At 58.6% G+C, this 47,829-nt stretch carries 41 protein-coding genes and 2 tRNA genes (1 of these 43 cut by a window edge); 27 read left to right on the forward strand and 16 right to left on the reverse strand.

Going from position 1 to position 47,829, the window contains the following annotated elements; translation table 11 throughout:
• Both NOM67_RS15125 and mscM read right to left on the reverse strand, forming a co-directional pair.
• Positions 1-58, reverse strand: partial view of a glycerophosphodiester phosphodiesterase gene (locus tag NOM67_RS15125; RefSeq protein WP_156853117.1) — the 5' end (the start) only. 626 nt of this gene lie to the left of the window's left edge; only the first 58 of its 684 coding nucleotides appear in the window; it begins with the start codon at positions 56-58; the stop codon falls past the left edge of the window.
• A 26-nt stretch (positions 59-84) separates the two neighbouring features.
• Positions 85-3,366 (reverse strand): miniconductance mechanosensitive channel MscM, encoded by a 3,282-nt coding sequence (gene mscM, locus NOM67_RS15130; RefSeq protein WP_156853119.1) that lies wholly within the window; start codon positions 3,364-3,366, stop codon positions 85-87.
• Positions 3,367-3,521: 155 nt separating this feature from the next.
• On the opposite strand from mscM, the gene NOM67_RS15135 reads away from it, so the two are divergent.
• Positions 3,522-4,856 carry an MATE family efflux transporter gene (locus NOM67_RS15135; RefSeq protein WP_198037960.1) on the forward strand — a complete coding sequence of 445 codons (1,335 nt, stop codon included), beginning with the start codon at positions 3,522-3,524 and terminating at the stop codon, positions 4,854-4,856.
• Between the two features lie 56 nt (positions 4,857-4,912).
• Here the strand turns inward: NOM67_RS15135 and NOM67_RS15140 are convergent, their stop codons facing one another.
• On the reverse strand, positions 4,913-5,734 hold the full coding sequence (locus NOM67_RS15140) for a M23 family metallopeptidase (RefSeq protein WP_041210009.1): 822 nt from the start codon (positions 5,732-5,734) through the stop codon (positions 4,913-4,915).
• A 263-nt stretch (positions 5,735-5,997) separates the two neighbouring features.
• Between NOM67_RS15140 and NOM67_RS15145 the strand changes: the two genes are divergently transcribed.
• Positions 5,998-6,774, forward strand: coding sequence for a BPSS1780 family membrane protein (locus NOM67_RS15145; RefSeq protein WP_255938389.1), 777 nt, complete (start codon positions 5,998-6,000; stop codon positions 6,772-6,774).
• Positions 6,775-6,839: 65 nt separating this feature from the next.
• On the opposite strand, the gene NOM67_RS15150 is transcribed toward NOM67_RS15145, so the two are convergent.
• Positions 6,840-7,739, reverse strand: coding sequence for a LysR family transcriptional regulator (locus tag NOM67_RS15150; protein ID WP_041210011.1), 900 nt, complete (start codon positions 7,737-7,739; stop codon positions 6,840-6,842).
• Positions 7,740-7,862: 123 nt separating this feature from the next.
• Between NOM67_RS15150 and NOM67_RS15155 the strand changes: the two genes are divergently transcribed.
• From NOM67_RS15155 to oxyR, 4 genes are all read left to right on the forward strand, one after another.
• Positions 7,863-8,723: a Vmh family MBL fold metallo-hydrolase gene (locus tag NOM67_RS15155; protein ID WP_255938392.1), complete on the forward strand. Its 861-nt coding sequence runs from the start codon at positions 7,863-7,865 to the stop codon at positions 8,721-8,723.
• Positions 8,724-8,801: 78 nt separating this feature from the next.
• Positions 8,802-9,440, forward strand: coding sequence for a DsbA family protein (locus NOM67_RS15160; RefSeq protein WP_255938394.1), 639 nt, complete (start codon positions 8,802-8,804; stop codon positions 9,438-9,440).
• Between the two features lie 171 nt (positions 9,441-9,611).
• A complete protein-coding gene (locus NOM67_RS15165) occupies positions 9,612-11,252 on the forward strand; it encodes a methyl-accepting chemotaxis protein (RefSeq protein ID WP_255938396.1) in 1,641 nt (546 codons plus the stop codon).
• 151 nt (positions 11,253-11,403) lie between these two features.
• On the forward strand, positions 11,404-12,303 hold the full coding sequence (gene oxyR / locus NOM67_RS15170; RefSeq protein WP_255938398.1) for a DNA-binding transcriptional regulator OxyR: 900 nt from the start codon (positions 11,404-11,406) through the stop codon (positions 12,301-12,303).
• Between the two features lie 49 nt (positions 12,304-12,352).
• Here oxyR and NOM67_RS15175 read toward each other — a convergent pair whose 3' ends face one another.
• Positions 12,353-14,812, reverse strand: coding sequence for a penicillin-binding protein 1A (locus NOM67_RS15175; RefSeq protein WP_255938400.1), 2,460 nt, complete (start codon positions 14,810-14,812; stop codon positions 12,353-12,355).
• Between the two features lie 298 nt (positions 14,813-15,110).
• Between NOM67_RS15175 and tapM the strand changes: the two genes are divergently transcribed.
• From tapM to NOM67_RS15270, 19 genes are all read left to right on the forward strand, one after another.
• On the forward strand, positions 15,111-16,175 hold the full coding sequence (tapM, locus tag NOM67_RS15180; protein WP_276571744.1) for a PilM family type IVa pilus assembly protein TapM: 1,065 nt from the start codon (positions 15,111-15,113) through the stop codon (positions 16,173-16,175).
• Positions 16,163-16,741: a PilN family type IV pilus biogenesis protein TapN gene (tapN, locus tag NOM67_RS15185; protein ID WP_041210017.1), complete on the forward strand. Its 579-nt coding sequence runs from the start codon at positions 16,163-16,165 to the stop codon at positions 16,739-16,741. Before tapM ends, tapN begins: the two co-directional genes overlap by 13 nt.
• Positions 16,738-17,334: a PilO family type IV pilus biogenesis protein TapO gene (tapO, locus tag NOM67_RS15190; RefSeq protein ID WP_033112649.1), complete on the forward strand. Its 597-nt coding sequence runs from the start codon at positions 16,738-16,740 to the stop codon at positions 17,332-17,334. Before tapN ends, tapO begins: the two co-directional genes overlap by 4 nt.
• On the forward strand, positions 17,334-17,867 hold the full coding sequence (locus NOM67_RS15195) for a pilus assembly protein PilP (protein ID WP_156853135.1): 534 nt from the start codon (positions 17,334-17,336) through the stop codon (positions 17,865-17,867). Before tapO ends, NOM67_RS15195 begins: the two co-directional genes overlap by 1 nt.
• Before the next feature lie 16 nt (positions 17,868-17,883).
• Positions 17,884-20,094, forward strand: coding sequence for a type IV pilus secretin PilQ (locus tag NOM67_RS15200; protein WP_255938405.1), 2,211 nt, complete (start codon positions 17,884-17,886; stop codon positions 20,092-20,094).
• 191 nt (positions 20,095-20,285) lie between these two features.
• Positions 20,286-20,804, forward strand: coding sequence for a shikimate kinase AroK (gene aroK / locus NOM67_RS15205; RefSeq protein WP_033113859.1), 519 nt, complete (start codon positions 20,286-20,288; stop codon positions 20,802-20,804).
• Between the two features lie 14 nt (positions 20,805-20,818).
• Complete coding sequence (aroB, locus tag NOM67_RS15210) at positions 20,819-21,898, forward strand: 3-dehydroquinate synthase (RefSeq protein WP_255938407.1); 1,080 nt, start codon at positions 20,819-20,821, stop codon at positions 21,896-21,898.
• Entirely contained in the window at positions 21,891-23,465 is a 1,575-nt protein-coding gene (locus NOM67_RS15215; protein ID WP_104014100.1) for an SPOR domain-containing protein, read from the forward strand. The genes aroB and NOM67_RS15215 overlap by 8 nt, the downstream gene beginning before the upstream one ends.
• Positions 23,466-23,535: 70 nt before the next feature.
• Entirely contained in the window at positions 23,536-24,408 is an 873-nt protein-coding gene (locus tag NOM67_RS15220; RefSeq protein WP_033113856.1) for a Dam family site-specific DNA-(adenine-N6)-methyltransferase, read from the forward strand.
• Positions 24,409-24,571: 163 nt separating this feature from the next.
• Positions 24,572-25,246: a ribulose-phosphate 3-epimerase gene (rpe, locus tag NOM67_RS15225; RefSeq protein WP_041210023.1), complete on the forward strand. Its 675-nt coding sequence runs from the start codon at positions 24,572-24,574 to the stop codon at positions 25,244-25,246.
• Positions 25,233-25,901, forward strand: a complete 669-nt coding sequence (locus NOM67_RS15230; RefSeq protein WP_219276637.1) for a phosphoglycolate phosphatase — start codon at positions 25,233-25,235, stop codon at positions 25,899-25,901. Before rpe ends, NOM67_RS15230 begins: the two co-directional genes overlap by 14 nt.
• A gap of 42 nt (positions 25,902-25,943) precedes the next feature.
• On the forward strand, positions 25,944-26,948 hold the full coding sequence (gene trpS, locus NOM67_RS15235) for a tryptophan--tRNA ligase (RefSeq protein ID WP_255938409.1): 1,005 nt from the start codon (positions 25,944-25,946) through the stop codon (positions 26,946-26,948).
• A 119-nt stretch (positions 26,949-27,067) separates the two neighbouring features.
• Positions 27,068-27,283, forward strand: coding sequence for a hypothetical protein (locus tag NOM67_RS15240; protein WP_019446358.1), 216 nt, complete (start codon positions 27,068-27,070; stop codon positions 27,281-27,283).
• A gap of 21 nt (positions 27,284-27,304) precedes the next feature.
• Complete coding sequence (locus tag NOM67_RS15245; protein WP_255938410.1) at positions 27,305-27,886, forward strand: aminodeoxychorismate synthase component II; 582 nt, start codon at positions 27,305-27,307, stop codon at positions 27,884-27,886.
• A 276-nt stretch (positions 27,887-28,162) separates the two neighbouring features.
• Positions 28,163-29,380, forward strand: coding sequence for an aspartate aminotransferase family protein (locus tag NOM67_RS15250; RefSeq protein ID WP_041210025.1), 1,218 nt, complete (start codon positions 28,163-28,165; stop codon positions 29,378-29,380).
• A 75-nt stretch (positions 29,381-29,455) separates the two neighbouring features.
• Entirely contained in the window at positions 29,456-30,475 is a 1,020-nt protein-coding gene (astA, locus tag NOM67_RS15255; protein WP_043850131.1) for an arginine N-succinyltransferase, read from the forward strand.
• A gap of 72 nt (positions 30,476-30,547) precedes the next feature.
• Positions 30,548-32,017, forward strand: coding sequence for a succinylglutamate-semialdehyde dehydrogenase (gene astD, locus NOM67_RS15260; RefSeq protein WP_255938411.1), 1,470 nt, complete (start codon positions 30,548-30,550; stop codon positions 32,015-32,017).
• Positions 32,018-32,081: 64 nt separating this feature from the next.
• Positions 32,082-32,879 (forward strand): DUF1338 domain-containing protein, encoded by a 798-nt coding sequence (locus NOM67_RS15265; protein WP_215805363.1) that lies wholly within the window; start codon positions 32,082-32,084, stop codon positions 32,877-32,879.
• Positions 32,880-33,141: 262 nt separating this feature from the next.
• A complete protein-coding gene (locus NOM67_RS15270; RefSeq protein WP_255938412.1) occupies positions 33,142-33,399 on the forward strand; it encodes a hypothetical protein in 258 nt (85 codons plus the stop codon).
• Positions 33,400-33,496: 97 nt separating this feature from the next.
• On the opposite strand, the gene NOM67_RS15275 is transcribed toward NOM67_RS15270, so the two are convergent.
• Positions 33,497-34,093 carry an HAD family phosphatase gene (locus NOM67_RS15275; protein ID WP_255938414.1) on the reverse strand — a complete coding sequence of 199 codons (597 nt, stop codon included), beginning with the start codon at positions 34,091-34,093 and terminating at the stop codon, positions 33,497-33,499.
• A 171-nt stretch (positions 34,094-34,264) separates the two neighbouring features.
• Between NOM67_RS15275 and NOM67_RS15280 the strand changes: the two genes are divergently transcribed.
• Complete coding sequence (locus tag NOM67_RS15280) at positions 34,265-35,629, forward strand: MDR family MFS transporter (protein ID WP_255938416.1); 1,365 nt, start codon at positions 34,265-34,267, stop codon at positions 35,627-35,629.
• 111 nt (positions 35,630-35,740) lie between these two features.
• Here the strand turns inward: NOM67_RS15280 and nifJ are convergent, their stop codons facing one another.
• The 8 genes from nifJ to pnuC all read right to left on the reverse strand — a co-directional run bounded on the left by nifJ (position 35,741) and on the right by pnuC (position 45,397).
• Complete coding sequence (gene nifJ / locus NOM67_RS15285; RefSeq protein ID WP_255938418.1) at positions 35,741-39,286, reverse strand: pyruvate:ferredoxin (flavodoxin) oxidoreductase; 3,546 nt, start codon at positions 39,284-39,286, stop codon at positions 35,741-35,743.
• Positions 39,287-39,515: 229 nt separating this feature from the next.
• On the reverse strand, positions 39,516-41,156 hold the full coding sequence (locus NOM67_RS15290) for an alpha-glucosidase (protein ID WP_255938420.1): 1,641 nt from the start codon (positions 41,154-41,156) through the stop codon (positions 39,516-39,518).
• 200 nt (positions 41,157-41,356) lie between these two features.
• Positions 41,357-41,737 (reverse strand): DUF1622 domain-containing protein, encoded by a 381-nt coding sequence (locus tag NOM67_RS15295; RefSeq protein ID WP_255938422.1) that lies wholly within the window; start codon positions 41,735-41,737, stop codon positions 41,357-41,359.
• A gap of 61 nt (positions 41,738-41,798) precedes the next feature.
• On the reverse strand, positions 41,799-42,719 hold the full coding sequence (locus NOM67_RS15300) for an alpha/beta hydrolase (RefSeq protein WP_041210034.1): 921 nt from the start codon (positions 42,717-42,719) through the stop codon (positions 41,799-41,801).
• Between the two features lie 87 nt (positions 42,720-42,806).
• Positions 42,807-43,133 carry a N(4)-acetylcytidine aminohydrolase gene (yqfB, locus tag NOM67_RS15305; protein WP_255938425.1) on the reverse strand — a complete coding sequence of 109 codons (327 nt, stop codon included), beginning with the start codon at positions 43,131-43,133 and terminating at the stop codon, positions 42,807-42,809.
• Between the two features lie 42 nt (positions 43,134-43,175).
• On the reverse strand, positions 43,176-43,847 hold the full coding sequence (locus NOM67_RS15310; protein ID WP_255938427.1) for a Crp/Fnr family transcriptional regulator: 672 nt from the start codon (positions 43,845-43,847) through the stop codon (positions 43,176-43,178).
• A 104-nt stretch (positions 43,848-43,951) separates the two neighbouring features.
• A complete protein-coding gene (locus NOM67_RS15315) occupies positions 43,952-44,677 on the reverse strand; it encodes a nucleoside phosphorylase (RefSeq protein WP_071913130.1) in 726 nt (241 codons plus the stop codon).
• A 3-nt stretch (positions 44,678-44,680) separates the two neighbouring features.
• Positions 44,681-45,397, reverse strand: a complete 717-nt coding sequence (pnuC, locus tag NOM67_RS15320) for a nicotinamide riboside transporter PnuC (RefSeq protein WP_255938429.1) — start codon at positions 45,395-45,397, stop codon at positions 44,681-44,683.
• Between the two features lie 258 nt (positions 45,398-45,655).
• Here pnuC and NOM67_RS15325 point away from each other — a divergent pair, with 258 nt between their 5' ends.
• Positions 45,656-47,488, forward strand: coding sequence for an SLC13 family permease (locus NOM67_RS15325; RefSeq protein WP_255938431.1), 1,833 nt, complete (start codon positions 45,656-45,658; stop codon positions 47,486-47,488).
• Between the two features lie 175 nt (positions 47,489-47,663).
• Here NOM67_RS15325 and NOM67_RS15330 read toward each other — a convergent pair.
• Together NOM67_RS15330 and NOM67_RS15335 are read right to left on the reverse strand one after the other, a co-directional pair.
• Positions 47,664-47,747, reverse strand: a tRNA-Leu gene (locus NOM67_RS15330).
• 7 nt (positions 47,748-47,754) lie between these two features.
• Positions 47,755-47,829 (reverse strand) — tRNA-Met (locus NOM67_RS15335).

A 47,829-nucleotide genomic window follows, 5' to 3' on the forward strand; every position in this document is an offset into this window, starting at 1 on the left:
CTTTGAGGGTGTTCTCGGGGGCTAGGCCGCTGGCCCCCCGGTGAGCAATGATCTGCATGGTTTGTTCCTTTCTCATTGGCTGGGTTAGCCCCTGCTCAAGTGAATATCAATCTGTTGGTGGGGCAGGGTGAGCCCCTGTTGCTGCATCTTCTCCAGCACCAGCGAGTGAACTTCGTGGGTGATGGGCATCCGGTGATCCATGTTGTTCACGTAGAGCCGGATCTCGTAGATCAGTGCCGAGTCGGTGAACTCGATCAGGAACACTTCGGGGGTTGGAGTATCGAGCACCAGTGTCGATGCCTTGACCGACTCTTCCAAAATAGTCTGAACCAGTTTGGGATCCCGGGTCAGGCCGATGCGGATCCGCAGTCTTACCCGGGTGATGGCATCGGAGAGCGACCAGTTGATGAACTGCTCGGTGATGAAGGCCTTGTTGGGGACAATGATCTCCTTGCGATCCCAATCCACTATGGTGGTGGCGCGCGTCTTGATCTTGGTGACGGTGCCGGTGAGGTCGCGGATGGTGACGGTATCACCCAGCCGGATCGGTTTCTCGAACAGGATGATGAGGCCGGAGACGAAGTTGGCGAAGATCTCCTGCAGACCGAAACCCAGACCGACCGAGAGAGCGGCAACCAGCCACTGGGTCTTCGACCAGTCGATGCCGAGCATCGAGAAGCCGGTGAGGACGCCGATCAGGATCACCAGATACTTGCTGGTGGTGGTGAGCGCAAAGCCGGTACCGGGGGAGAGGCTCAGATGCTGCAGCAGGGTCAGCTCCATCAGGCTCGGCAAGTTGCGAGCGGTGACCACGGTCAGGATGAAGACGAAGGCGGTCAGCATCAGATCCTGCAAGGTGATGGCCGAGAGCTGCTCTATGCCGCCAATCTTGCTGCTGACCTGCCACACCTCGATGTTGCTGAGGAAGCTGAAGGCGGAGTTGAGATCCGACCATTGCACCACAACCAGCAGGGTGAAGCCGAGCATCAGCAGAGTGCGGATCAGCCCCAGCGACTGGGTGCTGAGGGTATCGAGGTCAAGCTCGGTCTCCTCGACCACATCCGGGATCTCCGAGCTCAACTCCTCGTGCGATTCATCCCGGCCGCGCAGGGCCAGGATCTCCGCCCGCTTGCTCTTGGCCCGATCGAAGGCCAGCCGGCGACGCTGGATCAGCATCCAGCGTCTGGCCAGATAGTAGACAAGCAGACAGCCAAGCCCCATCAGCAGGCTCAGCTCCAGCTGGCGTAGCAGAATGCGCGAGGTATAGAAGTAGCCAAACAGGGTGCCAATCACTGCCAATAGCGGCGCCAGCATCAGGCTGTTCCAGATGAAGTGGTGCAGCAGATGGGGTTTGGTCATATCGCTCTGGCCCCAGGTGAGCGGCAGTCGCTCCCGGTTGAGACGAGCGAAGAAGAGCAGCAGCCAGAGGGCGCCGATGATAAAAGCCAGCCGCCCGAGGGAGTCGTAGAAGGCGTGCTCCTGATAGCTGTTGGCCATCCCCTGCACGAAAAAGCTCGGGATCAGTACCAGCAGCAGGGTGCGAAACTGTCCCCACACTTTCTGCACCTGCTCTTTTGGCCAGCGAAAGTGGTGGATCAGGATCCCCTTCTCAAGGGTGAGGTGACGGGCCAGCACCAGTGCCAGCAGCAGAAACCAGATCTCGCCAAGGCCACGGCCGATAGCCACGGCAAAGGGGTATTGCCAGGCACCGCCCAGCAGCCCCCGCACCATCAGTACCATGGCGGGGAGCGGCATGGCTGCAAGCAGAGAGCGCAACAGCAGCCGGCTGGTAAGGCTGAACTTGTCCTGGGTTACCTTGCCGATCCGTGGTGCTATGTGGTCGCAATATTGGGTCAGATGGCGAGCCAGTTTGAACCAGCTCCAGGCCAGTACCAGCAGTCCCAGCGTGGCCAGGGTCAGACTGAGTGGCGTGTTTTCGGCGATAGCGTGGGGGACTTGCAGCCAGTTCTCCGGATTGAAAGCCAGCGAGAGGGCGGCAGGCACCCCGAGCATGACGGAGGGGGTGAGCGGCCGCACATCCGGCATCCAGAACAGGTGACTGGCGCTGAGCTCACGGATCTCGTCGATCTTGCTGTTGCGATGGCTGTAGAGCAGCTTGAGCCGGGTCTGCTCCTGAATCAGGGTGTCGGACGCGTCGTTGAGACGGGTCAGCAGCTGGCGGCGAGCCTTGAGCAGATTGTCGAGCACTGCCTGCTGCGGGCGGTCAAGGGAGACCTCTTCATTGGCGAGGAGCTGGTCGCGCAGCTGACGGGGATCCTTGAGGGTATCCTGCTCGGTCTCGTACTGGTATTTGGCCATGCGGGCGCTGACGATTTCGGATTCGAGCTTGTCGAGGGGGTAGTAGGCGGGCAAATCGGCCAGCTTGCTGCGCAGGTTCTCGCCGTAAGCGTCGCTTATCTGCAGCCATTCAAGCTGCTCGCGCACCGAGTTGACCAGTTCGTTGAGCTCAAACAGATTCTTGTCGACGCTGCGTTGCCTGTCCTGCACCTCTTCGATCTGCTCCTCCAGCCGGCCGAGCTGGATGGAGAGAGCCTGGTTCTGTTGCTGCTGCTCCAGCAGCAGAGGCATATCGTCAGAGAGCTGTTTGCGTAGTCGCTCGCTCTCTTCCAGTGCCTGTTCGGTCTTCTCCCGACGCAGCTGGTTTTGCTGGGCCATCAGGGCCGCTTGCCACTCGTCTTCATCGGCAATGGTCAGATTGAGCTCCTGCAATTTGAGCTTGCCAAGATCGCTGCGCTGCTGGGCCGAGAGCTGCTCCAGCTCCAGCATCTGGATCCGGTCGGAGATACTCTGCTCCTTGATCCGGGTCAGCAGCAGTTGTGCCTCCTGCAGCCGATCCGATTCGCTGCTGAAGTTGAGTCGCTCGAGCTGACTGCGGGTGACTTGCAGCTGTTTGCGCAGATCATCCACCCGCAGATGGTAATCCTGACCGGTGCTCTCCAGCTGATTGAGGCTGTCCATGATGCCCTGACGCTCTTTGCGCAGCATCATCTGGCGGTTGCTGCTAAGGCCAATGGCCTGGCGCAGGCTCTCCTCCTTGAGACTGGAGAGGGCTGGGCGGCTCTTGGGCTGATAGTTGCGCAGGCTCTCCTTGAGGCGGGCCGACTCCTCGGGATAGTCGATCAATACCTGCTGATAGGCTTTGCCCTGCTCCCGGTAACGTTCTGCCTCCCGGGCAAACTGCAGTGCCTGCTGATAGCTCTCCCTCAATTTCTGGTTTTCCGGCGTATCGCTCTTGGGGACGCTTTGCAGCAGCGCTTCGGCCTGGGCGATGGTGTCATCGGCCTGTGCCGTGGTGGTGAGCAGAGCTAGGGAAAGAAGCAGGAGGGCGAGCAGGCGTTGCAACATGAAGCACGTGTCCGTTCATAAGAGGTTGACCTAGCCTAAAGCAGGGGCAGAAGAGGGTAAAGCGTTCAATATTAATGATTTGTAACACAAATAACGGGCGATCCCGGCCCGATTTGGCTATTATTCTGGCCGTTTTTCCCTCCATTGAGCGTTTTATGTCCGCAGTCGATCTGGGCACCGCCCCTCTTTCCCGCCTCTTTTGGCGCTATGTCACCCCGACCGTGGCCGCCATGCTGGTCACCGGCATCTATGTCACCATCGATGGCATCTTTGTCGGCCATATTCTGGGGCAGGATGGCTTGGCCGGACTGATGCTCGCCTATCCCATCTGCGCCGTGCTCTACGCCGTTGGTGCGCTGATCGGCATGGGCTCCTCCTCGCTCGCTTCTTTCTATCTTGGCAAGGGGGAGCAAAAACGGGCGCGCCATATCGTCGGCAATGCACTGGTGATGGTGCTGGTGGCCGCGGCCGTGCTCGCCTTCATCGGCATCAACTATGGCGATGAGATGTTGGCCTGGATGGGGGCCGAAGGGGATATTTTTACCGCCGGTCTGGCCTATCTGCAGTGGTATGCCTGGCTCGGCGTCTTTGCCGTGCTCTCCATGGCCTTTACCGCCCTGCTGCGCAACGACGGGCGGCCGGGACTGACTACCTGGATTTTGGTCGGTGGCGGCCTGCTCAATGTGCTGCTCGACTATCTGCTGATGGCGGTCATTCCATGGGGGCTGGCGGGTGCCGCGATTGCCACCATGCTCTCCCAGGCGGTTACCGGTGGCCTCTGTCTGTGGCACTTCTTTACCCCGCGCAGCAAGTTGCGTATCGGTTGGGATACCCTGCTGCCCGACTGGCGGCTGATGCTGGAGACGGTGAAACTCGGCTTCTCCAGCTTCCTGATGTACCTCTACCTCTCGGTGGTGCTGGCGCTGCATAACAAGGCGTTGCTGGCTGTCGGCACCTCTTTGCATGTCGCTGCCTACGGGGTGATCAGCTATACCGAGGCCTTCTTCTATCTCATCTTTGAGGGGATCGCCATGGGGATCCAGCCCATCGCCAGCTTCAATGCCGGCGCGGGCAACTGGCAACGGGTGTTGCGGATCCGCAATCTGGCGCTGGGGGTGACCGTCGCCATCGCACTTTGTGGCATGGTGCCGCTCTACCTTTGGCCCGAGGGGGCTGTCTATCTCTTTGCTGGCGACAATGCGACTCTGCTGCCGGTGGCAACGCTCGGGATCTGGCTCTACTTTTGGGGGCTGCCGATGGAGGGATTGCTGCTGGTGGGCGCCACCTATTTTCAGGCGATCAACCGTCCCCGCATTGCCTCGTTGCTGACCGGTGGCAAGCTGCTGCTGATCGGTGGTTTCCTGTGGGGATTCTCGACCCTGTGGGGCGTGGCCGGGGTGTGGCTGGCACTGCCGACCTGCAGCACTCTGCTGGTGTTGCTGATGTGGCGGGCGATGCGTCAGGAGTCCGGCTCCCACACACCGGTCTAGTCAGAATACCGGGCGTTTTATACAACAAAGGCAGCCATTGGCTGCCTTTGTCATTATCAGGGCTTGAACGCACCGATAAAGATGGCGGGATCGACCCGGGTGTCGTTGAGGCTGACGTTCCAGTGCATATGGGGCCCGGTGGCGCGACCGGTTGAACCTACCCGTCCGACAATGCCGCCGCGCGGCAGGCTCTGGCCGAGTTTCACATCGATTTTCGACATGTGGCAGAACATGCTGATGAGCCCCTGACCGTGGTCGACAAAGACGGTATTGCCGTTGAAGAAGTAGTTGCCAATCAGGATCACCTTGCCGGCTGCGGGGGATTTGATCGGGGTGCCGGCTCCGACGGCGAAATCGAGCCCGGAGTGGGGATTGCGCTCCTCACCATTGAAGAAACGGCGCAGGCCAAACGGGCTCGACAGCGGGCCATCGACCGGCTTGTCGAACATCAGATTGCTCGGCTGGTTGGGACTAAAGGTTTGATAAGCACGTGTCTGTTCGGCCAGTTCACGGTTGATGCGGGTCATGTCTTCGGCGAGCGGATTGACCTGACGGCTGTTTTTTAGCTTGATGTGCTGCTCGCGGTAGTGCTTCGGTGTCACGGTGAAGGCGAGGGTGCGACCATCGCTTGTGGTCAGGTTTTGGGTACCAAGCGGGCTTTTGAGGGAGATGCCGACGATGGCGATCCACTGGCCATCTTCCTGCACGACCAATACGGGCTTGCCCTGATAATGGGCTTGTGGCGCCGGAGATGCCTTGCCAAGGGGGACGACGGCAACGCCGCCCGGCACCGGATGGTTGAGCAGACGGCTGATAAAACCTTCGGCAAGCGCCGACTGGCTGGCCAGCAATAACAACAGACAACACACAACTCTCATGACGATATCACTCGCTGTTAAAACGCCTCAGATGGCGGAAAGTGCGGCCCATGGACTGGCTGATTGGTCCGCGGGCGCAGGGAGACGATTTTGCCCTCTCTGCGTAGTTGCAGCCAGTGCCGGGTGATGAAAAGAGCGGACAATCGGGGTTGGCTGCGTCAGGTTTTATGTCGCTGACATCCCGCTTCGCCATTGAGTCACTGGTGTCCAGCCTCTAGAATCGGCATCCGGCACTGATGCCTGCGATACACCGAGGAGACGACATGAATGGATTATCCCCTTTGCGCCAAGCACCGGCCCGCCACCCGCTCAGCCGTGGCTGGGTCTGGGTTCGCAGCGGGTTCGATATCTTCAACAAGGGGATGGGTGCCAGCGTCGCCATGGTGGTGTTCTGGTTCGGCGTTGGCATGGTGCTCGACCTGCTGCCAGCCGGCGGGCTGATCTCCCAACTGCTCTATATGGTTTGGGGGGCGGGGTGGGCCGTCGTGGCAGCCAGGGGATACCGCGGTGAAGCGCTCAACTTCAACGACCTCTTTGCCGGTTTTCGCCACAAGCTGACCCCCCTGATGCTGGGTGGTCTGCTGGTCTTGGCACTTTTCACCCTGATTGGGCTGGTTTGCGTGGGGTTGCTCTCCATGTGGGGTCTGCTCTCGGTGTTGACTCAGGATCCCGATAGCATGGTGGTCTCTGCCCTGCAGGTGCAGCAGCTGTTGATCGTGCTGCTGGTGGGGATGGTGCTGGTTATTCCGGTGCTGATGGCGGTCACCTTTGCGCCGGCCCTCATCTATTTCCACGATATCGGTATTTTGCAGGCGGCTCGCCTCAGCTCTGCCGGTTGCTGGCGCAACATGTGGCCCTTCTTCTGGTGGGGGATCCTCTGCGCTATCCTGCTGCTCTTTGGTGCTGTGCTGCTACTGGTGGGTCTGCTGGTTGTGATCCCGGCGCTCAACTACTCCATCTATGTGGCGTACCGTGACATCTTCGTCGACGAAGAAGGGGAGGTGACGCCTCCGGTTACTCCGTTCGGTTTTGAAGCCTGACGCAGCCTTGAACAGCTGATTAAAGAAGGGGCCCTCTGTGGCCCCTTCTGCATTTGTTGGATGTTTCACTCCCGCCAAAGCGGGTCTGCCGCCATGCGGGCTAGCAGAAAATCGAGGAAGCTGCGCAGCAGCGGTGACATCTGCTTGCGGGTGGCATACACCCCGTAAACGCCGAGTCGCTTGGGCTGCCACTGGGTCAGCAGCGGGACCAGCTCTCCCCGCTCAAGATAGGGTTGGGCCGAGTAGCGTGGTTGCAGGCTGATCCCGGCACCGCCCAAGGTCGCCTCCAGCAACAGGTTGGAGATATTGGCACTCAGGTTGCCGCTGACCGGCACCGATTCGGGGCCGTCCGGGCCGTTGAACTCCCACAGACTCTTGCCGAAGTAGGTGTAGGTGAGGCAGTTGTGCAGCGCCAGATCCTGCACCTTTTGCGGTGCCGGGTGGTTGGCCAGATAGGCCGGGCTGGCGCAGACCACCGAATGGCAGGTGCCAAGTCGGCGAGCCACCAGATTGGGGTCGAGATCGTTGGTGATGCGCACGGCCAGATCGATCCGTTCCTCCACCAGATTGACGGTTCTGTCCAGCAGCAGGATATCGATGGCGGTGCCCGGGTATTGCGCCAGATAGTCGTTGGCCGCGCCAACCAGCAAGGCTTCCGAGAGGGAGTAACTGCTGGTGATCCGCAGTTGCCCCTTGGGGGCATCATCCCCCTTCACGGCGATCTGCTCCATCTCCTCTCCCAGCGCCAGCATGGCGCGGGCCCGGTTCAGCGCCTCCTCGCCCGGGCCGGTCAGGCTTAGACGCCGGGTGGTGCGATGCAGCAGCCGGGCCCCCATCCAGCTCTCCAGCTCAGCCAGGTAGCGCGACACCATGGCGCGCGACATATCCAGTTTCTCGCCAGCGCCACTCAGGCTCCCCTGTTCGACTACGCTGACGAAGACCCGTAAAGCGGTCAGTCGATCCATGTATGGCTCTCTATATGTTCGATTTGTGCAACAGTGATGCGCTGTTAGTGCTGTATTTGCACCTTAAGTGATCTAATAAACTCTGTCCATCAAATGAACCCCCGAATGATTAATGAGGAAAACATGATGAACAACCTGATCCGCAACCTGACTCTGACCACCACCCTGCTGAGTGGCGCCGTTCTGGCGGGCCCGCTGAGCGTGACCGTCTACAACCCCGGCGAAAAGGCGATCTTCCCGGTCTCCTCCTCGCTGGTAGCGGGCGATAAAGAGGCCATCCTGATCGACGCCCAGTTCGACGTACAGAATGGTCAGGCGCTGGTCGACATGATCAAGAAGAGTGGCAAGAAGCTGACCACCGTCTATATCAGCGCCGGTGACCCCGACTTCTACTTTGGTCTGGAGCCGGTACTGGCCGCCTTCCCGAACGTGAAGGTGCTGGCCGACCAGCACGTGGTCGACCACATCAAGGAGACCAAGGATGCCAAACTGGCTTACTGGGGACCGATCTTGGGCAAAGGGGCACCGAAGAGCCTGACCGTGCCGCAAGTGATGACTGCCAGCCAGCTGACCCTTGATGGTGAGAAGATCGAAATCAAAGAGATGAACACGCCGAATGCCTACCTCTGGGCACCTTCCATCAAGACCGCTTTTGGTGGTGTGCCGGTTTACCACGGTGTGCATGTCTGGATGGCCGACAGCCAGACCAAAGCGGCCCGCAGCAACTGGGTTCAGGCTCTCGACAAGCTGCTGGCGCTGAAACCCGAGCGTGTAGTGCCGGGCCACTTCCTGGGTGCTGAACCGAAAGGGAGCGAAGCTGTGACCTTTACCCGTGGCTATGTGCAGCATTTTGAGCAAGAGCTGGCGAAAGCGAAGAATTCTGGCCAGCTGATCGATAGCTTGAAGAAGGCCTACCCCTCCCTGCCGGTTGACGATGGTCTGGCCATCGGTGCCAAGGTCAATACCGGCGAGATGAAGTGGTAATTCACTGAGCCGTATCCCTGTGTTTTTTTACCGGGCCAGAGGGCCCGGTTTTTTATCCTGAATGTGAAGAGAGATACCATGAAGCAACAGAATCCCGTTCTCCATTATGTTTATGACCCCCTCTGTGGCTGGTGCTACGGTGCGGCGCCCCTGCTGCAAAGTGCGGCCACCATTACCGGGCTGAAGATTGAGCTCCATGCTGGCGGACTCTGGCTGGGTGTGCGTCGTCAGCCGATGGGCGAAGCGCTGCGCGACTACGTCCGGCCTCATGATCAGCGTATCGAAGCGCTGACCGGTCAGCCTTTTGGCGAGCGCTATTTCAATGATCTTCTGCTACGTGATGGCTGTTTGCTGGACTCCGAACCGCCGATCCGTGCGGTACTGGCAGTCACCACATTGGGTGGTGATGGCCTGACCATGCTGCACCGGATCCAGCAATCCCATTATCGGGACGGGATCTGGGTGGGCTCTGCCGAACATCTGGCCACGCTGGCTGCAGAGCAGGGGATCAGTGAAGAGGCGTTCCAGCAAGCCTATCTGCAGGCCCCTCTGCTGCAACATCTGGCTGACAGCCAGGGGTGGATGAAGAGGGTTGGTGGTCAGGGTTACCCCACGCTTGGGCTGGAGTGTGATGGCAAGCTGAGTCCTGTCCGAGTGTCCGACTTTTTGGGTGACCCTGCCGGGTTGCGTCAGCATCTGCTGGAGCTGATGAAATAGTTATTAAAGTGTGAACAGACAATGCACCTTTAGCGTGGAGGGGGCAGGCCGATATTCCGGTATGCAGCAGTGATATGAAACACTTCGATTTTCTGCTTGCAGGCTATGCTCTATATGACCATTCCCGAGGGATGTTGCGGGAGTGCAGACCTATTTCAAGGAACCCCTCCTATGTTCAAAAACATGTCTATCGGTCAGAAGCTGAGTGCTGGATTTGCCGTTCTGGCTTTGCTGGTGCTGGGCTTGGCCTGGTTCTCCATCAGCCAATTGGCCAAGCTTTATGATGATACTGAAACCATCACTACCAATTTGCTGCCCTCCACCCGTTATTCCAGCCAGATGCACGTGGCCATTCTGGATGCGCGTCGCTCCGAGCTGGCTCAGGTCATTGGCGGACTCAACAAGGATGCGCAGGAGGTGAGTGAACGGACGCTCACCTTCAACAAGGCCAAGCAGGAGTTTGAGACTGCGGCAGATAAATATGGTGCCTTGCCTTTCACCACCGATGAAGAGAAGCAAGTTTATGATCAACTCCGCAGTGCCGGAGCCAAGTACTTCTCGGTACACGAAGAGTTGATGAGCGCCTTTGCTGCCGGTGATCTGGATAAAGTCAGAAGCCTGCGCAAAAACGAGACCAGAGCTGCGTTGGAAGAGGTTGGGGCCAAATCCTATCGCCTGCGGGAGATCAACAATGAGATCGCCGAGCAGATGACCAAAGGGGTAGCCGATCTCTACGACAGTGCCAGAACCATGAGCATCGTCGTCAGCCTGATAACCCTTGGCTTTGTGGTTGTGATTGCCTGGTTGCTGACCGGCCAGATCCGCAATCCGGTGATGGCCCTCCTTGAGCAGACTCGCAGAGTCTCTGCCGGGGATCTCACCTCGCGTATCGATATGCAGCAGTTCAACAGCGACGAATTGGGTACGCTGGCCAAGGGGTTTGGCGAGATGCAGACCAATTTGCGAACTCTGGTCAGCGAAGTATCAGGTTCCGTGGTGCAACTGAGTTCGGCTGCCGAGGAGATTAGCTCGGTTGCCAGCCAGTCTGCCAACAATATGCATTCCCAGCAGCATGAGCTCAATCAGCTGGCAACGGCGATGAACGAGATGCAAGCTACGGTGCAGGAGGTATCGCGCAACACCAGCGATGCCGCCAGTGCGGCCACTTCTGCCAGTGAAACTGCTGAACTGGGGGCCAAGACGGTCAATGACTCCATCCAGCGCATCGAGCGGGTGGCGAGCGCTATCGAAAGTACGGCAGTGGTGATCCGCCAACTGGGTGATGACAGTCGCAACATTGGCATGGTGCTGGAAGTGATCCGCGGCATTGCCGAGCAGACCAACCTGCTGGCGCTTAACGCGGCTATTGAGGCTGCCCGTGCCGGTGAGCAGGGGCGCGGCTTTGCGGTGGTGGCGGACGAGGTGAGAACCCTGGCCAAACGCACTCAGGACTCCACTTCCCAGATCAACAACATCATCGCCGAGCTGCAACAGCGTGCCGAGCAGGCTGGCAGCACCATGCAGCAGAGCCAGGATCTGATGAATACCACTGTGGCCACGGCGCGGGAAGCCGGTGAGTCTATCTCCCAGATCAGCGGCTCGGTCAGCAGCATTTCTCACATGAATATCCAGATCGCGACAGCGACCGAAGAGCAGGGGGCGGTGAGCGAGGAGCTCAACCGCAACGTGGTCAATATCAGCCACGCCTCCGAGGAGGTCGCTTCCGGTGCAACCCAGATGGCGCAGGCGTGCAACGAACTGAACCATCTGGCGACCCAGTTGCAGGAGATGGTGCGCCGTTTCCGGGTTTGATGGTTATCAAGGCAAGGCCGACAACCGCAAGGTTGTCGGCCTTTTTTATTAACGTAGCAAGATGGCCTAAGCCCTGGGATGGCGATGACTTGTTCCTTGTGCGGATATTGGGCATTCTGTTGACCCATTTGCCGGGCAGGACTCTTGCTGTATGAACCTTCGTGATCTCGAATATCTGGTGGCACTGGATGAGGAAAAGCACTTTCGCAAGGCGGCCGAGCGCTGCTTTGTCAGTCAGCCAACCCTGAGTGGCCAGCTGCGCAAGCTGGAGGATGAACTCGGGGTGATCCTGATAGAGCGCACCTCACGCAAGGTTCTGTTTACCCCTGCAGGGGATGCCATGGCCCAGCAGGCGAGACGCGTGCTCAAGGAAGTGCGTGAGCTCAAGAGTATCGGCCAGCATTTTTCAGAACCTATGTCGGGGGAGATCCATATCGGATTTATCCCGACGGTGGGGCCTTACCTGTTGCCCCGTATCATTCAAGCCCTGCGTGAGAGCTTCCCCCAGCTGGAATTCTACCTCTATGAAGAGCAGACCCAGAGCTTGCTCAAGCGGCTGGAGGAGGGGGAGCTGGATTGCGTCATTCTGGCCGAGATGGCTGGCATGGAGGGCTTTGGCTCCATCCCGCTTTATCACGAGCCGATGTGGCTGGCAGTGCCTTGCCAGCACCCGGAGGTAAGATCCAAAGAGGTGCCGCTCGGGCATCTCAAGGGTAAAAAGCTGCTGATGCTGGAGGATGGCCACTGCCTGCGAGATCAAGCCATGGGCTTCTGCTTTGCCGGCGGCATCGGTGAGGATCAGCGGTTCAAGGGGACCAGTCTGGAGACGCTGCGCAACATGGTGGCTGCTGGTAGTGGCATGACCCTAATCCCCCGTCTGGCTGTGCCTGCCGATCGTGATGAAGGGGGCGTCAGTTATCGACCAGTCATTGATCCGGTTCCCGGGCGGACTATCTCTTTGCTTTACCGTCACTACTCGGTACGTCGCCCATGTTTCAATGAACTGGCAACCAAAATTGCGGGCTTGATGAAGGTCGCTCTGGCGCAATAAAAAAACCGGCAGCGCAGGCTGCCGGTTTGATTTGAACCATTGAGCTGATTTAGAAGATATCGTCGGTGGAGACGGGACCTTCTACATTCGGGTTATCGCCGCCATACACCTGATTGCCATCAGAGGTCGGTGTCGCATAGCGGGTCGGTTCGGTTCCTTCCTTGAAGTATTCATCGGTACCGCCACCCGTGGCCAGCAGTCCTGTCTCACTGTCAATCTTGACGGTCATGATCCCTTCCGGCACCGGCATCTTGTGCTCGGGGATATTCTTGAGCGCCACCTTCATGAAGTCGATCCAGATAGGCTGAGCAGCGCCACCGCCAAACTCGGCACGGCCCAGACCGCGCTGGTGGTTGTCGAACCCGATCCAGGATGTGGCGACAATATCCGGGGTATAGCCGGAGAACCAGGCATCACGAGATTCGTTGGTGGTACCGGTTTTACCGGAAATATCGTGACGCTTGAGGTCACGCGCTGCACGCCAGCCGGTACCGCGCCAGCCGTTGCCACCCCAGATGGCGGTGCTCAGGGTATCGGTAATGAGGAAAGAACTCTGGGCACTGATGGTATGCGGAGCTATAGCAGTAGTTGCACTGGGTGCTGCTCCTTCAGTGGCAGGTGCAGTTTGTACGGTCTGTTGCTGCGGGTCACTCTGCTGTTCGCAGGTAGTGCAGGCGATCGCCGGATTGGCTTGATAGAGGGTGTTCTCCTGGCTGTCGGTTACCTTGTCGATAAAGTAAGGGGTGACCAGGAAACCGCCGTTGGCCAGGACTGAGTAGCCGCGCACCACTTCAAGAGGCGTGAATTCGGCAGCGCCCAGTGCCAATGCTTCATGAGGTGAAATGAAGTCACGCGGGAAACCGAAGCGGGTCAGGCCGTCGATATAGGTATCGAGGCCAATGGCGCGCATCAGGCGTACTGACATGACGTTCTTGGACTTGGCGAGCCCCAAACGAAGCGGTGTCGGGCCATCGTAGACGGCAGGCGAGTTTTTGGGTTGCCACATCGGCCCCTTGGAGGGATCCCACTGGTTGATCGGTGCGTCGTTGATAAGTGACGCTAGGGTATAACCATGCTCCAGCGCGGTGGCATAGAGGAAAGGCTTGATGTTGGAACCAATCTGGCGACGCGCCTGATCAACCCGGTTGAACTTGGAGAGTTCGAAGCTGAAGCCACCGACCAGCGCTTCCAGCGCACCATTTTTCGGGTTCATGGCAACCAGTGCCGCGTTGACGTCCGGGATTTGAGCCAGCAGCAGCTCTTCGCCCTGCTCGCGAACCCAGATCCGGGCGCCCACTTTCAACACATCCCGTGCGGATTTGGGGGCATAGCCCTGGCGGTCGTCGGTAATAAAGGCGCGAGCCCATTTGATGCCGTTCCAGCCAAGGGTGGCTTCTTTGCCATTTTTCAGCACCAGGGTGGCATTACGGTCATCCAGCTTGGTGACGACGGCAGCCATCAGCGGATCATAGGTAGGCTGTTTGGCCAGATGGGCGACGATCTGCTCGTAGTCCCAGCTCGGCTCGCCAGCTTTCCACAATTGTTCGCTCGGACCGCGGTAGCCGTGGCGCATGTCATAGGCAAAGACACCGTCCAGCAGGGCCTGTCTGGCCGCGCGCTGACGTTCGGCAGAGACTGTGGTGTAGACATGCAGGCCCATGGTGTAGGCATCTTCACCAAACTGCTCGACCATTTTCTGGCGCACCATCTCACCCAGATAGGGGGCATGCAGGGTCACTTCGGCGCCGTGATAACGAGCCTTGATCGGCATCTTGGAGGCTTCGTCAAACTGGGCCTGAGTGATCTTGCCTGTCTCCAGCATCCGACCCAGTACCACATTGCGGCGTGCAAATGCGCGCTCCGGCGAACGGATTGGGTTGAGCATGGAGGGGGCTTTTGGCAGACCGGCGATGATGGCGATCTCGTCGAGTCCCAAATCTTTTACTTCTTTGCCGAAGTAGACCTGGGCGGCTGCGCCGACACCAAATGCACGGTAGCCAAGGGGAATCTTGTTGAGATAGAGCTCGAGGATCTCGTCTTTGGAGAGGTTTTGCTCAATCCGCCAGGCAAGGAAGACCTCCTTGATCTTGCGGATCAAGGTTTTCTCGTTGCTCAGGAAGAAGTTGCGGGCAACCTGCTGGGTGATGGTACTGGCACCCTGACGGGCTTGGCCGGAGACAGCCCAGACAGTTGCTGCGCGCAGGATGCCGATGGGGTCGATTCCCGGGTGCTCATAGAAGCGGGCATCTTCCGTTGCCAGCACTGCATCGATCATCGGCTTTGGAATTTCATCCAGACGCAACGGAATGCGACGGATCTCGCCATATTGGGCGATCAACTCGCCATCACGACTATAGACCCGCATCGGAGTTGCCAGTTTGACGTCACGCAGTGCGGTAACGTCTGGCAGTTGAGGCTTGATGTAGAAGTAGATACCGATGAGGCTGGCAACACCCAGCACAGCACCCAGCATCATGACAATAAACAGGCGAACGAGCCATTTCAGCATGGAAGAACTACCAATCGTCTTAAAATTAGCCAACGGGCGCAGAGTATAGCCCTTTTGCTATCTGGAATTCGAGGTTTTCCTGTGGCGAGCCACCCACCTCGAAGGATGCGAGAGGTTAGCACTCCGGGGCGCAATAACCAAGGAGACGCCTTCCGATTAAGAAAGCGAGGCAAGTCACTTTTCGGTATAAACTTTATGACATTGATAGATAGAGCATTTAGGATAGCCAAAGACCTCTTCGGGTGGGCTGTCCTACACTCAACCCAGAAACCAAACCCAATAACGCATGGATGTGTATATGTTTGGGCTATTCAACAAGGGATCCCTCCTCCCGTTGGTGGGCGTTGATTTTGGCAGTCAGACCATCAAGGCGGTCACCCTCAGTGGACGTCCCGGCAAGCTGCATATCGATTCCGTCGCAGATATCGTTACCCCGAAGGGGACGCTGGTGGATTACCAGTTGCAGGATATCGAGCGAGTCAGCCAGTCCCTCAAAAGTCTTAAACGCCTGCTCCCCGGTAACAGTGACTATGCCGCCACGGCTGTGACGGGTTCCAATGTGATCACCAAAGTTATTCAACTTGATGCCGCTCTCAGCGACAAGGAGCTGGAGAATCAGGTTCAGCTCGAGGCCGAGCAAATCATTCCCTTTCCGCTTGATGAGGTCAGCCTCGATTTTGAGGTGCTGGGTAATAGCCTTAACAACGAAGAACGTCTTGATGTGCTGCTGAGTGCAGCACGAACCGAAAGTGTGAATGGCAGGGTTAGTGCGCTTTCAGAGTCAGGTTTTATGGTCAAAGTGGTTGATATCGGGTCACACGCACTGGGACGTGCTGTGGTGACTTGTCTGCCTGAGCTGCTGGAAAACGAACGGCCTGTGGGGGTAATTGATATCGGTGCCAGCTCAATGACCTTTGCAGCCCTAGTTAAGGGAGAGGTTATCTACTCCCGGCTGCAAAACTTCGGTGGCGATCAATATAGCCAGGCACTCTCCTCCTTTTATGGCATGACGCTGGAAGAAGCAGAGCAGGCCAAGACCAAGGGCACGCTACCGGTGGATCACGAGCTGGATGTGCTGATGCCCCATATCAACTCACTGCTTCAGCAGGTTCGCCGCAATATTCAGCTCTTTTGCAGCTCTTCCGGCTATCGGGAAGTATCCAGGCTGGTGTTGAGCGGTGGAGGGAGCTTGTTGCCGGGTCTGGTGGTGCAGCTGAAAGAGGAAGTCAACTGCGAGGTATTGCACCCGGATCTCTTTGCCTTGTTTGGCAAACCCAAAAGTGAAGTCGAACAGTCACATGGTGCGAAATATATGACTGCGTTCGGGCTGGCCTTGAGGAGCTTCACTCCATGTCAAATATAAACCTCCTGCCCTGGCGCGAGGTACGAGCACAGCGCCAGAAGAAACAGTTCGGTGTCTTACTGGGAGCCTTTGTGCTGGCGACGGTTGCACTTGGCTTTTTTGTCGACTGGTTGGTTGAACATCAGGTGGGCTCACAGCAGCAGCGAAATCAGCGTCTTGTTCAGGAGATGGCTATTTTGGATGCGCATCTGGGAGAGATCCGGTTGCTCAAGGAGCGGCGCAAAGAGCTGATCGACAGAATGCAACTGATTGAGCAGTTGCAGATGCGCCGGAACTTGCCGGTTCGCCTCTTCAACCAACTGCCATCTTTGGTGCCTAACGGGGTTTATCTGAATACTCTCGCCTTGCAGAACAATACGATAGATGTAAATGGCAAGACGGAGGCATATGGTCGGGTAGCCAGCATGATGCGCAGGATTGATGCTTCCGGTTGGCTGGGACAGTCCAAGATCAGCACTATTTTTACTGCCGACGTTGAGCCTGTTTCCCTCAGTCAGTTTTCCATGATGTTCCTTATCGCCAACAATGCGGCAGCTGCCGATGATGCGAACAAGGAGAAAAAATGAATCTGCAGCAACTCAATGAGCTGGATTTCAACAACATAGCGAGCTGGCCCAAGGCTGCAAAAGTGATCTTTATTCTGTTTTGCTGTGTGTTGACTGGTGGGCTCCTCTACTACTACGTGATAGCCAATTCACTGGCTGTGCTGACACAAGAAACGGAGAAGGAGACTGAACTGAAGTCTCAGTTTGAGAGCAAAGCGATGCTTGCTGCGAACTTGGGGGTATACAAGGCTCAGATGGTTGAGCTGGAACATCTGGTTGATACCCAGCTAAAGCAGCTGCCCAATACCCATGAAGTAGCGGGGTTGCTGGATGACATCAGTTTTATTGCCACTGACAACGGCTTGAAGCTGAATCGAATTAATTGGGAACCTGAAGTGAAACACGAATTTTCGACCGAGCTTCCCATGCGTATCGAGGTGGTAGGAACCTATCATGAACTTGGCAAGTTCACGGCTGACATGGCGGCGTTACCTCGTATCGTCATCCTCGACTCCTTTACGCTCGATCAGAACAAGGATTCGGGAGACCTGATCTCGATGTCGATGCTGGCCAAGACCTACAAATATAACGGCAAAACAGTGGGGTCCAAATAATGAAGCGTATCTGCTGGTTGTTACCTGCTCTCCTGTTGGCGGGGTGTGGTGGCCAGGAGGACATGGATTCCTATATTGCCGACGTCAAAGCAAGGCCACCGATCCCCATTGAGCCATTGCCGGAGCTCAAGCCATTTTCTCCCATGCACTACCAACAACAGGAGTTGCGTAGTCCCTTCATAATGCCTCAGCCCGAGGCGAGCAGTGGGGCAGAGAATAGTGCCAAGCTAAAGCCTGATTGTGCACAAGTAGTAAGCGATCGGGAAAAAGAGGTGCTGGAGAATTACTCGTTAGCCAGCCTGTCGATGCAAGGTTCATTGGCCAAGGCCGGGCAATTGTGGGCGTTGATCCGAACTCCCGATGGCCAGTCTATGCGGGTCGGGCTAAACCAGTATATGGGGCTTGATCAGGGGCGGGTCATCAAAATTACCGATACTGCAGTGGATTTGCTGGAAACCATACCGGATGGGAAGGGGTGCTGGGTAACAAGAGAAACCCAGTTGGCCATGGCCAATACGCAGGCAAAACAATAATCAGGGATGAGCAGCAATGAGAAGAACAATGGAACATGTAACCAAGGTGGCCCTGCTGTTTTGTGCCAGTGCCTTTACTCAGGCCTGGGCGGCTGCAACCCTGCAAGAGATCAAGGTCAATCCTCTGCTTGCTGACCAACTGCAGCTTGAATTGAGTTTTAGTGAACCAGTCAGCAGTTTTACCGATCGCCTCTCCTACCAACCCAATCAACTGCTGTTACATATTCCCGGTGCAGTCGGTGCCCTCAAGGTCAATCCGTTACCGATCCAGAGACAGGGGGTTGATAACATCAAGGTGGAGGGTAAAGGAGCCGGACTGGATATCAAGATCGCTCTTGATCAGCTGGCCCCCTACCAGGTACAGCAGCAGGGCAGCAAATTGCTGGTATCGCTGGGGGAGGGGGCATCAACGGCGTCTTTTAATGCACAGAGTGCTCTGCTGACCTCAGCTGCGCCACCTGCTTCCACTTCAGTAACGCCTGTCACCACATCGGCATTGATCAATTCCAACGTTGTAGCTAGTTCGCAGTCTGTTCAACCGCAGGCTATGCCTGTTGCCTCAACGTCCTCAGCCAAACCCGTTCTCAATAATTATCAGAACAGTGGCAGTGGCGCCTATTTCAATACGGTAACTGGCGTTGATTTTCGTCGTGGCAAGGATGGTCAGGGCGAGTTTCTGGTGACACTGGACAACAGCTCAGCAGCGGTGGATGTGAGCAGTCGTGGCCAGACTGTGATGGCCAAATTCCACGGTACCAGCGTGCCTGACGGCTTGCTCAACCTTATCAATGTGCAGGATTTCGCGACCCCGGTTTCTCAGGTCGAAGTGTCCCGTCAGGGCAGTGATACCCTGTTCGAGTTATCGGTAAATGGTCAGTTTGATTATCGTTATGATCAGGCAGACAAAATGTTCATTATCGAGGTGAAAAAGCGCACGGCTGCGGCTGGTTCCAAGCAGTATCAAGGAAAACCCATCTCATTGAACTTTCAGGATATTCCTGTAAGGACCGTGCTGCAGCTCATTGCTGACTTCAATAACCTCAATCTGGTTACCACCGATTCTGTATCCGGTAACATCACGCTGCGTCTTGATGGCGTACCCTGGGAGCAGGCACTCGATATCATCCTGAAGGTGCGTGGGCTGGATAAGCGGTTGGACAACAATATTCTGCTGGTTGCCCCTGCTGACGAGATTGCCACCCGTGAAAAACAGCAACTGGAGAGTCGCAACCAGGTTGCCGATCTGGCACCGCTTTACACCGAATATCTGCAGATCAACTATGCCAAAGCATCTGAAGTCGCAGCATTGCTCTCTTCCCAGAGCACCAAGCTGCTCTCGTCCCGCGGTGCGGTCAGTGTGGACGAGCGTACCAACGTGCTGGTGGTGAAGGATACGGCTGAGGTGATCAGCAATATCAAGCGAATGCTGGATATTCTCGATATACCGGTCAAGCAGGTCGTTATTGAAGCTCGCATGGTGACCATTGACGACGGCTTTGACGAGGCTCTCGGTGTGCGTTGGGGCGTGACCAAAAATGATGGCCATGGCAACAGCACCTCGGGCTCCATCGAAGGGAATGATACTTCGGGTAACAACAATGGCACATCGACTATTACCAGACCCACGACTGATGATCGCATGAACGTCAATCTACCTGTGACCAACGCCGCTGGCACACTGGCCTTCCAGGTGGCTCGTCTGGCCGATGGCACGCTTCTGGACCTTGAACTCTCTGCGCTGGAGAAGGAGAGCAAGGCCGAAATCATCGCAAGCCCCCGGGTGACAACAGCCAACCAGAAACCGGCGCTAATTGAGCAGGGTACCGAGATCCCCTATGTAGAATCATCTTCCAGTGGTGCCACCTCTGTGACCTTCAAGAAGGCTGTGTTGAGTCTGAAGGTGACTCCGCAGATCACTCCTGACAATCGGGTGATCCTCGATCTGACCGTGACGCAGGATACCAAGGGTGAGACAGTGCCGACTGGCACAGGCGATGCGGTATCCATCAACGCCCAGTCCATCACTACTCAGGTGCTGGTGAATAATGGTGAGACACTGGTACTTGGCGGTATCTATCAACAGACTATCAAGAGCGATGTGACCAAGGTGCCGCTACTGGGTGATATTCCCGGATTGGGGGCCCTGTTTCGCAAGACAACCAGCGAGAACAAAAAGCGTGAGCTGCTGATTTTCGTGACACCCAAGATAGTCACCGACGCTTTTTGAATGCTTTACATGTGAGGGTAAAACACATATAACCTTACGCCCCGACAAGGCTGGGGCGTAAGGGCTGCGGTTGCCAGTCCCGATTTCTATTGAGATAATCCCCCACCTGATCCATCGCAAGATAAGGTTCACAGGTACCCCGATCCAGTATTTATCGGGGTCGTACAGTTTGTAATTACTAACGAAAAGACATGGCTGAGAAACGCAATATTTTCCTGATAGGTCCCATGGGTGCGGGCAAGAGCACCATAGGTAGACATCTGGCAGAACAACTGCACATGGAGTTTTTCGACTCAGATCATGAGATTGAGCGCCGCAGTGGTGCTGATATCAGCTGGGTGTTCGATGTTGAAGGCGAAGAGGGTTTTCGGATCCGCGAAGAGAAGGTGATCGGCGAGCTGTCCGAACAGCAGGGTATCGTGCTGGCGACCGGTGGCGGTGCCATCAAGAGTCGTGAAACTCGCAATAAACTCTCTGCTCGTGGCATCGTGGTCTACCTCGAAACCACCATTGAAAAGCAGCTGGCGCGTACACAACGCGACAAGCGTCGCCCTCTGCTGCAGACCGAGGAGCCAGCTCGTGAAGTGCTTGAGCGTCTGGCACAAGAGCGTAATGCCCTGTATGAAGAGGTTGCAGACTTTGTTGTGCATACCGATGAGCAGAGTGCAAAAGTGGTTGCCAATCAAATCGTCAAGCTGATCGGTATGTAAACAAGAGGACGTCCATGGAACGGTTGAAGGTTGAACTGGGTGAACGCAGCTATCCCATCGAGATAGCTGCAGGCTTGTTGCAGCGTGCTGATGTGCTGACATCGGCTATCAAGGGCAAGCGGGTAATGATAGTGACCAACACGGTCGTTGCCCCGCTCTATCTTGAGCTGGTCACCTCCCGACTCTCCGGTTTTCAGGTCGAGCACTTGATCCTGCCGGATGGCGAGGCTTACAAGAACCTGGCAACCTTCGAGCAGATTATGTCTGCTTTGCTTGAAACCAGCCATGGCCGTGACTCTACGTTGATCGCCCTGGGGGGCGGTGTGATCGGGGATGTGGTGGGCTTTGCGGCAGCAAGCTATCAACGTGGCATTCCTTTTATCCAGATCCCGACCACCCTGCTCTCCCAGGTTGACTCCTCTGTGGGCGGTAAAACCGCTGTCAACCATCCCCTCGGCAAGAACATGATTGGGGCTTTTTATCAGCCCAAACAAGTTGTTATCGATACCGAGTGTCTCTCTACCTTGCCCGCCCGCGAATTTGCCGCAGGGATGGCCGAGGTGATCAAGTACGGCATCATTTGGGATGCTGATTTCTTCAGCTGGCTGGAGCAGAACATGGTTCTGCTGCAACAGCTTGATCCTGCTGCGTTGGCCTACGCCATCAAGCGCTGCTGCCAGATCAAGGCGGATGTGGTCGGTCAGGACGAGACCGAGCATGGCGTACGAGCACTGCTCAATCTGGGCCACACCTTTGGTCATGCTATCGAAGCGGAACAGGGCTACGGCAACTGGCTGCACGGTGAAGCGGTGGCGGCTGGCGTCATGCTGGCGGCCTGGACGGCTCAGGCCCGTGGCGAGATGACCGAGCTGGAAGTTGCTCGCGTTCGCGCTCTGCTGCTGGCGGCAAACTTGCCGATCAAGGCACCGGCCGAGATGGATTTTGCCGCTTTTATTCGCCATATGCGTCGCGACAAGAAGGTACTGGAAGGCAAGCTGCGTCTGGTTTTGCCGGTCGGTATCGGTCATGCCCAGGTGGTTGCAGATGTCTCCGACGCAGAGCTGTTGGCGGTGATCGAGTCAGGTCGTGAGTAAACTCCTTCAATTTCCTTCCCAGCGGCAGCTGGTTGACCGGCTGCTGCATCTGATTGAATTCAATCACCCTTTTATCTTTCTCTCCGGCAAGCCCGGGAGCGGTCGCGGTACCCTCTGCGAGTCACTGCTCGGCAAACTGCCGGAAAAAGTACGCGTCGTCAGCCTGATAGGCACTCCTGCCATGAAGATGGTGGATGTGCGTCAACTGCTGCTTCCTCAAGTGGTGGCCCGCCCGCTGTTCAACCCGCAGGATGCGCTGGCTGACAGCTTCTTTCGCATGCTGGAGGGGAGCAAACCTGCCACCCTGTTGCTGATGATCGAGCGGGCAGACGAGCTGCCTGCCGAGCTGCTGGGAGAGCTGTGGGCCATCAGCCGCCACAACGATACGCTGGCAATACCGCATCGCCTGGCCATCATCGTCTCCGGGAGCGATCACTGGTGTCGCAGCCAGCGGCCTCTGCTCAAAGGGCGAGCCATGCCGGCGCTGGAGCTGGAGGTGCCGCCACTGAGCCCACCGGAGCAACGCATCTTCTTGTATGAAAAGGCCAAAGAGCTCAAGATCCCGACGACCCTCTTGCCCAAGGTCAAAGTGGAAGAGATCCTGACTACGGCGAATGGACATCCGTCCACCATCATGCAGTTACTGGAGGATATCATGACCGACAGAAGGCCCAAGAAGCGTCAGGCCGAGTTGCCCGTCAAGAAGATTGCCACCGTCATCGCGGTGGTGGCTGGTGGTCTGCTGGCGATGAGCTATCTGCTGCCTGCTCTGTTTAGCAGCGACAGCAAACCTGCCATGCAAGACCCGGCTCAGACAACCCCCTTGCCCATCCAGGTTTCAGGCGGCGATCCCCTGACCGTCGGCAGTGGCGATAGCAGCCAGCAGGCTGTGCAGGATAATGGCAGCGGCGATGCTAGCAGTGCTACTGGCGTAGTGAAGGATTGGCAACCGGAGGCCAAGGTGCTGCCCAAGTCGGTCGACAGCGATACCGTCACGACCGAATCTACCAACTACGAGGGGCGCCGGGTGGTGATCTCTGACGAGGTGGTGCAAAAGCTGATGAGCGAGCCCAAGGTGAGCGGTGCATTGCCGACCGATGTGGTTGACGAGCTGACCGGCAAAGGCCCTGCGGTGGCGAGTGGTGCTGCCACGACGGCCACGACCACAGCCAAGGCAGCGACCAGTGCGCCGGTTACCACAACGAGCAAAACCGCTATGCCAGCGGCAACTACCCGCAGCGAACCGGTCGCCGCGCCAGCGCCCAAGATGGAGCTCACGCCCGTGGCGACTCTCACCAAGAAGCCGCGCAACCACTACAGTATCCAGTTGATGGGGGCGAGCAACACCAAGGCGGTTGATCAGTTTGTTGCCGAGCATGGTTTGGCGGGCAAGGTGTGGGTCTATCAGACCAAGTTCCGCGGTAGCCCCTGGTATGTGGTTCTGCAGGGGGATTACGCCGGTTTGAGCCAGGCTAAAAGCGCCATTCGCAAACTCTCCCCCGAGCTGCTGAAAGGGCAGCCCTGGCCCAAGTCGTTTGCACAGGTACAAAAAGAGCTGAAGCAATAGCCTTGATACCGGATAAGGGGGTAGAATCGACCCCCTTTTTGGGTCTTGCCTTCTTACACACCGGATTTCCATGAAAAAAACACGCGCTTTTTTAAAATGGGCCGGGGGAAAATACTCCCTGGTTGAAGAGATCGCCGAGCGTTTGCCAGCCGGGCGTGTGTTGCTGGAGCCTTTCGTCGGGGCCGGTTCTGTCTTCCTCAATACCGACTACGACGCCTATGTGCTCAATGACATCAATCCGGATCTGATCGCCCTCTATAACCATCTCAAAGAGACGCCGGATCACTTCATCGACGAAGCGCGCAAGCTGTTTGTGGCCGAGCATAACCACAAGGCTGCCTACTACCGGCTGCGTACCCAGTTCAACCAGACCGATACCAGCTTCGAGCGCTCCCTGCTGTTCCTCTTCCTCAACCGCCACGGCTTCAATGGTCTGTGCCGTTACAACAAGAAGGGGGGCTTCAACGTCCCGTTTGGTTCCTACAAAAAGCCCTACTTCCCGGAGAAGGAGCTGTGGGCCTTTGCCGAGAAGGCACAGAAAGCGACTTTTATTTGCGAAAGCTACGCCGATGCCATCAAGCGGGCCGAAGAGGATTGGGTTATTTACTGCGATCCTCCCTATGCGCCGCTCTCGACCACGGCGAGCTTCACCACCTATGCAGCCGGCGGCTTTACGCTGGACGATCAGGCGGTGCTTGCCCGTCTGGCGCGGCACACCGCGGCCCATAAGGGCGTGCCTGTTCTGATCAGCAATCACGACATCGAACTGACCCGCGAGCTCTATCGCGGCGCCCGTCTCGACGAGATCCTGGTCAAGCGCACCATCAGCCGTAACGGCGGTACCCGCAACAAGGTGGCCGAATTGCTGGCACTCTATCCACCCGGAATCGAACCGGAGCAGGGCTACTACCCCAGCGACAGCGAGCTGCTGCCGTTGAGCTAGCAACAAGACGGCACCTTCGGGGGCCGTTTTTGTTTGGCGAGCCGACCTGAATGGAAGCAGGGTAGGGGATTGCCCCATTTCTCCCGCTTTCGAGTCGTTTTCGCCCGCCATTTACGTTAAAATTGCGCCGCTTTTTCTCCCTGGCTGCCAATGGATGATGCTGATGAAAGACTTTCTGATTGCCCCCTCGATCCTCTCTGCCGATTTTGCCCGTCTGGGTGACGACGTAGCCAAGGTACTGGCTGCCGGTGCTGACGTGGTTCACTTCGACGTGATGGATAACCACTATGTCCCCAACCTGACCATTGGCCCCATGGTCTGTCAGGCGCTGCGTGACTTTGGTATCGAGGCCCCCATCGACGTGCATCTGATGGTCAAGCCGGTGGATCGCATCATTCCCGATTTTGCCAAGGCGGGTGCTTCCCTCATCACCTTTCATCCGGAAGCGTCTGACCACGTCGACCGTTCTCTGGGCCTGATCAAGGAGATGGGCTGCCAGGCGGGTCTGGTGCTCAATCCGGCTACCTCGCTCTCCTGCCTCGAGTATGTGATGGACAAGCTGGACGTGATCCTGCTGATGTCGGTCAACCCGGGCTTCGGTGGCCAGAGCTTCATCCCCGGCACCCTCGACAAGCTGCGTCAGGTGCGTCGCCTGATCGACGAGAGCGGCCGTGACATTCGCCTCGAGATCGATGGTGGGGTCAAGGTCGACAATATCCGTGAAATCGCCGAAGCGGGTGCCGACATGTTCGTCGCCGGTTCTGCCATCTTCGGCAAGCCCGATTACAAAGCGGTGATCGACCAGATGCGTGCGGAGCTGGCTCATGTCAAACGCTGAGCGTGCATTTGACCTGGTGCTGTTCGATCTGGACGGCACCCTGATCGACAGCGCCGCCCAGCTGGCGCTGGCAGTCAATCTGACGCTGGCTGATTTGGGTCTGGAACAAGCAGATGAAGCGGTTATCCGTACCTGGGTCGGCAATGGCGCCGACAAGCTGATCCAGCGGGCCCTTGCCTATCGTGAGGCCGACCCCGAGCTGTTTGCCAAGGCCCGTCCGATCTTTTTCCAGCACTACAATGCCTGTTTGCTGCAGGGATTGGCCATGTATGATGGGGTTGCCCGGAGTCTGCGCCGCCTGCAAACCCTGGGTTATCAGCAGGCGATCGTCACCAACAAGCCGAGCGATTTTGTCGCGCCTATTCTTGATGCCCTCGGTATCAGCGATTGCTTCGCGCTCTGGCTCGGTGGCAACTGCGTACCGGTCAAGAAGCCGAGTCCGGAGCCCTTGCTGCACGCCTGCCAGGAGCTGGGAGTGAGCCCGGCTCGTACCCTGATGGTAGGTGACTCCGAAAATGATGTGCTGGCTGCCAAGGCGGCCGGCATGAAGGTTGTGGGCCTGACCTACGGTTACAACTATGGTCGCCCCATTGCCGACTCCCGGCCTGACTGGGTGTTCGAACACTTTTCCCAGCTCGATGCGCTGCTGAGCTAAGCGCGTCGCCGGACTGGCTGAATTACAAGGATTACTACTCTCATGACCAAACCAATCGTATTGAGCGGGGCACAGCCCTCCGGTCAGCTGACCATCGGCAACTACATGGGCGCACTGCGTCAGTGGGTCAACATGCAGGATGAGTACGACTGCCTCTACTGCATCGTCGACCTGCATGCCATAACCACCCGCCAGGATCCGGTTACCCTGCGCAAGGCCTGTCTCGATGCCGCCGCCCTCTATCTGGCGGTCGGTATCGATCCCAAGAAGAGCACCGTTTTCATCCAGTCTCACGTGCCGCAGCACGCCGAGTTGGGCTGGATCCTCAACTGCTACACCCAGATGGGTGAGCTGTCGCGCATGACCCAGTTCAAGGACAAGTCCGCCCGTTTCGAGAACAACGTCAACGTCGGCCTGTTCGGTTATCCGGTGCTGATGGCAGCCGATATCCTGCTCTATCAGGCCAATCAGGTGCCGGTCGGCAACGACCAGAAGCAGCATCTCGAGCTGACCCGCGACATCTGCACCCGTTTCAACAACCTCTATGGTGAGGTGTTCACCATGCCGGAGCCCTTCATTCCGACCGAAGGGGCGCGAGTGATGAGCCTGCAGGATCCGACCAAGAAGATGTCCAAGTCGGATGACAACGAGGCCAACTTCATCGGCCTGCTGGAAGATCCCAAGCAGATCGTCAAGAAGATCAAGCGTGCGGTAACCGACTCCGACGATCCGGCCGTGGTGCGTTTTGATCCAGAAAACAAACCGGGTGTCTCCAACCTGCTGACCCTGATGTCCGGTGTGACCGGTCGCTCCATCCCCGAGCTGGAGCAGCATTTTGAAGGCAAGATGTACGGTCACCTCAAGACCGAAACCGCCGAGGCGGTTGTCGCACTGCTGGAGCCGATTCAGGCCCGTTTCAATGAGCTGCGTCAGGATGAGGCCCATCTGATTGCGATTTTGGCCGAAGGGGCACAAAAGGCGCGTGAAAGGGCTGAAAAAACTTTGACCAGCGTATATGATGTAGTCGGCTTCGTTCCTCGAGCCTGACATACTGGGAAGGTGTAGTAGAAGAGAGCTGGGTATTTGCCTGGCTTTCTTTATTTTCCCCAGCTCTATTTTTGTTTGATTTTATTATTCCAACCCGGGATATATCCCCAAGAGTACCCATGTCTGTTCAACCGAATATTTCAATTGAAGAGCTGAGTGACAAAGGTCACTGGCTGCGCAAGTTTCGCAAGGCGAAAAACCTCAATACCCTGCAATTGATGGTCTCCAATGCCATCGACAAGCATCACAAGACCGCTGCCATCGCTGCCGCCATCTATCTGGCCGAATGTCAGCGTGAGCGGGAAATGGAGCAGGGTCGTTTTCTCGATCGTTAATTCTCCGCTGCTGGTTATCTCATGTTGCTGTTAATTGATAACTACGACTCCTTTACCTGGAATCTGGTGCAATATTTTGGTGCGCTGGGTCAGGAGGTAGAGGTCAGACGCAATGATGAACTGACGCTGACCGATATCGAGCAGTTATCTCCCTGTTTTCTGGTTATCTCTCCCGGCCCCTGTACTCCCAACGAGGCAGGTCTCTCTCTCGACGCCATCACCTATTTCGCTGGCAAGCTGCCCATTCTCGGCGTCTGCCTTGGTCATCAGTCGCTGGCGCAGGCGTTTGGTGCCCGCGTGGTTCGCGCGCGTCAGGTAATGCACGGCAAGACCTCCCTCATTCGCCATCGCGGCGAAGGGGTATTCTGCGGCCTTAAGGATCCCTTGCGGGTGACCCGATATCATTCGCTGGTCGTGGAGCGCGAGACGCTGCCCGACTGCTTCGAGATCACAGCCTGGAGCGAGCATGCAGATGGCTCGTTCGACGAGATCATGGGGCTGCGCCACAAGACGCTCAACATCGAGGGCGTGCAGTTCCATCCGGAGAGTATTTTGAGCGAACAGGGCCATTTGCTACTGGCCAATTTTCTGACCCGTTCATAAAAAGTTGTGACCGCCTTCTCAATATCGAGAGAAGGCAAAAAAAATTTCTCTGACACTTTATTCACCCCCTCTCCTGCCCAAATTATCTCTTGCCAAGCCCCCCTGAGTCGTTATGCAATGCGGTTGCCTAAAATATCAGGGGCAGTCGAACATTGTTCCTTACAGGCCCTCTTGTTACAGACTTTTTACTTTATTTCTGTGATAATCCCGTCACGTTTACACGGATTTAACTTTTGGGCGGTGGATTATTCTGTCGCCGAATCGAAGGAGAGCTATATGTCAGAGTTGTTGGCAGTGACACGTGAAGTGTTTGATGAAGTGATGGTTCCCAACTATGCACCGGCCAAGATCATCCCGGTTCGTGGCGAAGGATCACGTGTCTGGGATCAGGATGGTCGCGAGTATGTCGACTTTGCCGGGGGCATCGCCGTAAACGGCCTTGGCCACTGCCATCCCAAGCTGGTCGAGGCCCTGAAAAGCCAGGGCGAGAAGCTGTGGCACCTCTCCAACGTGATGACCAACGAGCCGGCCCTGCGTCTGGCCAAGAAGCTGGTCGCCGCCACCTTTGCCGACAAGGTCTACTTCTGCAACTCTGGCGCCGAGGCCAACGAGGCCGCCCTCAAGCTGGCTCGTCGCTACGCCATTGAAAAGTTCGGTGAGCAGAAGACCCAGATCATCGCCTTCAATCAGGGCTTCCACGGTCGCACCTTCTTTACCGTCAGCGTCGGCGGTCAGGCTGCCTACTCCGATGGTTTCGGGCCCAAGCCCGGTGACATCACCCACGTCCCCTACAACGATCTGGCCGCGCTGGCTGATGTGATCTCCGACAACACCTGCGCCGTGGTGATGGAGCCGCTGCAGGGGGAGGGTGGCATCATTCGTCCCACCGACGAGTTTGCCAAAGGGGTGCGCGAGCTGTGCGACAAGCACAATGCCCTGCTCATCTATGACGAAGTACAGTCCGGTGTCGGTCGTACCGGCGAGCTCTACGCCTACATGGGGCTTGGCGTCACGCCGGACATCCTCACCAGCGCCAAGGCACTGGGTGGCGGTTTCCCCATCGGCGCCATGCTGACTACCAACGAAATAGCCTCTTACCTGAAAGTGGGCACTCACGGCTCTACTTACGGTGGCAACCCGCTGGCCTGTGCGGTGGCGGAAGCGGTGATCGATGTGATCAACACCCCGGAGGTGCTGGCGGGTATCAAGCAACGCGAGCAGCTGTTCCGTGATGGGCTTGAAGCCATCAATGCCAAGTACCACTGCTTCAGCGAAATCCGCGGCAAGGGGCTGCTGCTGGGCGCCGCTCTGAGCGAAGAGTACAAGGGGCGCTCGCGCGACTTCCTGCTGGCCTCCATCGATCAGGGGCTGATGGCGCTGGTTGCCGGCACCAACGTGGTTCGTTTTGCTCCTTCGCTGGTGATCCCGGAAGCGGACATCAAGGAGGGGTTGGCCCGCTTCGAGAAGGCGGTCGCCCAGGTGGTTAACGCCTGATCCAAATTGAGGTGGGGAGCCCTCCCGGCAGGAGCCGGGACCCCACCTGACGTCAATGAAAGGGAGTTGTCATTTATGTTGGTTATCCGTCCCATCGAGCAAAAAGATTTTGCCGGGCTCAAGACCTGCGCCATCGAGTCCGGCACCGGCATGACCTCGTTGCCCGTCAACGATGAGCTGCTGCAGCGCAAGATCGATGCTTCCACCCAGACTTTTTCCGACAAGCCGGCCGGCAAGGGGGACTGCCTCTACTTCTTCGTAGCCGAGGATCTCGAGACCGGCGAGATGGTAGGGACCTGCGCCATAGATGCGGCAGTCGGTCTCTCCCAGCCGTTTTACAACTACCACATCGGCAAGGTGGTGCACTCTTCGCCCAAACTCGGTATCTACAATGTGGTCGAGACGCTGACTCTCTCCAATGACTACACCGGCAATACCGAGCTTTGCACCCTGTTCCTGCGCGAATGTGCCCGCGAGGGGCTCAATGGCCGCCTGCTCTCCAAGCACCGTTTTCTGTTTATGGCCGAGCACCCGGAGCTGTTTGACGAAACCGTCTTTGCCGAGATGCGCGGCGTCTCCGATGGCAATGGCCACAGCCCCTTCTACGAGTGGCTGCAGACCCACTTCTTCTCGATGGACTTTCCCACCGTCGACTATCTCACCGGCATCGGCAAGAAGCGCTTCATCGCCGAGCTGATGCCCAAGTACCCCATCTACGTCAACTTGCTGAGCAAGGAGGCGCGCGCCGTCATCGGCCAGACCCACGAGAAGACCCGTCCGGCCATCAAGATGCTGCAGGACGAGGGATTCGTGAATCGCGGCTATGTCGATATCTTCGATGCGGGACCGGCGGTCGAGTGCGAGTTGAAGAACATCCGCAGCGTGCGTCGCAGCCAGAAACTGCGGGTGCTGGTGGGCGAGCCCATCGGTGGCCGCACCCACCTGCTTTGCAACAGCCGCTTTGAACAGTACCGTGCCTGTTATGGCAATATCCGCGTCGATCTCGACAAGCACGAGGCCATCATCCCGCCCAAGATGGCGGCGGCACTCAAGGTGCAGGATGGCGACATGGTGCGGGTAGTCGACCTCGACTGAAACAGACAGGACAAGCAAACCGATTATCAGGCAGGCAGCCGAGGCTGCCTGTCAGCGACAGGGAGTGAATGGATGAGCCAGTTAGTGCAATTTATCGACGGTCAGTGGCTTGCTGGTGAAGGCAAGCCGTTCGAGTCACGGGATCCGGCCAAAAACGAGGTGATCTGGCAGGGCACTGCCGCCAGTGCAGCTCAGGTCGATGCGGCCGTCAAGGCCGCCCGCGCCGCCTTCTACCACTGGTCTGATATGGATCTCGAGGATCGACTGACCATAGTGCGTCGCTATGCCGACCTGCTGGGTGAGCACAAGGAGGCGTTGGCGCTGACTATCGCCCGCGAAACCGGCAAACCGCTGTGGGAGACCCGCACCGAAGTGGCCGCCATGCAGGGCAAGATCGCCATCTCTATCCGCGCCCATGACGAGCGCACCGGTACGGTGGAAAACCCCATGCCGGGCGCCAAGGCGTTTGTCCGTCACAAGCCCCACGGTGTGGTGGCGGTCTTTGGCCCCTACAACTTCCCGGGCCATCTGCCCAACGGTCATATCGTACCGGCGCTGATCGCGGGTAATGCCGTGGTGTTCAAACCCTCCGAACTGACCCCTATGGTGGCGGAAGCCATGGTCAAGGTGTGGCAGGAAGCGGGGCTGCCCAAAGGGGTCATCAATCTGGTGCAGGGCGAAGTCGAGACCGGTAAGGCGCTGGCGGGCAACCCCGATATCGATGGCCTCTTCTTTACCGGTTCCTCCCGCACCGGTCATTTCCTCCATCAGCAGTTTGCCGGTCAGCCGGGCAAAATTCTGGCCCTCGAGATGGGTGGCAACAACCCGCTGATCGTGAAAGAGGTGAGTGACATCGACGGTGCCGTCCATGCCATCATCCAGTCGGCGTTTATCACCTCCGGTCAGCGCTGCACCTGCTCGCGCCGCCTGTTTGTCGAGCGCGGCGAGCGTGGCGATGCGCTGGTCAAGCGACTGGTCGAGGTGGTGGGCAAGATCAAGGTCGGCCTCTATGACGCCGCCGAACAGCCGTTTATGGGGGCGATGATCAGCGAGAAAGCGGCGATTGGCATGGTCGAGGCACAAACCAACCTGCAACAGCTGGGCGGTGAGAGCCTGCAGGTGCTTGAGCACCTGAAAGCGGGCACCGGCTTTGTCTCCCCGGGCATCATCGACGTGACTGCGGTCAGCGCGCTGCCGGACGAAGAGTACTTCGGCCCGCTGCTGCAGCTCATTCGCTATGACGATTTCGATGCGGCCATCGATCTGGCCAATGCCACTCGCTACGGCCTCTCGGCCGGTCTGCTGGGTGACAAGGAGGCGGACTGGAATCACTTCTTCAAGCGGATCCGCGCCGGCATCGTCAACTGGAACAAGCCCATTACCGGTGCTTCCAGTGCCGCGCCTTTTGGCGGTATCGGCGCTTCCGGCAACCACAGGGCGAGCGCCTACTACGCCGCTGATTACTGTGCTTATCCGGTTGCCTCCGTGGAAGACAGCAAGGCAGCTATGCCGGAGCAGCTCTCGCCGGGCCTCTTCTTCTAAACAGACAACTACAAGGGGCACCCATCGGGGCCCCGTTTCGTACCCGCAATCAAAGGAAAGAGAGATGCAAAAGGATATCGACACCCTGTTCAGTCATCTGTGGGACAACTACATCAAGGTGACGCCGAGCGCCCTTAAAGTGCATGCCCTGCTAGGGGGCGGTGAGCCCATCATCAACGACCACATTGCCTTTCGGACCTACAACCTGCCCAAACTGGGGTTGGAGAAGCTGGCCGCCCACTTTCTGGCGCTGGGTTACGAGCAGAAGGGTGAGTATGTGTTCAAGGCGAAGAAGCTCAACGCCAAACACTTCGAGCACAAGGATCCCGATGCTCCCAAGGTGTTTATCAGCGAGCTGAAGGTCGAAGAGCTCTCCGCAGGCGCACAGGCCATCATCCACAAGCTGGCGGATCAGGTGCCCGAGCATCTGACCGATACACCGGCATTTCTCTACGCTGGTGCCCCCTGGCAGGTCTCTTACGCCGACTACCAGACCCTGCTGGCGGAGAGCGAGTATGCGGCCTGGATGGCAGCCTGGGGTTATCGTGCCAACCACTTCACGGTCAATATCAACAAGTTGAAGGACTTCGACACCATCCATCAGGTCAATGCGGCACTCAAGGCGGCGGGTTTTGTCCTCAACAGCGTGGGTGGCGAGGTGAAGGGAGATCCGCAGGTCATGCTGGAGCAATCCTCCACCATGGCCGACAAGGCGGATGTGCCGTTCAGCGATGGGGTGCGTACCATCCCGAGCTGCTTCTACGAGTTTGCCCTGCGCTACCCGCAGCCAGATGGCGTGCTCTATCCGGGCTTCGTCGAGGCGTCGGCCGACAAGATCTTCGAATCGACCAATGCGATGTAAGGGTCGGTGAGCGGCACGGGTTGTGCCGTGCCACTTGGCATGAGAACGCCTCCCCTGTGGAGGCGTTTTGTTTGCAGTTGGTGGCGGCTCCCTCTCCGGTTATCAATGACTTAAGAGGAGAGGGGGTATGGGTTTTGCTGGTGTTTGGTGTGGCCGAATTGTTGATAAAAATGTGAACGAGATCACTCGATACGCCACAGATTGACGCAGGCAAGCGGGCAAAAAGGAGTAGAATGACGCTTTATTTTTGCGGGGCCAATCGATGCCTAACTATCACTTTTTCAAGCAAGGTCAGTCGCTTACCTATCTCGATGCGAATGCACCCAGCTATAGCGATGAGCGTCGACATCTGGTTGCGCAGGGTTTTGCTGCCATCGCTGCGCCCACCTTTGCGGATAGTCCGAGCAAGGCGCTGGAGTTGCTGTGCGCTCATCAGAAGCAGCATGAGTTGCATGCCGATGGCTTTACTCTCACCGTGTCTGAAGTACCTGCTTCAGTGGCCTCCCTCTCGGGCAAATAGGTCGGGCAAATAGGCGTCAGCCAGTTACGAGTCGGGGAGCTGACAGGCTCCCCGAAAATGATTGCAGTTGTGCTCTGGCACGGTGGCGATGTCCCTGTTATCTCGGGTGCCACTCTCCCTCAAGCACCAGCATGGTATCCATACCTGCCGCCTTGCCTGCCTCAAGCCCGATCTGGGTATCTTCAAACACCAGACAGTTGGCCGGATTGGCCCCCAGCTGTTCGGCTACCTGCAAGAAGGTGTCCGGGTGCGGCTTGTGGTTGATGACGTCATCGGCGCTCACCACCACAGAGATATAGGCGTCGAGACCGGTACTCTTCAGGATCGACTCCGCCTGATTGCGCGGTGAACCGGTACCAATCCCCATCGGCACCTTGCCGTGGTAGTGCCTGACCAGCTCCCACATCCGGGGGAAGACGCTGACCTTGTCGATATGCTCCATATAGAGGGCAATCTTGCGGCGGGCGAAGGCGTCGGTATCTACCTTCAGTCCCTGCTGCTCGGCCAGCATGGCGATGATCTTGCGAGTCGGAATGCCGCCGTACTGGTAGAGCTGCTCCCGCTTGAAGGGGATGCCGAATTCGGCGCAGGTGAGCTCCCAGGCATCGAGGTGGAGGGGCATGGAATCAACCAGAGTGCCATCCATATCGAAAATCAGGGCATCGTAGTGATCAAACCGGTACTGCTCGCTCATGGGGACTCCTTGGCTAAATAGGGCAGGCTAGCAGATCGGGGACCTGGATTGTGGGATCGGCCTCATGGTTGAGGATGGCCGGCCGTGGTTTTTTCTATCTCTTGCTGATTTGTGAGACAATAATTCGCTCAATGCCGGATCCTTTGGCATATCAGATTAGCGAGTCCTCTTATGTCCCCGAAAACCATCTTCTCGAGTGTGGCGCTGGTGATCGCACTGGGATCACTGGAAAAAAGCATCGTCACTACCCCGCTGCCCATGATTGGCGCCGAGCTGCATGCCGGTGGCGCCCTTACCTGGGTGGTGACCGCCTACCTGCTGGCGGCCACCGCCGTGCTGCCCCTCTACGGCAAGCTGAGCGATCTTTTTGGCCGGGTGCGGATGCTCAATATCGGCATCGGCCTGTTTCTGGCGGGCTCGGTGGCCTGCGCTCTCTCCCAGGATCTGCAGACCCTGCTGGCAGCGCGGGTGCTGCAAGGGCTGGGGGGCGGTGGCCTGATTGCCCTCGCGTTTACCGTGATTGCCGATACCATTCCGCCGCGGGAGGTGGGCAAGTATCAGGGCTACATCTCGGCGGTCTATGCTGTCTCCAGCATCGCCGGCCCCTTGCTCGGCGGCTACTTCACCGAGCAACTCAGCTGGCGCTGGATCTTCTGGATCAATCTGCCGCTCGGGGCGCTGGCGGTCTTTCTCATCAACCGCAACCTCAAGCAGCTCAACGTGCGTCGCCACAGTCGCTTCGACTGGAAGGGGGCGGGTCTGCTGATTACCGCCACCACGCTCACCCTGTTGCTGCTCTCGCCGGAGGCGGCGCTGCCCGCCGTCTGGCTCTCGGCGGCGCTGGGCGTTGCACTGCTGCTGCTCATTCTGATTGAGCGGCGTGCCCACGACCCCATATTGCCCGCCCATCTGGCCCGGCTGCCCGGCTATCTGGTGAGCGTGCTGCTGGTGATGCTCTCCCAGCTGCTGATGTTTGCCGTGCTGGTCTATCTGCCGTTGCAGATGCAGTGGCAGAAGGGGATGAGCGCCAGCGAGAGCGGCGCCATCATGGTCATCTTCATGATTTGCATCACTGCCGGCGCCTTTGTCGGCGGCAAGCTGATTGGTCGTACCGGTCACTACAAGAGCTTTGTTGCGGTGGGCTTTGGCCTTGCGGCGGTGGCTCTGTGGCAGATCCACTTCGATGCCTGGGTCAGACTGGCGCTCGGGTTTGCCGGTATTGGTCTCGGTCTGGTGCTGCCCGCCCTCTCGGTAGTAGTGCAAAATGCCCTGCCACGGCAGGATCGCGGCATCGGCATGTCGCTGTTCAACTTCGGACGGGAGCTCGGCGGTGCCGTCGGCGTGGCCATTTGCTCCATGCTGTTCCACTTCCGCCTGCCAGCCGGCAGCGATGGCGATCTGAGCCGGCTCGCGCCCGATCTGCTGGCCCCGGGCTTCAGCGCGACCTATATCGGCATGGCACTGATCGCCACGCTGGCGCTGCTCATCACCCTGTTGGCGTTGAAGCGCCATGAGCTGGCCTCCATCAGCGCCTGATTTGGCCTGCGCCGACATTGGCTCACCATAGATAGCATCAGGGCTCCCCGCGGGGAGCCCTGATTGTTATTTGGTGAACAGAGTGGCTGCTGCCATCAAGCCGAACGCGGCTTACTCCTGCGCTGGGCTCTCCTTGCCCGCCAGCTGGCTCAGCCAAGCGAAGCGGCGATTGGCCTCCTGCTCCGCCTCTTGATAGAGCTGGCTGGCCACCTCCGGCAGCTGGCGCTCCAGCCGCTGGAAGCGGGGCTCATGGCGCAAGGTCTCGGCCAGCGAGGCATTGGGGGCCCGCGAGTCGAGCGCCAGCGGCAATTTACCCTCGTCAGCGCGGCGCGGATCGAAGCGGTAGAGGGGCCAGAAACCGGTGGCGGTAAGCTGCTTCATCTGCTCGTGGCTCTCGGCCATGTCGTAGCCATGTTCCTCGCAGGGGCTGTAGGCGATGATGAGCGAGGGGCCCGGGTAGGCTTCCGCCTCCTGAATTGCCTTCACTGTCTGGTTCATCTGGGCGCCGAGGGAGATCTGCGCCACATAGACGTGACCATACATCATCACGCTGGCCCCGAGATCCTTGCGTGCCTTGCGTTTGCCCTGCTCGCCAAACTTGGTGATGGCACCGAGTGGCGTCGCCTTCGACTGCTGGCCGCCGGTGTTGGAGTAGCACTGGGTATCGAGCACCAGCACATTGATGTTCTCCCCCAGACTCAGCACATGGTCGAGTCCGCCAAAGCCGATGTCGTAGGCCCAGCCATCGCCGCCGATCAGCCAGACCGATTTTTCCACCAGATAGTCCGCATCGCGAGCCAGCTCTTGGGCTGCCGGGATCGGGCTCTCCTGCAGCAGCACTCGCAACTGCTGGATATGGGCCCGCTGCTCGGAAATCGGCAGGGTGGTATCGCCGATCGCCTCGCGCAGCGCTGCCGGAATGGTGTCGCCCAGGCTCGCCAGCAGACGGCGCACCCGCTCCCTGTGCTGATCGACGGTGAGGCGGAAGCCCAGTCCGAACTCGGCGTTGTCTTCAAACAGCGAGTTGGCCCAGGCCGGCCCGCGCCCCTCGGCGTTGGTGGTGTAAGGGGTGGTAGGCAGGTTGCCGCCATAAATGGACGAGCAGCCGGTGGCGTTGGCAATCAGCAGCCGATCGCCATATAGCTGGGTCAGCAGCTTGATATAGGGAGTCTCGCCACAACCGGAGCAGGCGCCCGAGTATTCAAACAGCGGCGAGATGAGCTGGGAGGTGCGGATGTCGATGCGCTCCAGCTGCTCGGCGCTGCGCTCTGGCAGGTCGAGGAAGAAGTCGTAGTTGGCCTTCTGCTCGTCGAGGTGATCAAGGCGTGAAGCCATATTGATCGCCTTGCGATCCGGGTTGCTGCGATCCTTGGCCGGGCACACCTCGACGCAGAGGTTGCAGCCGGTGCAATCCTCCGGCGCCACCTGCAGCACGTACTGCTGGCCGCGCATGTCACGGGATTTCACATCCAGCGCATCCAGAGTTGCGGGAGCAGCGGCCAGCGCATCGGGTTCTACCACCTTGGCGCGAATGGCCGAGTGGGGACAGGCGGCGACACAGTAGTTGCACTGGGTACAGAGCTCCGCCTCCCAGATGGGGATCTCCTTGGCGATATTGCGTTTCTCCCAGCGGGTGGTGCCGACCGGCCAGGTGCCATCCGGCGGGAAGGCGGAGACCGGCAGGCTGTCACCCAGTCCCGCCAGCATGGCGGCGGTGACGGTCTGGACAAAATCGGGGGCCTTGGCCGAAACCACCGGTGGGCGCGGGCGGCTGGCGGGATCCAGTTCACCCAGCGGCACCCGAGTCAGGGCAGCGCAGGTTGCCTCCAGTGCCTGCCAGTTGCGTTCGACCAGCGCTTGTCCCTTGCTGCCATAGCTGGTGGCGATGGCCTGCTTCAGCAGGCTGGTCGCCTCCTCGGGGGGAATGATGACGCTGAGCTGGAAGAAGGCCATCTGCATCACGGTATTGATGCGGTTGCCGAGCTGGCAGTCGCGGGCAATTTTGGCGGCGTTGATGATGTAGAAGCGCGCCTCTTTCTCGCGCAGGGCGTGCTGCACCTCGCTGGGGAGGCGCTGCCAGATCTCCGCTTCGCTGTAGGGGGTGTTGAGCAGGAAGATGCCACCCGTTTTCAAGCGCTCCGCCATCCGGTACTTGTCGACAAACTGCCACTGATGGCAGCCGATAAAGTCCGCCTCTTCCACCAGATAGGCCGATTGCAGCGGCCGCTCGCCCACCCGCAGGTGAGAGACGGTGAGGCCGCCCGCCTTCTTGGAGTCGTAGACGAAATAGCCCTGCGGATAGAGGTCGGTGTGGTTGCCGAGGATCTTGATGCTGTTCTTGGCCGCCGAGACGGTGCCATCGCTGCCAAGACCGTAGAAGAGCGCTTCCAGCTTGTGTTGCTGGCTGTGGATGGGGCTTTGCGAATCCAGCGTGGGCAGCGGTAGCGAGAGGCCTGTGATGTCATCGAAGATGCCGACGGTAAAGCGCGGGCGCGGGTTCTCCTGTGCCAGCTCGGCAAACACTGCCAGTGCGCAGGCGGGGCCGAACTCTTTGGAGGAGAGGCCATAGCGGCCGCCGATCACCCGCGGCAGGCTTGCCCGCTCGCTCCGGCTGACCGCTTCGGCAAGCGCCGTCATCACGTCGAGATAGAGGGGCTCGGCCTGTGCGCCCGGTTCCTTGGTGCGATCCAGCACGGCGATGGCGCGGGCACTCTCGGGAATCGCGGCCAACAGGTGCCCGGCCGAGAAGGGACGGAACAGCCGTACCTTCACCAGACCGACCTTCTCCCCTTGGGCCAGCAGGCGCTCGATCACCTCTTCACAGGTGCCAATCGCCGAGCCCATCAGCACCACAATCCGCTCCGCCTGCGGGTGGCCAACGTATTCAAATGGCCGGTAGTGGCGGCCGGTCTGTTCGCCAAAAGCCTGCATCGCCTCGCTCACATGGCCATAGGCGGCGTCATACCAGGGGTTGCTCGCCTCCCGGCACTGGAAGTAGGTGTCCGGGTTGGCGGCGGTGCCGCGAATGACCGGTTTGTCGGGGGTGAGCGCCCAGTCACGATGGGCACGGATGGCATCTGCGGGCAGCAGGGCACGCAGGGTGTCGTCAGCGAGCGGCGCTATCTTGGCGATCTCGTGAGAGGTACGAAAGCCGTCGAAGAAGTGGATAAAGGGGAGGCGGCTGTTGAGGCTCGCTATCTGGGAGATCAGGGCAAAGTCCTGCGCCTCCTGCACATTGCTGGCACAGAGCATGGCACAGCCGGTCTGGCGCACCGCCATCACGTCCGAGTGATCGCCAAAGATCGATAGCGCGTGGGTCGCCACGGTGCGCGCCGCCACATGCAGCACGAAGGGAATGAGCTGACCCGCCAGCTTGTAGAGGTTGGGGATCATCAGCAGTAACCCCTGCGACGAGGTAAACGAGGTCGCCAGCGCGCCGGTCTGCAGGGCGCCGTGGACGGCGGCAATAGCGCCCCCTTCCGACTGCATCTCGACAACCCGGGGCACATCCCCCCAGAGGTTCTTGCCCCGTTCGCTCGACCAGGCCGACGACTGCTCAGCCATGGCCGAACTGGGGGTGATGGGGTAGATGGCGATGACTTCGCTGGTGCGGTACGCCACCGAGGCGACTGCGTTATTCCCGTCTGTGGTGATCATGTGTTTTCCACTTTGCTATGCCAGTTTGAAGGCCGATAGTTGCATCGGCAATGGATAGGTCGCAGGCATAGTAAGAGGGGCAATAAGAGCGTATCAAACGGGATAAATAATCAATTAATAAGTCAGTAATAGTGGTTAATTTAATCCCGTTACGTGGGGACGTGATTTTCTGCTAGTAGCCGGTGGGGTGGCGATTGACGGGCCATTGACATGGCCCGTCAGCACGGGGTTAACCCTGATCCACTCGCAGCCAGATGGCGCACTGATAAGGGGCGAAGAGCTGCATCGGTTCGCCAGGGTAATTGGCCAGCAGCAACCGCATCTTGTCTGTCACCTTGTCGAAGTGGGGCATCGGCAAGGGGGTCGCCGTGAGATTGGCGAGTAGCAGCAGGGTGTGCCGCTCTCCGCTGGCCGGATCCTGCCAGTGGCGGCGATAGCCGATACGATCTGGGTCACCCCCATCCAGCAGATCGAAATTGCCGTGGCGAATGACAGGGTGAGCCTTGCGCAGGGCGATGAGCTGGCGATAGCAGTGAAACGGCGAGTCGGGACGGGCCAGCTGCTCGGCGGCATTTATCTCGAGATGATTGGCGTTGAGGGCGATCCAGGGCGTGGCCGTGCTGAATCCGGCGTGGGGGCCGCCGTCCCACTGCATCGGGGTGCGGGCGTTGTCGCGGCCGATGGCATCGAGCCGCCGACTCAGCTCGGCAGGAGCCATCCCTGACTGGCTGGCGCGGTAGTTGATGGCCTCCACATCGCGCAGCTCGCCCGGCTGCCAGTGGCGGTTGGTCATGGCGAGCTCCTCCCCCTGATAGATGAAGGGAGTGCCCTGCATCATGTGCAGCACCATGGCCCACAGCCTGGCACTGGTTTCTCGCCACTTTGGCCTGTCATCGCCAAAGCGGGAGACGGCGCGGGGCAGGTCGTGGTTGCCGAGAAACAGGCTGTTCCAGCCACGCCCGTGCAGCCCTTGCTGGTGGAGGGCCATAGCCCGTTTGAAGGCGAGGGGATCAAAGCGGGATGACCACTTGTCACTGCTCAGCCCCAGATGCTCGAAGTTGAACACCATGCTGAACTCGCTGCCATCGTGGTTCGAATAGCGTTGCATATGGGCGAGATCGGCCCCCCAGGTCTCCCCCACCGTAATGATCCCTTTGCCGCCGAAGCTGGCGGCATTGAGCTCGCGGATATAGTCGTGCAGGCGTGGGCCATTGCTCATGGCCAGCCGGTCCCACTCCTTGCTCACCATGTCGATCACATCGAAGCGAAATCCCTTGATCCCTTTGCCCAGCCAGAAGTTGATCACCTCTGCCATCTCGGCCCGCACCGCCGGGTTGTCCCAGTCCAGATCGGCCTGACTGGGATCGAAGTTGTGCAGGTAGTAGCGATCAAGCGCTGGCACATACTGCCAGCCGCTGCCGCCAAAAATCGAGGTGACCGGGTGGGCATCGACAAAGGCTTGATCCCGGAATACGTAGTAGTCCTGATAGCGGGGATCGCCGGCCAGTGCCTTCATAAACCATTCGTGCTCGGTGGAGGTGTGGTTGGCGACGATATCCATCATGATGCCGATGCCGTGAGCGGCCGCTTCGGCTATCAGCTGCTCCATCTCGGTCAGGGTGCCGAAGGCGGAGTCGATGGCACGGTAGTCCGCCACATCGTAGCCGTTGTCCCGCTTGGGGGAGCGATAGACGGGGGTGAGCCAGAGCATATCGACCCCGAGGGTGGCCAGATAGTCGAGGCGCTGGCGGATGCCGTTGATGTCGCCCATGCCGTCGCCATCGCTGTCCTGAAAACTCATGGGGTAGATCTGGTAGATGACGCAGCTATCGAGGTCGATATCGGGCGTGTGAAGGGAGTGCGTATTCATCAGCATGGCCGGTTGGGGGAGAAGATTTTCTATCTTACGCAGATGAACGGGTACTCGACAGGGCAGGGGAAACCTTGAAAAGGGTTCCATAGTTGGCTGATTGCCAAAAGTGCGGGAAGGGTCACAAAGGTGCCATCCCAAGCCACGGCTGTGGTCGGGATGACACGGCACTTAGCACTGATACTCTGCAGGAATACAGGCTATTGAGCAGCCTTGGCCTGTTCGCTGCGCTGCTCCTGCTGCCGTTCGGTCTGGGCTTCCAGCTCTTTGCCGAGGAAGTAGTTCAGGAAGGTGCGGATCACCGCGATGATGGCGAGGCGGATCAGCTCCTCCTTGCTCGGCGCGACCGTGGTGGCCAGGATGTCGGCGGCGAGCTGGAACTCCAGCGCCAAGATGAGCCAACTGCCGAAACAGAGGCGAATGCGCGGAAAGCCGGGTTCGTGATCCTCCATCCGTGCCGCCAGCCAGAGGGTCTTGCCAAGCCCTATCACCACACAGGCGATGGAGATGATCTCCAGCAGCAGCTGGAACAGCTCGACCCCGTGCATCATCCCTTCTCTCAGGCTCACTATCTCAAACACTCGGGTCACCTCCATGATTCAAAAGAGGACACTATTAACACATCGCTCGGCAAAGGCCAAATCAGAGTCTCCTGATAAGCAGTGAGAGCTGTTCAATGAGCTGACGCGCAGTGGGGCTGACTCCGGCCAACTGGAAGAAGCCGTGTATAACACCCAGTTGCCGCTGACAGGTGGTTGTGACGCCGGCTTGCAGCAGTTTGCGATAGAGGGCTTCCCCTTCATCGCGCAACGGATCATATTCCGCCGTTACGATATGGGTCGGTGGTAATCCTGACAGGTCGGAATAGTGGAGCGGGCTGGCTTCGGGATGAGTGGCGGGTAGCTCGCCCAGATAGGCGTGAAAACCGCTTAACAGCATGTCGCGGGTGATGAGGTAGTCATCCCCTAGCTGCTGATAGCTGTCACTGTCGCCAGCAGCATCGAGCATCGGATAGATGAGCAGTTGGGCTGCAGGCAAAGGGGCGCCTTGCTTCTTGAGTCGCAATGTTGTGATCAGGGCGATGTGCCCGCCGGCACTGTCGCCCGCAAGGACAATCCGTGCCGGATCCCCATGCCATTTCTCCACATCGGCCATGATGGCGAGCGTGGCTGCCAGTGCGTCGTCGTGTGCTGCAGGATAGGTGTGTTCAGGGGCAAGGCGGGTATGTACCGCGAACACCAGTGCTTCGGCGCGATTACACAGCATGCGCATCTGGCGGTCGTGGGTGTCGAACTCGCCGCTGACAAAACAGCCGCCATGAAAGTAGATCAGGGCTGGACGGTTTGCGCTTGAGGTGGGCGCCGGCTGATAGAGGCGAATGGAATAATGGCCATGTTGCCACTCTTCGACAGCGCCAACCTCCTCCCGTTCACCGCCCAATATGGCCGAAGCAAGATAGCCTTCACGTCGTGCCTGCCAGCTCAGGCTACTCGCCTTGGGGCGGCCTGCAGCGATGAACTCCGCCACCATGGCCGCAATGGCCGGTTCAAGTTGTATATCCATAACGCACCAATAACTGTATATAAAAACAGTTATTTTGCGCCTTTAGCCAGAGAGCGCAACCGGCGTTAGCTGAGGCAGCTCACAAAATCAGACTTCAAGCAGCTGGAATTCAATCACATAGAGCGGCGGCAGAGCGGGGTAGATATCGCGGATCACCTGTTTGAGCTCGGGGAGGGTCATGTTCTCCTGACGGGCGTGCTCGTCGTCCAGTTCATCGAAGGCTACAGCATTGACGGAGAGCACCTCGATGGTGCCAAAGGGCTGGTGTTCCGGGTTGGTGAACAGCGCCAGCCGCTGGCCGAGCTGCCAGTTGGCCTCGCTCTCGTCGCGGATGGTGATGGTCTTGCGACCCGCCTGAATGTCGGCAACGAAGCGGCTGAAGAAGGTGAACTCTGGATAGGTGTGAGTAGACATGGTGACTCCTGACAGGGTGAATCGAAATGGGATGAATGGAAATCAAAGGTCGAGATAGGCGCGCAGCCTGGCCAGATCGGCGATGACGGGGCCGTCACTGCCGTCGGCAACTATGCCCTGTTCGACCAGCTCCTTGAGGGCGCGGCGGTAAACCCGCTCTGTGGTGCCGAAGCGCGCCGCCTCATGGGCCCGCTTGCGTGACCCCAGCATGGGGGTACGCTGGCGTTCTCGCCACAACTCGTAGGCGATGTTGTAGGCGATGGGGTGGAGCAGTCGGCTGGTGGTGATCTCCAGGGTATCGAGATAGTCGCTGGCAAGCGCCGCTGCGAAGAAGAGGGTCAGCTCGGGCTCGGTCAGCAGGCGCTGGGCCAGTTTGTGAGCACAGATAACCCGGGCATCCAGTTCGGTCTCGGCCACCACGTTCCACTGCACCGGGGTGGCGCTGAAGAACTCCATTTCGCCGAAGATCTGGCTGTGACACTCAATCTCGCCAAGCTGGAAGATGCGGCCCGAGTGGACGGCGCTATTGAGGGAGACCCGCCCTGCGCCCACCAGATAGAGCTGCTCGCTCAGCTCCCCCTGCCGCATGATGGATTCGCCCGGCAGGTAGCGACGCAGAAACAGGGTGCACGCTTCCAGCGCCGCGGCAAAGCGGGGTTCCAGTTTGGCGAGTTCGGCGTGAAAACGACCGAGGGGATAGGGCTGTTGCTGCATGACGTACCTGTCGCACCGATGACGAGGGCCATGAGGCTAACAAGAGCGCGGGCCGGATACCAGCCCGCCTCCTGTCGAATGTGCCGTGATTAACGGTTTGCGGGTTATTGCACCAGGGCGTGGAGGGCGGCGGCGATGGCGTTTCGCTCGCCGTTCATCATGGCCTGCTCGGCGTTGGCGTACTCATTGACCCCATCCTGCACATCCTGCTCGAACAGCACCACGTTGCAGAGCACGGCGGCAACCCGCACCTTGCGCAGACGCCCCACGGTCAGCAGGGATGCGGTCTCCATGTCTGCGCCCAGCACACCACGGGCATGCCAGTAGCGGCATACCTCCTGCTCGTCATCCCGATAGAAGCTGTCGTGGGAGCGCACCAGCCCGTGCCAATGAGGCTGGCCGCTGGCCGCCACCTGATTGAGCAGGGCAGCCTGCAGCCAGATGTCGGCGCAGGCGGGGTACTCGGCAGGCAGATAGGCCTGCGAGGCCCCATCATTGCGTACCGCCCCTTCCACCACGATAAGGTCGCCAAGACCGATGTCGTGCTGCAGGGCGCCGGCCGAGCCGACCCGAATAAGTGAGCGGGCACCGGCCTGCACCAGCTCCTCCAGCGCTATGATGGCCGAGGCGCCGCCGATGCCGGTGCTGCAAACAGTGATCGGCACTCCCTGATAACGGCCGTTGATGAGACGAAACTCCCGGTGCTGGCCCAGCACTTCGCACTCGTCGAGCTGGCTGGCGATGCGATCAACCCGGGCCGGGTCGCCGCAAAGAACCACCCGCTCGGCAATCTGGTCGGGGCGGCACTGGAGATGGGGTAGCAGCGTCATGACTTATACCCCCTGTGGCTGGCGCTTGGCGGCAATCACCCAGAGGCGGGTGCCGTTGGCGGCGATAAAGAGCAGGATCAGGTATTCGAGCGACATGGCGTAGACACCCTGCGCCGCATAGATACCGATGCTGATGATGTTGATAACCACCCAGAGGATCCAGTTCTCCACGTATTTGCGGGTCATCAGGATCTGCGCGACCACCGAGAGCACCGTCATGGTGGCATCCCAGAACGGGAAAGCATCAGGGGAGGGCTCGGGAGTGGCAAGTCCGGCACCAAACAGGTTGAGCAAAGCGACCGAGGTACGCGCCAGCGCCGCGAATACCGGGTCGATATAGCGGGTCAGCAGGGCGATGGCCAGCACGCTCACTACGGCAGTGACGATAAGCTTGGATTTGCTGAGCCAGCGGATCTGCAGGGTATCCCCCTGATCGTTGGCGGGGCGGGTCCAGGCGTACCAGCCATAGACGTTGGCGCAGAAGAAGAACAGCTGCAGCAGCAACAGCCCGTAGAGCTGGATCTGGAAGAAGATGATGGCAAACAGGGTGACGTTGATAAGACCGAACAGGTAGTTGATGGTCTTCTCCTGACTGGCGAACCAGATGCAGGCCAGCCCGAACAGGGTACCGATGGCTTCAATCCACGACATGGCGTAGCCGCCGCCCAGCGGAATGGTCACTAGCGTGTTATTGATGCTGAACAGCTCGAATATGCTCATTTTCTGATCCTTGGCATGGAGGTAGTGCGAGGGTGCCATTCTAGGTGGTGCGACAGCTGCCGGGCAGGACTTTTGTCCCCCCTGTGCTTGGCACACATCAAAGAAATCCAATCCGATGACCGCCTATTCAGTGCTGATGGGTTATGGTGCGATAGCTGGCCGGACTTTATTGATATGTAACAAGACCATAGCTTCATGACTATGGTCTGATAGAGTCCACTCTCCGGGAGGAGAATCGTGTTGTAAAAGGAGGTTTCATTGAATTCCGAGCTTGTCTGGGTGCTCTCTCTGCTGGCGGGTGCCATCTATCTCTTCATGACCAATAGAGTCCGGATGGACGTGGTTGCCCTGTTGATCATCATCCTCTTTGTGCTGAGCGGCACTCTCACTCTGCCGGAGGCGCTGGCGGGTTTCAGCGATCCCAACGTTATTCTGATTGCCGCCCTGTTCGTGGTCGGGGATGGGTTGGTGCGCACCGGTATCGCCTATCAGGTGGGGGATGCGCTGGTGAAGGTGGCGGGCAGCAGCGAGACCAAGCTGCTGGTGCTGCTGATGGTGGCGGTGGCAACGCTGGGGGCTGTGATGAGCAGCACCGGGGTGGTGGCCATTTTCATCCCGGTGGTGCTGAGCGTAGCGAACCGGATGGGGATCCCGGCTGGTCGCCTGATGATGCCGCTCGGCTTTGCCGGCCTTATCAGCGGCATGATGACGCTGGTGGCTACACCGCCCAACATGGTGGTCAACAGTGAACTGATGCGCCATGGCATTCACGGCTTCACCTTTTTCAGTTTCACACCGCTTGGCGCCCTGATCCTGCTGTGCGGCATTGTCTACATGCTGCTGGTGCGTGGCTCCCTGGTGGGCGAGGGGGAGGAGGGCAAAGGCAAGCAGAGCGGACGGCGCACCTTTCGCGACCTTATCCGCGACTATCGCCTTACCGGCCGGGCTCGCCGGTTGGCGCTACGCCCCGATTCACCGCTGATTGGCCATACCCTGGATGAGTTGCAACTGCGCGCCCGCTATGGCGCCCACGTTATCGGGGTAGAGCGCTGGCGCAAGTTTCGTCGGGTGATGGTGCCGGTCTCGGGGATCAGTGAATTTCAGGCCAGGGATGTGCTTCTGATCGATATGTCCGATCCCGAGATCGACATTCGCGAGTTTTGCAGCGAGGCGCGGCTCGAGCCGATGATCCTGCGTGGCGAATACTTCTCCGATCAGGCGCGGGAGGTGGGGATGGCCGAGGTGTCGCTGATCCCAGAGTCGAGCCTGCTTGGCAAAACCGTGCGTGAGGTGACCTTCCGCTCCACCTACGGTTTGAGCGTGGTGGGACTGCGCCGGGATGGCGAGACGATGGGTGGCAAGCTGGTGGATGAGCCGCTGCAGATGGGGGATACCCTGCTGGTGGTGGGCAACTGGAGTCATATCCGGCTGCTGCAAACCCACAGCCGTGACTTTCTGCTGATGGGGCTGCCGGCCGAGGTAGACGAGATGGCGCCAGCGCGCAGTCAGGCCATTCACGCCCTTATCTGCCTCGGGGTGATGATCCTGCTGATGGTGACCGACCCGGTGCCCAACGTCATTGCCGCGCTGATCGCCTGCCTGCTGATGGGCAAGTTTCGCTGCATCGACATGGAGAGCGCCTACAAGTCGATCCACTGGCCCACCCTGATCCTGATTGTCGGCATGTTGCCCTTCGCGCTGGCGCTGCAAAAAACCGGCGGGGTGGATCTCATCGTGGGCGGGTTGATGAGCGCAGTGGGGGAGATGGGGCCGCGAGTGATGCTGGCCAGCCTGTTTGCTCTCTGCGCCGTGATCGGTTTGTTCATCTCGAACACGGCGACGGCGGTATTGATGGCACCGATTGCGTTGGGCACGGCGCAGCAGATGGGGGTGTCGCCCTATCCGTTTGCCATGACCATCGCCATCGCCGCTTCGGCCGCCTTCATGACGCCGGTCTCGTCACCGGTGAATACCCTGGTTCTGGGGCCGGGCAACTACAAGTTCGCCGACTTTATCCGTATCGGCGTCCCCTTCACCCTGCTGGTGATGGCAGTGAGCGTGATAGCTATTCCCTGGCTCTTCCCGTTCTGACCATTCGATGCAAATAGATGTTTATCTGGCGGCCTGCGGGCCGCTTTTTTGTGGGCGAGTGAAAGCCGTATCGGGAAGATCGGGAAGGGGGAGCCGCAGGAAAGTGGGTCAAAAGAGGCAAATTTCAGATACAAAAAAACCAGCATAAAGCTGGTCTGTTTGGTACTTCGTTCAATGGTGCGGAAGGAGAGACTCGAACTCTCACGCCTAGGGCGCCAGAACCTAAATCTGGTGCGTCTACCAATTTCGCCACTTCCGCAAATTGATGGTGGCTATGACGGGATTCGAACCTGTGACCCCCGCATTATGAGTGCGATGCTCTAACCAACTGAGCTACATAG

Source organism: Aeromonas sp. SG16, from assembly GCF_024436135.1.
In the GTDB taxonomy this organism is placed as follows: Bacteria; Pseudomonadota; Gammaproteobacteria; order Enterobacterales; family Aeromonadaceae; genus Aeromonas; species Aeromonas jandaei.

What these genes read in the sequence shown, in the direction of transcription:
- NOM67_RS15200 (WP_255938405.1), top strand. Translation starts at nt 17,884, where the DNA reads ATGAGAAGAACAATGGAACATGTAACCAAGGTGGCCCTGCTGTTTTGT.
- NOM67_RS15290 (WP_255938420.1), bottom strand. Translation starts at nt 41,156, where the DNA reads ATGAATACGCACTCCCTTCACACGCCCGATATCGACCTCGATAGCTGC.
- NOM67_RS15175 (WP_255938400.1), bottom strand. Translation starts at nt 14,812, where the DNA reads ATGCTGAAATGGCTCGTTCGCCTGTTTATTGTCATGATGCTGGGTGCT.
- tapN (WP_041210017.1), top strand. Translation starts at nt 16,163, where the DNA reads ATGTCAAATATAAACCTCCTGCCCTGGCGCGAGGTACGAGCACAGCGC.
- NOM67_RS15315 (WP_071913130.1), bottom strand. Translation starts at nt 44,677, where the DNA reads ATGACGCTGCTACCCCATCTCCAGTGCCGCCCCGACCAGATTGCCGAG.
- NOM67_RS15310 (WP_255938427.1), bottom strand. Translation starts at nt 43,847, where the DNA reads ATGCAGCAACAGCCCTATCCCCTCGGTCGTTTTCACGCCGAACTCGCC.
- rpe (WP_041210023.1), top strand. Translation starts at nt 24,572, where the DNA reads ATGAAAGACTTTCTGATTGCCCCCTCGATCCTCTCTGCCGATTTTGCC.
- NOM67_RS15250 (WP_041210025.1), top strand. Translation starts at nt 28,163, where the DNA reads ATGTCAGAGTTGTTGGCAGTGACACGTGAAGTGTTTGATGAAGTGATG.
- trpS (WP_255938409.1), top strand. Translation starts at nt 25,944, where the DNA reads ATGACCAAACCAATCGTATTGAGCGGGGCACAGCCCTCCGGTCAGCTG.
- NOM67_RS15245 (WP_255938410.1), top strand. Translation starts at nt 27,305, where the DNA reads ATGTTGCTGTTAATTGATAACTACGACTCCTTTACCTGGAATCTGGTG.
- astA (WP_043850131.1), top strand. Translation starts at nt 29,456, where the DNA reads ATGTTGGTTATCCGTCCCATCGAGCAAAAAGATTTTGCCGGGCTCAAG.
- NOM67_RS15135 (WP_198037960.1), top strand. Translation starts at nt 3,522, where the DNA reads ATGTCCGCAGTCGATCTGGGCACCGCCCCTCTTTCCCGCCTCTTTTGG.
- NOM67_RS15220 (WP_033113856.1), top strand. Translation starts at nt 23,536, where the DNA reads ATGAAAAAAACACGCGCTTTTTTAAAATGGGCCGGGGGAAAATACTCC.
- mscM (WP_156853119.1), bottom strand. Translation starts at nt 3,366, where the DNA reads ATGTTGCAACGCCTGCTCGCCCTCCTGCTTCTTTCCCTAGCTCTGCTC.
- nifJ (WP_255938418.1), bottom strand. Translation starts at nt 39,286, where the DNA reads ATGATCACCACAGACGGGAATAACGCAGTCGCCTCGGTGGCGTACCGC.
- NOM67_RS15230 (WP_219276637.1), top strand. Translation starts at nt 25,233, where the DNA reads ATGTCAAACGCTGAGCGTGCATTTGACCTGGTGCTGTTCGATCTGGAC.
- aroK (WP_033113859.1), top strand. Translation starts at nt 20,286, where the DNA reads ATGGCTGAGAAACGCAATATTTTCCTGATAGGTCCCATGGGTGCGGGC.
- astD (WP_255938411.1), top strand. Translation starts at nt 30,548, where the DNA reads ATGAGCCAGTTAGTGCAATTTATCGACGGTCAGTGGCTTGCTGGTGAA.
- NOM67_RS15165 (WP_255938396.1), top strand. Translation starts at nt 9,612, where the DNA reads ATGTTCAAAAACATGTCTATCGGTCAGAAGCTGAGTGCTGGATTTGCC.
- NOM67_RS15145 (WP_255938389.1), top strand. Translation starts at nt 5,998, where the DNA reads ATGAATGGATTATCCCCTTTGCGCCAAGCACCGGCCCGCCACCCGCTC.
- NOM67_RS15300 (WP_041210034.1), bottom strand. Translation starts at nt 42,719, where the DNA reads ATGGATATACAACTTGAACCGGCCATTGCGGCCATGGTGGCGGAGTTC.
- NOM67_RS15160 (WP_255938394.1), top strand. Translation starts at nt 8,802, where the DNA reads ATGAAGCAACAGAATCCCGTTCTCCATTATGTTTATGACCCCCTCTGT.
- tapM (WP_276571744.1), top strand. Translation starts at nt 15,111, where the DNA reads ATGTTTGGGCTATTCAACAAGGGATCCCTCCTCCCGTTGGTGGGCGTT.
- NOM67_RS15280 (WP_255938416.1), top strand. Translation starts at nt 34,265, where the DNA reads ATGTCCCCGAAAACCATCTTCTCGAGTGTGGCGCTGGTGATCGCACTG.
- NOM67_RS15150 (WP_041210011.1), bottom strand. Translation starts at nt 7,739, where the DNA reads ATGGATCGACTGACCGCTTTACGGGTCTTCGTCAGCGTAGTCGAACAG.
- tapO (WP_033112649.1), top strand. Translation starts at nt 16,738, where the DNA reads ATGAATCTGCAGCAACTCAATGAGCTGGATTTCAACAACATAGCGAGC.
- NOM67_RS15270 (WP_255938412.1), top strand. Translation starts at nt 33,142, where the DNA reads ATGCCTAACTATCACTTTTTCAAGCAAGGTCAGTCGCTTACCTATCTC.
- NOM67_RS15195 (WP_156853135.1), top strand. Translation starts at nt 17,334, where the DNA reads ATGAAGCGTATCTGCTGGTTGTTACCTGCTCTCCTGTTGGCGGGGTGT.
- NOM67_RS15265 (WP_215805363.1), top strand. Translation starts at nt 32,082, where the DNA reads ATGCAAAAGGATATCGACACCCTGTTCAGTCATCTGTGGGACAACTAC.
- oxyR (WP_255938398.1), top strand. Translation starts at nt 11,404, where the DNA reads ATGAACCTTCGTGATCTCGAATATCTGGTGGCACTGGATGAGGAAAAG.
- aroB (WP_255938407.1), top strand. Translation starts at nt 20,819, where the DNA reads ATGGAACGGTTGAAGGTTGAACTGGGTGAACGCAGCTATCCCATCGAG.
- NOM67_RS15275 (WP_255938414.1), bottom strand. Translation starts at nt 34,093, where the DNA reads ATGAGCGAGCAGTACCGGTTTGATCACTACGATGCCCTGATTTTCGAT.
- yqfB (WP_255938425.1), bottom strand. Translation starts at nt 43,133, where the DNA reads ATGTCTACTCACACCTATCCAGAGTTCACCTTCTTCAGCCGCTTCGTT.
- NOM67_RS15155 (WP_255938392.1), top strand. Translation starts at nt 7,863, where the DNA reads ATGATGAACAACCTGATCCGCAACCTGACTCTGACCACCACCCTGCTG.
- pnuC (WP_255938429.1), bottom strand. Translation starts at nt 45,397, where the DNA reads ATGAGCATATTCGAGCTGTTCAGCATCAATAACACGCTAGTGACCATT.
- NOM67_RS15140 (WP_041210009.1), bottom strand. Translation starts at nt 5,734, where the DNA reads ATGAGAGTTGTGTGTTGTCTGTTGTTATTGCTGGCCAGCCAGTCGGCG.
- NOM67_RS15240 (WP_019446358.1), top strand. Translation starts at nt 27,068, where the DNA reads ATGTCTGTTCAACCGAATATTTCAATTGAAGAGCTGAGTGACAAAGGT.